The organism is Treponema porcinum (genome assembly GCF_900167145.1).
Lineage (GTDB): Bacteria > Spirochaetota > Spirochaetia > Treponematales > Treponemataceae > Treponema_D > Treponema_D porcinum.
Window position 1 is genome coordinate 61,161 of the sequence record NZ_FUWG01000004.1, and the last position, 57,671, is coordinate 118,831.

The window sequence follows — 57,671 nt, forward strand, 5'->3', positions numbered from 1 at the left end:
CATATATCTACGACACGGCAGAATGGAAGAGGATTGACGAAATCACCGGCGAAAAAATCACATCAATTATCTGGGTAGACTCAGACACGCTGTATCTTGGCGGTGAAAAAACAATCAGAAAATGGTCGATAAAAGAAAAGTCTGCGAAAACGATTATGCTGTCACAGGCGGTAAACGCCTGGTGGAACGATACAGGAAATATCACGGCCGACACTGGAAACGGAAAATCATATATATACAACCCGCAGTCAGGAACATGGAGCGAAAATGGTCTTTCCGCGGAACACAAAAATGTCATGCGCAATGAAAATTACCGTGTTTTCTGTGGAGAAACACCGAATTCCCGATACGAAAACGCATTGTACGTGCGTTCACTCAAAGGAAAACCTGTAACAAAACCGCTGCTTGCAGAAACCATACGGAAAACAGAACCGCCCAAAACAGCTGCCCTGATTTTTGATGCCTACGACAACGCAGACGGTCTTGCAAAAATCCTGTACGAACTGAACCAGTACAACATAAAGGGAACTTTCTTTCTGAACGGTGAATTTATCCGCCGCTATCCGAACGAAACAAAGCTGATTTCAATTTCAGGGAACGAATGCGCCTCGCAGTTTTTCTCTACGGCAAAACTTGTTTCAAAAGACTTTATAATGGACGAAGATTTCATACGGCGCGGACTTGCACGCAATGAGGACGAATTCTTTGCCGTAACAGGAAAAGAACTGTCGCTCTTATGGCATGCCCCGTACTATTTCAAGTCAGAACGGCTTGTAACGGCAGGAAAGAACGCCGGCTACTCCTACGTAGACGCATCAAAACATTCCTATGATACAGTAACGCTCGAAGATGCAGTTTCTTCATCATCAAACTATTACACGCCGGCTGAACTTATAAACATTTATATGTCATCGCTCATCAAAAACAAGGGCGGAATAATTCCTGTAACGGTAGGAATTGCAGGCGGCAGCAGAAAAAGCTACGTATACGACAGCCTTGACCTTCTTATAAGTGCAATTTTAGACGAAGGCTTCCAGATTGTTCCGGTTCGTATGCTAATTCAATAGCATCTGCAAAAAAAAGCAGGATAGAATACATCCGAAAGTTTCAAAAAACATTTTTGCAAATACGCCGAGTCAAGGCACGCTGTCGCTTAAAGCCTTGACTTCGTTGTTTTTAAGGTTTGTATTAAACCTTAAATAAAAAAAGCCCTTTCTCAAAGAGAAAGGGCTTCGGCTGCTGCAGGTTTTGAACCTGCGACACATGGATTAACAGTCCATTGCTCTACCAGCTGAGCTAAGCAACCATAACATTCTTGCGAATGTGCTGATAATATATACGAATGAAAAAAAAAGGTCAACAGGGGAAGCACAAAAAAATCTTATTTTTTTCTTTTTTTATGCTTTCACCAGCTGACCGTTTTTGCCGGCAGAAAAATCAGTCTGCCGGTTTCCGCATTATTTTTCCAGTATGAATTCTACGCGGCGGTTCTTCCAGTTGTTGTCCTTGTCCTTATAGTCAACGACAAGTTCTGTTCCGCCCTTTCCTTCCGTAGAAAGACGGCTTGCGCTCACGCCTTTTTTCACAAGGTATGATTTTACAAACTCGGCGCGCTTTCCTGAAAGCGGAATCAAAGCCGGTCCCCAAAGCCTCATATTGTCCTCGGTTTCCTCAGCTGCATTGTCCGTAACGCGGTTTGCGTGTCCTACAACCGTAACCTTATAATCCTTAAATTTATTCAGAATTTCTGCGATACGGTTCAGAACGCGCTCGTTGTTTTCGGCAATGGCAGGATCAAGTCCGCCTTTTCCGACCTCAGCAGTTGTCTTGAAGTCAGCATTGTCGCTGCGGAAAATAATTGACGGAACCGCCATCTTAAGTACGTCGCCGTCACGAATAACAAGCACGTCCACAGAAATTACGCCTTTTACGATGCTCGTCATTCCAAGTACATCAGTTACGGTAAATACATACGGATAGTCCATTGCAGACTGAACGCGCTCTGCCTTTCCGTTAGAATCCTTCTGAATATTGGAAAGACCATCCCAGATAATGCGCTCTGTAATTGCAGACGTTCCTTTTGTAGTCCAGAACGGCTTTCCGTTCGGTGCATTAATGACAAACGACCAGTTCTTGAACGCAGCCTTTGAAGTTCCCGTCAGCCTGATGAACAAATCATCGTCCGTTCCGTCGTTATCCGGGCTGAAATATTGAGGAGCCGTGCGTACCGTAAGCTGCGGCGGAGTTGCCGTACAGATAAACGGAGATGAAACGGCGTCAATCTTGTTTCCTTTCTTGTAGACTATACTGAGCGTTCCGGTGAACGTACCTTCTGCAACAGCACCTTTGTTATCAAGACCGTCCCAGGTAACGGAAGCAGGAAGATTTGCGCTGTCCTTGCTTGACCATCCGCGGACGGACGTTCCGTTTTCGCTTCGTATGTCGAAATTCCAGGAAAGAATGTCGTCCGGAACGCTTGTCCTTATAGAGAATACCTGCGTATCAAGGACACCGTCGCCGTTCGGAGAAATTCCATCATTCTCCGCCGTTATATATGCTTTTGTATCGCGGGTATCAAGTGCGATACCTGCAATTTTCGTGCTGAAAGAATTGCCTGCTTCGTCCTCTGACGAAATGACAATCGAATACGTGCCGTCAGGAGCTTTGTTTCCGCTTTCGTCCTTTCCGTCCCAATCAAAACCGTCTTTTCCGTTCGTTCTTACAACGCCTTTCCAGGTGTATGTACGGACAGTTTTTCCAGAAGCGTTCACTACTTCTGCTTTCCAAAGTGACTCGCTGGTACAGTTTGAAACAGTTACAGGAACTGAATCCTGATTTCCGTCGCCGTCAGGAGAAAACGCCGTCCACGGAGCAACAGCCTCAAGTTTCGGCGGAACAGTATCAAGCCTGAACGGATTTGACGTAACCTGCGCCTGAGAACCGTTCGTTGAATTCATTGAAAGAGAAGCCATATACATACCGTCCGGGCAGACCATTCCAGATTCGTCCTTTCCGTCCCAATCGAACCGGACAGGAAGATTTCTGGAATCTTTCAAAGTCCGCACGCTTGTTCCGTCTGCACTGCGGATTGTAAACGTATAGTCTGCAATGCCGGCAGCATCCTTTACAACAGGAACAAACTGCATAGAATCCTTAACCTTGTTTCCGTTAGGACTGAACGCCGTACTGCTCATAGAAAGCAGGACTTTTGCAGCCTTTGTATTAAGCTCGAACGTTGAATTTGCCGCCGCTACGCCAGTATTGCCGGCAAGGTCAGTTGCGCGAAGTTCAAACGCATACAGTCCGTCAGGAGCAAGCGTTCCGTCAGAAGCAAAACCGTTCCAGTCAATTGATTCCGGAGGGAATTCTCCAAAGTCATATTCCTTCACCGAAACAGATGGCTTGTCTGCTACATAAATGCGGCCTTTCCAGGACGGAACAGACGCGTATTTTCCTGCGATGTCCGGCAAAATCGAAATGCGCACGTGAGTCTTTGCGCCTGCACCGAAAATCTTGTCAGAAACAGAAATCTGTGCAGAAGGCTTTGTAACGTCAAGAACAAACTCCGGAGATTTAAGCACGGCAGGTTCGTAACCGTTTAAGTAAGTTGCCGCAACCACAGCCTGATAAATACCCTGCGGAAGCAGTTTTCCATTATCACCGATGCCGTCGAATATAATTTCAGACGGCGGAACGGCAGATTTCGTCTGGTCGTACACCTTGCAGACATTTCCCTTTCTGTCAACGATTTTTACAGACCAGGCAGTCAGCTTGTTTCCGCTTTTTGAGTCAGGAACAGGAATTTTCAAATCGAATTTTATAGAAGAAAGCGGACTGTCCGTTCCCGGAGAAAAATATTTTGTTCCGGAAAGAATGATGTTCGTCGCCGGTTTTTCGGCAGAATAAATAATATTCGTGATTGCCGCCGGCTCAGAAACGTTCCCGGCACGGTCAACTGCACTTACATCATAGGAATAAACGCCGTCCGGTACAAAGCGTCCGTTATCGTCAGTTCCGTTCCATTTGAAATCAGAAGGCTCGGCGGAAGTCCACTTGAAAGTCTTTACGACTTCGCCGGACGCATTCTTGAAACGACCTGTCCATTCGTCTTCAACAGAACCGGTCTGACTGATTTTCAGTTCGGATTTTACACCCTCGCCAAAAATCTTGTCCGACAGCTGAGTGAGTGCAACAACAGGCGAAACGGTATCAATTACGACAGGATACGAATCAGTCTTGCCGACATTTCCGTTATCGTCCGTTGCAGTAAAATAATAAAAATACGTTCCGTCCGGAGCAGTTTCGCCGTTATCCATTGCGCCGTTCCAGGAAACGGAAGCAGGAACGGTAACTCCAGTCTTTACAGAGCCAAGCTGCTTAAAGAACGTCTTGAAATTCAGTTTTTGCGGAAGGGCAACTTTATTGCCGATTGTCCGCACCGTATTTCCGCCTTCATCGGTAATTACAAGCTGCCATGAAGTAATATAACGTCTGTCGCTTATTTTTAAAGGAATGACAAATTCATCCTGTACGCCGTCATTGTTCGGGGAAAAATATTTTTCCTTTTTTTCTGCAAAAACAAAAGCTGGAATACAAAATAAAACAAAAGCCACAGCTTTTACAAAAAAAGATTTATTACTCATAAAAAGAACTCCTAGTATTTTGTCCCTGCTGTCAGTCTTCCGCACCGTTCCACAGCTGAATTACCGGAGGCTGCGTGTCCGTCTGACCAAGATACAGCCGCGTTCCGCCGGAAATTGCCTGAATATGCTCATATTTCTGCTGCCACGCTAAAGACGCAAGCATTTCGTTTGAATCCCAACTGCGGCTTTTCAGATATTCGTTTCCGCGCGCATTCAGGTCAAACTTTACGCCAAGACTTATCGCCGGCATCAGATTGTAATGTTCGTTTTTAATTTCCATAACGTCGATTGATTCCGCAACGGAAAGATACAGCATATCCTTGAACGCAAACTGAAGTCCCATATCAAAAATTACGTTCTGGAACGCAGGAGTTGCAATGTCAAAGGAGAAACCGCCCTTGAACTGCTCCGTTTCAAAAAGAAGCGCACCGATACCGCCGCGAATAGTTACGAGCGACGGAAAATCGTCTGCTGTATGTTCCGCGTCAATCGGAAGAAGCTCCTCGCCGCTGTAATATTTTCCAAGATTAAGCGCAGCCGCACCTATCCTGAAATCCCTGAAAAATCCCAGCTGACCAAGCCTGTACAAAAATCCAGCGTCAAGTCCAAGACTCCAGTCAGAACCTGCGCCCCATAGAACGCCGGCATTAACGTTTGCGCCTACGCTAAGTTTTTCCGAAACTTCCTTTGAAAGTCCTGCACGGAAATTAAGCGTATTTCCAAGCCACAGGTCAATCGACTTGCAAAAAACGCCGTTCAATATTCCGCTTGCAACAAAACGTTTTGTCGGAATAAGTATTCCCGTCTGGAATGCCGCGTTGAACGAGCGGTCGGCGTCAGAATTCGTTGAAATGAGCGCGGAAAATGCCGCGTCAAGCTGAATGCGCTGCTCCAGAGCCGGAAGAGCCGGATTAAATGCAATGGAATCAGCTCCAGGCATAAAAATTCCTCCGCCGGCGCAGGAAGATGCAGAAGCAAGCTGCGTAGGACTGGACAGATTGAACAGCGTCTGCCCTCCGACAGGAGGATTATAGGCAAATACGTATGCCGCCATAAAAAATGCTGCAGCGGTAAAAAAAAGTCTTTTCACTTTAAACTCCTAAAAAAATACAGGAAAAAGCCGGCGGCAACGGACTTTCGTAAAACCGACGGACAGTTTCTGCTTCCAAATATAACGAAACTATTATAAATATTCTATAATAAGAACATCAAAAGTTTGACAGCGAGGCATATTTTATTTATATTTTAAGAATGAAACAGGAAAAATCCGGCAATTTCTTTCAAAATCTTTTAAGTTCGCTTTTCGGCGGAAATGACGGAGAGGCAGAAAAAAGACGCCAGCTCCGCTCGATTTCAAAACGCCTTTCAAAATCAAAATTCGGTAAATTCTATAAATTTGCAGGAAACGAGGCACTTCCCCTTCTTGCCAGAAACATTTTTGAAATCTACAAAATAATCTATCCTGCACAGACGATGTTCCAGAACCTTCAGAACCCGAACGTTTTGAAAAGGCTTGTAATCGACTTTTACACTCCGAATGAAATCCGCACGCTGGAAACTTCCCTGTCTGAAGAAAACCTCATCACCCTGAGCAAGAAAATCCCGGCAGAAAAACTCAAGCAGCAGGCACTTACGCGTCTTTCTGAATATTCCGATTATTTTACGCTTGATAAAATCACTAAAATCGACACTCTCTACAAACAGATTTCCTGCTTCAGGGATTTATGTATGTTCGATTTTTACTTTTTCCTCAAGAAATTCAATAAATCGCTTAGGGAAGCTGATTTTTCAATCGCTCCGCAGTTTGAAAAAATCAATGCAGAATACATACTCGACGACCTTAAGGACTTTATGTCCGTCGCCTGGGCAGTTCCGCTTGACGCAGACTATACCGATATGACAAAACTGTTCCGCATTTACAAAGGCGTAGAACCGATTACGCTCCAGAACTGGAGGCGGGTAATTTCACGGATAAGCGCATTCAGGCAGTCAGGTTCGTTTGAAATGATGATAAAGCTCATAAGTTCAGATCCGTCCGCGTCAGTTTCCGTTTCGGAGCAGACGCAGAACATCATCGAACCGTACCTTGATTCATTCAAGCAGGAAACGGAAAATACGCTGAACAAAATTGAAACGCAGGAAAAAGACTCCAAGACTTCCGAAATTTGTTCGCAGCTTTTCAACGGCATAGAAATCACTCCGATGAAATATTTTACTGACGAACTGAACGCAACCTTTACGCGCAAAGGACTGCGCACGTTTGAAAACACGCAGCTTCTTTCCTATATAAAGGTATTCCTGCTTGAGATCGTCAAGAAAAACCTGCGCGAATACTATGACCTTGTACTTGTACGCGGAAAATGGGAATCACAGGCGCTTTCTTCTCCGTTCTCCGAGTCGTATAACTCTCTGCTTGCTACTTCAGACCTGATTACCCAGTTCGACAACCAGCTTGCCGAAGACGCGCCTATCGGAATGAAAATAAAGACGCTTCTTCCTAAAACAGAGCGCGACAACGGCGCAAAAAACATCATCAACAGACTTGTTTCAGATGCAAACGAAAGCGCCTGCTCGTTCATCACAGATACGACCACCAATCTTGTTACAATCGGAAAAATCATCAAGGCGCTGATTGAAGACATTGAAAAGCCAAAGCCGGTACTCGTAACGAACTGGAAGGAACTTGCGCATTTTTCAGAAATACCAATCCGTGAGCTGAGCGTAAAACTTTACAAAAAAATCTACCTTCTTATCACGCTTGTAAAAACGTGCCTTGTACAGCCGGAAGACAATGAATAGCACCGGAAAATCCGCCTAGTTAAAGCGTCCCATTTCTTGGGTGCACTTCAAATCCAACCGGGCGGATTTTTTTCAATTTTCGTCCTGTCGCAAAAAAATACAACTAAATTCACTATTTTCAACCATTTGCTTGTCTATTTCGTTTAATTCCTTTATATTCATATCCACTACCTAATATAAAAATCGGCGCGCCATGTAAATTATAAGACTGTATGATGCTGAAAGTTATTTGATTTATCGTCGTGCCATCAGGAAAAAAATGAAAGAACCAGAAAACAACAGTATGGACGACGAAATCGTTTCTATTGAAAGTCAGACAGAAGAAAAAACTGAACCTGCAGCAGAAGATGCAGAAATTTCCTTTGAAGATTTAGGTCTTGACGAACAGACATTGGCCGCTATCGAAAAAAAAGGCTTTAAAGTTCCGTCACCTATTCAGGCACTGGCAATTCCGCGCCTTTTGTCCGGCGAATCAAATATGATTGCACGGGCGCGGACCGGAACAGGAAAAACAGCGGCATTCGGACTCCCGATTATTCAGAAACTCAGGAATGAAACAGGCACTGTAAAAGCACTTATTCTTGAACCGACGCGCGAACTTGCAATGCAGACCTGCACGGAAATGCAGTCTTTTACGGAAGGAAAATCTCCGCGCACTTGCGTTCTTTACGGAGGAGCTTCCTACTCAACACAGATTAAGGATTTGCGGCGCGGAACAGAAATAGTCGTAGGAACTCCGGGACGCATTCAGGATCATCTGGAACGCGGAACGCTTGACATAAGCAAGATTGACTACTTCATTCTTGACGAAGGCGATGAAATGCTTGATATGGGCTTTGTCGATGACATCGAGCATATTTTTGAACAGGCAAATCCTGACGCAAGAATTCTTCTTTTCAGTGCAACAATGCCTGATGAAATTCTGAAAATTGCACAGAAATTTATGGGCGACTACGAAATCGTAGAAGAAGAAGGCGTAATTGACGAACCGCTTCTTATTGACCAGAAGTTCTGGATTTTACGCGAATCTGAAAAGCCGGATGCCCTCGTCCGTCTTATTGACATTTCGGACGATTTTTACGGCGTTGTATTCACACAGACAAAGAGCGATGCAGACTACGTTTCCCGTATTCTTGACGAAAAGGGCTACGAAGCCGCTGCCCTGCACGGAGACATAGCTCAATCCCAGAGGGAAAAAATCCTTGCCAGATTCAGAAGCCGGAAAACAAAAATTCTTGTTGCAACAGATGTTGCCGCACGCGGAATTGACATTTCGGGACTTACACATGTCGTAAACTATTCGCTTCCTTTTGACGGCGCAACATACGTTCACCGCATAGGACGAACAGGCCGCGCAGGTTCTGCCGGTGTTGCAGTTACTTTTGTCTGTCCTAAAGAAACACGAAAATTGAGCTACCTTCAGAAAGCTGTGCGTAAGGCAAGCAAAGGCGAAATGAAGGAAGAGTCAATTCCTACAATAGACGAAGTTTTGAAAAAGAAAAGTACGCGCATTTTCTCCGAATTAAAAGAAAAACTCGGACTGAACGAACAGCCAGTTCCGTCTGACAGCACAAAAGAAACTGACGCAAAGCAAGAAACTCAGGACGGACAGACAGTTTCCGAACCGGCGGAACAGCAGAAATTGCCGTCAGAACAGAAAACTTCTGCAACTGAACCAGAAAATGGCTCAGAAGAAAAATCCGTTAATGACAAAGAAAACTCAAAACAGCCTTCAAAATCAAACCTGATAAAAGTATCTTCAAATTTTGAAAAAATGGCGGAGGACTTGTGCCGCGGTAACGATTCGCAGGACGTACTTGCAGCCGTGCTTTCCGTAATCTACAGTTCAAAGCTTGACAAATCACGCTACGGAAAAATTCAGGAACACGCTTCTTCTTCTGACCAGACGCGCCTTTACATTCAGCTTGGAAGAAAAGACGGTTACAATGCACGCGCAATTGCGGACTATTTCAGCCGACTGCTCCACATTCCGGGACGCCTTGTAGACAGAATAGACATCGCTTCTACGTTCTCGCTTGTAAGCCTTCCAAAAGATGCTGCAAAAAGGGCGCTTGACCTTTCCAGAACGGACAGTGGTGTACCGCATATGCACGTAAACACAAAGGACGACTCTTTTAGCGGAGAAAGCGGCGGAAGAAAGGGAAGAGGCGGACGCGGCGGCTTTGGCGGAAGAGGCGGTGATTTCGGAGGAAACCGTGGCGGCGAACGCAGAGGACGCGGACGAGGCTTTGAAGGCAGGGAAAAAGACCGTTACAATGACAGCGGAATACGCTCAAAAAGCCGGGGAAGCCGTCCTAACTACCACACGCAGACGGAACGCAACGGAAGCGCCGGTCTTTTCAAAAAGAAAGGCGGAAAACCGGAGCGCTTCTAGCATAAGGACATTCAGCGGCAGTTTACTTATACTGCCGTAAAAAATCTAAAACCGGCTTCTGCCAGGACGAACTTTTTTCACCGGCGGAAGCCAGTTTTTTATACAGTCCGGATATGTAAGAACGGATTTCATCTTTTGCAGAAGCCTCTACGTCATTCTGAAGGGCAAACAAATCGCCTGTAATTTTATCTGCATCAGCCGAAGAAAAAAAGTCTTCGCCCTCAGAAAAAGTCAGCATATACAATGCGGCGGCAACACAGTTTATGCTGTGCTGCTTAACATACAGCACAGTTTCTATTATAGCCACAGCACCGCCGTAAATTTCTTCAAGAATAGAATTTTTCTCCTCATCAGATAAAAACACGTCTTTTTGGGAAAATACATCCCGCACAAACGCCCAGCAGCCGGCAACGATTGCAACGTGCAGGCTTGGAACGCACAGCAAATGCGGATCAAAAAGATGAATTACAAGAAAACGCAGGTTCTTCTTGTAATGCGGTCTGTCAGTTGTCGTAAGGCACTGCGAATAGACAGAACCGGCATTTTTATACAGGCGCGTAAGAAAATCAAAAAAATCTGCGCAGTATTTTAGTCCTGTCTTAAGTCCAAAACGCTTTAAAAGCATTGAAAAAATCCTGATGAAAAATCCCACAAAATCAAGATAGATTTTTACTTTTCCCGGCGTGAACGCAATTTTTTCATCAAGCGGATGGTCAACGTGAACTACGGGAATGTGAGTAATCCCGATTTTCTGCTTCTGCTGAATTAAAAAGAAATTTGTAATAACTCCGCCGATAAACCGGAAAAAATGCCCTGCCGTCTTTCTGCTAAACGGAAGAATAAGATAACTTCTGAGCACAGAAAATCGTGCCAGCGGCTTTCCTGTTTTATACGCAATGAAATGCTGGGAATCTTTGCTGTCATTCATCATTACTGCCACTCTGCTTCCTGACGCAATCCGTCCAGACGTTCCAGACGTTTTTTGTCGGGCGTTATACAAAGATTTTTTTCGTGCGTCGGAAGGACAAGCCCTTTAGACCCGTTCTTTGCGCGGCGCAGATATTTTACATAAGTATAATATAAATCAGTTTTTCCTGCATTACGTGCCTTTGAGTAATATACGGCAAGATTTGCCGCATCAAGCAGGATTTCAAGAGGAACGGTTTTTCCGGGACGGTTCTTTATGAACACGTAGCCTCCTGGAAAATCACGGACGTGCAGCCACAGGTCAGAACCGCGCACATAATGGCGGAGCAGCTCGTCGTTTTCGTTTGCATCGCGGCCTATAAGAATGAACCATCCGTTTACCGTATAGTCAAGTCCGGGATGTTTCTTTTTTTTCTGCTGCCTAGGCGTTGAATTCCGGCGCAAAAGCTGTTCAATACGCACAGGATTTTTTTCGTTCCGGATTTCTGCATACTGCGCCTCAAGCTTTTCAAGCTGTTTTTTTGAAAGTTCAATATCGTGCAAAAGCGAATCTGAACCGGAAACGGCTTTTTTGTAGTTTTCGTAATATGCGGCGGCATTTTCATTTGCAGTCTTTTCAGGATTAAGTAAAATCCGCACCGTCCGCCCTGTTTCGTAGTCATCACATTCAAGGAATTTTGCCTTAGGCGCAATCAGATGAATGTTCGACAAAATCAAATCACCCTGATGACGGAGCTGTTCCGCCTGCGAAAAATCGTTCTGCTTTTTAAGGAGTCTTTCCAGCGCGGATTCCATTCTGGCTTTTGAAGAAGAATACCACTTTTCCGCCTGAACAAGCAGTGCCTCTCGCGAAAGCGTTTCCGCGTGTTCGCCGTACCAGATATCTATTTTTTGATTAAAAGACAGCGTTCCGCCCTCAGGAAAGCGCGATGAATATTCCGCCTGAACGTCATCAAACGTGCGCACCTGCCATACCCGGTTTTCAGAAGGCTTTTCTTCCGGAACTGTAAAAAGTCCGCCTGTAACCTCACCTTTTGCTGGACGACGGTACAGCGAATCTACCACGACATTATTTTCATCGCACAGAATAACGTTCGCCGCATTGCTCCAGAGCCTGACGTACAGAACAAACCGCTCCGCTCCGTGCGAAAGTTCAATCTGCACGATACGCTGTAATCCAATCTGCCTGCACGAATCTATCCTGGAGCCTTTTATGCGTGCTTTTAGGCATTCCATAAAACGAAGAGGCTTATCATTTTTTACGATTTTGCGCCGCGTTTCGTGAATGCGGCAGGAATTCTGAGAAGTACAAATTAAAATCGTCCGCGCGCCGTCCTTTCCGTAAGTATAAAGCGCAACGGTATCATATCCGGGCTGTACTACGTCCTGAATAAAAGAACCTTCAAGATTAAGCTCGGACAAAACAACGTTAATCTCATTACAATTAAGCGACATACGCTGATTATATCAAAGAAAAAATAAATTTTATATGCAGATACACAAAAAAAGCCGGCGCAGAATTTTACCGTTCGCTTTTCCGGAAATGTTTTTCAAGAACGGAAAATAATTTTGTAAGTCCGAGCGTAAGGCACAGGTAAATTGCCGCACAGGACAAAAGCGGAATCCACGCATTGAACGTTCTGTTCCGGATATTATCGCACGCTTTCTGCAAATCAACGACGGCAATAAAACTTGCAACGGAAGTTTCTTTTATAAGCGTGATGAATTCGCTTGTATACGTAGGAAGTGCCGTACGGACAGCCTGCGGAAGTACAATATTTACAAGCGACTGCCACCAGTTAAGACCAAGCGAGCGTGCGGCTTCCATCTGACCGGCATCAACGCCCTGAATTCCGGCGCGAAAAATCTCCGTACAGTATGCACCCGAATTTATGCCGAACGAAATAACCGCAACTAAAACAGCGTTGTTCATTCCCATCGGCGTAAAAATGACGAAGTAAAAAATCATCAGCTGAGTCGCCATCGGAACTCCGCGTATGATAGTTGTATACACATCTGCAATTTTCTGCAAGACAATACTTTTTGATATTTTAAAAAGGGCAAAAACGCAGCCAAGTACAGAACCTATAATAATTGCGCAAACCGCAATGAGCAGCGTTACACCCAGCCCGTTTACAATCACCCGCCAGGAACCACCTGCTATCATCGTATTATAAAAACTGTCGAACATACGTTTCCTCTGAAAAAAAGCCGCCGTAAGAAGTCAGGGCTGTCCCGAAAAGTCATAAGACAGCCCTGATTGTTCCTACTTGCGGATAATGATTACCTGATTTGATTTATAGTACGGCTCAGAAAAGTCAACGTTCTGGCGGCGTTCATCAGTTGCTGTCATACCGGCAGCGATGAAGTCGATTGCGTTTGACTGAAGTGCAGCGATAAGACCGTCAAAATTCATATCGACAATCTGAAGTGCCTTTCCGTAGTCATTTGCAATCATCGTGCTGAGAGTAGCGTCAAAACCTACAACTTTTGTTCCTTCTGTATATTCAAACGGAGGGAAAGAAGCGTTTGTTCCCATCTTTACAACGTCTTTTGACTCGATGCCGGCAACTTCCGGAATTACGATATTTCCATCAACAGGCATAAATGCATTTATGAGATTTTCATAAGTTCCGTCAGCCTTAATGCGTGAAATAGTAGCATTGATGGAATCAAGAAGTTCTGTATTTCCCTTGCGAACAGCGATTGCATATTCTTCAGCTGCAAAATTATCGTTTACAATAGTAAGGGAATTATTGCGCTTTACAATCTCTTTTGCAGGAAGTTCATCAAGAACGATTGCGTCGATTGCGCCGTTCTTCAATGCCAGAGCTGCATCAATACCAGTTTTGAATGATTTTACAGTTGCATCCTTTACGTCTTCTACGTAGATTTCGCCGGTAGTTCCCGCCTGAACGCCGATTACTTTTCCTTCAAGATCAGCTGCAGATTCAATCTTCACAACTGCTTTTTTTGAGCAGCCAGCTGCAGAAAGAACAACTGCAGCGCCAAGAATAACTGAAATAATTTTTTTCATTTCAAGATATCTCCTATAGCGTTTCTGCAAAAAGAAGAAACGCAATAAATAGAAAAGTTTGCAACGCAAACCTGCAAAGAAAGGCAATCAGTTTTTTTTCTGGTGCTCTTTCCCCGCCTCCTATAAAACTTAAGGCTGAATTCTATCATAAAAAAACAAAAATGAATACTTAAAATATAAAATGTGATATACTTTTTTTATGATTCAACTTGTAGTTTTTTTAGGAAATTACGGCAGGGAATATGAAAAGACGCGCCATAATGCCGCATGGCAGTTTGCAGATTCACTGCCTTTTGGAGAACTGCTTGACTGGCAGAGTAAATTCAAGGGAATTTACGCAGACGCAGGAATTCAGTCACTTGCAGAAACACTGTGCAATAAAGGAGTCATTGCATCAAAAGACGGCTCGCCTATCCGCATTCCAGAAAATGCACCGGCAAAAATATTTTTTCTTAAACCGGAAACGTATATGAACAATTCAGGCCAGAGCATAATTGAGCTTGCCTCATTTTTCAAGATAAAGCCGGAAGAAATACTTATCGTCCACGACGAACTTGAACTTCCAATTGGAACTGTAAGCCTTAAATGGTCAGGCGGTCTTGGAGGACACAACGGGCTTCGTTCTGCAAAATCCGTACTTAACACAGCGGATTTCTGGCGGCTTAGATTCGGAATAAGCAAACCTTCCGGCCGGGACATAGCCGACTACGTACTGAGTCCGTTCACCGCAGACGAGCAGATAATTCTTTCGCAGGTATTTCCGCAAGCGGCGCAGCTTCTTGCAAAAATACTGTTTTCAACTGACCCGGCACGCCTGATTCCTGAATGGGGAAAGAAAAAACTTCTTGCCTAGCGCAGACAGAATATTTTTTTATTTTATGGAAGAAGAAAAATGATAAATGACAACGACACTTACGAAGCAACAGAGGCATTCACTCGTTTTTTAAACGTAATAAAAAAACTGCGCGAGCCGGACGGCTGTCCCTGGGATAAGGAGCAGACGCCTCTTTCAATGCGCCGCGATCTGGTAGAAGAAACGTTCGAGGCAGTAGACGCAATCACCCATGATGATGCGTCGCACGCCAGGGAAGAACTTGGTGATGTTCTTCTGAATACAATTATGATTTCCTATATGTACGAACAGAAAGGAGATTTTAAAATTGCAGATGCAATAAACGAACTGGCAGAAAAACTTATTCGCCGTCATCCTCACGTATTTCCGCAGAGCGAAGGAAAGGCGTGCGTTACAGAAAAAGTTACGGATTCCAGACAAGTTTTAAACCAATGGGACAGAATAAAAGAAAATCTTGAGGGAAGAAACACAGGCTCAATTCTTGACGAAGTTCCGCAGGGATTTCCGCCGCTTTTAAAAGCATACAAAATGCAGAAAAAGGCCGGAAAGCGCGGATTTGACTGGAGAGACCTTCAACCGGTGTACGACAAGATAACGGAGGAACTTCACGAGGTAGAAGAAGCAAGATGCGCGCTTGAAAGAGTGAAACAGGAATCAGAAAAGAACTCCGGAATTACAGAACCGTTTGAAATGAAATCAAACGATAAGGTAAACTCTGCACAGCTTCACCTTGAAGAAGAAATCGGAGACTTGCTGTTTGCTGTTGTAAATTACGCCCGGCATCTTGGAGTAGACCCGGAAACGGCGCTGAACAGAACAAACAGAAAATTCTACCAGAGGTTTACATTTGTAGAACAGCAGATGAAAGATGCTGGAATTCCTATGGACTACGAGCATTTGAAAGAGGAAGACGAATTTTGGAACGAAGCAAAACGACGCGGTCTTTAATGCCCGTCCGAAAATCCGCTGCTCAGCAGATTTATTGCAGAATAAAATCTGTAACTAATAAAATTGTCAGGAGGGTGTAAGAAAAACTTTGCCTGAAACAGCGTCAAAGTTTTTATTCACAAGTTCGCGTTGCGAACTTCCTAATCAACTGCTGTTCCTCGTTGCATTACGGAACAGCCTAAAAAGTCAAGAAGATTGTTAAAACAATCTTCTTGACTTTTCATGGGAGAATAAAATGACACAGAAAAATCTTTTTATCCGCACGGCAGCCGCAATCTGTATTCTTGCAGCAGTTTTTTCAGGCTGCTCAAACAGAAAAAAATCAGTTGAGGAACTGTACGAAAGCGCCGTCATGAACGCAATGGTCGCAGAACCGTCAGAAATTCATCCACTTGTCTGCATTACAGAAGATGAGCCTCTCGTTACATGGAAAGACGGAAAAGTCCTTATGCTTACGCTCCACAAATACCCGGATTTCTACACCGAAGGAAAAGACGTAACGTTCACTTTCGGACATTCCTGGACATTCACCGACAGAGAAATGGAAGCGTGGTATAAAAAGAACGGGCAGAACGTTACTGACTGGCCGCTAAGATTAAAACAACTTTTAGGTATTAGCCCCGAGCAGAACCACACGCACATTTCGGCATTCTGGACAGACCCTAAAGACATCAGGCGTCCTGCATATCAACCGGATGCATCAAAGCAGGTTACGGAAGAAACGTTAGACGGTTCAGCCCTTGACGGACTTTCAGACTGGTTCTGCTCAAATATCGTATCGTCCTACTACATCGGAAAGACAAAATATCCGTGGACACGGTTAGGATACACATACGACTGGGCAGACAACGGTACTGACTACGGAGTTACGGAATTCCTTGTTTTGAAAAATTCTACGGTAACAGTGGAATTTACAAAATCAGTTCCGGAATTCGTAGACTGGCTTGAAGAACAGACTTCCCGATAAGAAAAAACCTGCTAGAATTTGTACTTGATATTCACCGAGTACGAATACATTGCCTTTTTTGACGACTGCTTTATTCCTGCGGACAGCGCTGCCGTTCCGTAGGAAAAGCCGTCCTCAAATACCGCAGAGCCTGAAGCTTTTGCAGAAAATGATGCTGCCGTTCCGCAGTTCTTTACAGGAACAGAGGCACTGCACCACGCTTTAACTTCCTTTTTTTCCGCAGTTCCGTCCTCCTGACCTGTAACCGCATACGATACGGAAAACGCAGGCTTCCATTGCGCACGAAAGGAATAATAGGAATAAACAGCATACTCTTTTTCCGCGCCGGTAAATGTCAGTCTCGAAGAACCGTATCTTCCTGTAATATGAAGTCCTGCACCGCCCTTACAGTTCGTTTCAACGTCCCTCTCGGATGTAAGCTTTTCTTCCCTATAAAAAACACCGCCCAAACGCATTCTGAACGCCTGAAACGGAAAAACAGTTACTACAGGATTTATCTTTATCTGCGAAAGAATTTTTACGTTTTTTGACGACGGCGTAAAAATCTCCGTTGAAGACGCGGCAAATCCGGAGAAAAGAACGCCGCACCACCCTGCCGAAAGCTCATTTTCACAGGAAACGCTCCATTCAAAATCCCTGCTTCCAGGACTGTAGAAATCCGCGCACCATTTTGCCGTATAGAACGGCGAGTTTATTCCACACTGAACGTCCGCAAACCAGATTTTCGTTTCAGGGAAAAGCGGCGTTTTTGAAAACCACTGCGCCGTTTCGTTCGATACGGAAAAAGAACCGCCTGTCTGCGAAAATGAAAATTGCGTTTTTCTCCCTGCTTTAAGGTTCACGCAAATAGACTGCGCAAAGTTTCCTCTATCATCGGAAAAGAAACACAAGTCAAATTTCCGAATGTTTTTTTTCGGAGTCATTTTGTATGAAAATGCCGCAGAGACAGGCTTTGAACTGCTTGAAATTCCCGGTAAAGAAACGGTTATTCCAGAAGCGGCAGAAGGCACTGCGCCAAAACAGGAGGCAGACGTGCTTATATACGGCGCATTCATTTTTGAAATGCTCCCCGAAAAATTAAGTTTTCCAAAAAGCAAATTCGCAGGGACTCCGCAAATTTCACCAAACCGGAACTGCGCGCCCCAGGAAAACTCATCATAATCGCACTCGCTCCCGAACTTTACGGACGGAATGCGCCATGCAGCCTTTACATCCATAGCGCGCATTGCAACCTTCACGGACGACGACGCATTGTACGTAGAGTCACAAGGAGAAGCCCTGCGTACATAAACGCCGCCAGAAACGGCGGACTCAATTTTTTTAACGGCAAAAGGCATCTCACCATTTCCAGAAGACGCGGCAAAGCAGACCGAAAGGGATGCAGAAATTATCCAGCATATAAAAATTCTGTTTCTCATACCTTTTAATAGTAATTTTCATACGAAAAATGGAAGTTTCTGCACGTTTTTTCATAAATTTGTTAATTTTTTTTTTCAGTTTCCGATATTTAGAATATACGACCGGGTAATCCGAAGAAGAGGTTTTTGTTATGGAACAGAAAAGAACATTATGGATCATTGCAGCAGTCGGCGTTTTCCTTCTTGTTGTATTAGGAGCAGCCTTAGTTTTATATTCTCCTGCATCAAGAGCTTCCCAGACAATAGCCGGATACAGTACGGAAAGGGGAACATCGTCAAACGGATGGATTTCACTTGCACCATCCGCACCTGTACAGCAGAAAACACAGGACGAAATCCTATCAGACATTCAGACTGATACAAAAGAAAACGAAAGCAGCATCTCTGACTTTACCGCAATTTCTGATTCAGAAGAAACTGACGGACAGGAAAGAAAAGTCGGAGAACTTACGGTATACGCAGACAATGCTACAATCTACAGCGCAAACACAAAAAACGAACCGTCTGCCTACGCACAGGATGTTCCGCAGAAAATCATAAACAACACTACGACAATAGATTTGACGGCAGCACCGAAAGAACCTGTAATGGCACATAACGTTCTTCCAAAATCAGAGCCGGCAAAAGAAGCCGTACAGAAAGTAAGGCAAGCTCCTGCAAGACGCATTGCAGAAAGCACACAGCCATCAAAAATTATAGCACAGGCAGAAAAAACTCCTGCACAAAAAAAACAGACCGTACAGAAAACACCTGAAAAACCGGCTATCGCAAAACAGGCGGAACAGACACAGTACTGGGTACAGGTAACTTCCCTCACAAGCCGCAAGAGTGCGGACACAGCGCGTGAAGTTCTTGATGAAAATAAGATTACGGCAGACGTATTCACATATACAGATGCAAAAGGTCAGCTTTTCTACCGTGTCCGCGTAGGTCCGTACACAACAAAAAGTGAAGCGGAATACTGGCAGGCAAAAATTGCCAGAATAGACACGTTCAAAAATACGTCAAGCTATGTAGCATCAACAAAAACAGCAGTGAACTGAAAAAACTGTAATCCATACACAAACCATACGGGATTATAAAACGGTTTTACATTCCGCAGAATAATCTTAATGAAAAAGCCCGGCAGTTTTGCCGGGCCTTATTTTCAGGAAAACGCTATAAGCTATCCTGAACAATTCTTAATATACGCTTAAAATTCCTGCAAGTTTTTCCTTTCCGATGATTTTCATAAAGTTTGCAAGGCGCGGTCCTTGATCTTTACCGATAATCGCCTGATACAAAGCGGTAAACAATGCCTTTGCATCAATACCAAGTTCAGTTGCAATATCGTACATCGCCTGCTGGCAGTCCTTGTCCGTAGGATAAGTTCCAACTTTCGGCACTACTTCGTCACGAACGCGTTTTACCGCCTCAAGCATAGTTTCTTCAAGAGCCGCCTTTGAACCGTCACTTCTGATTGAAAAGCAGAAATCTTCTGCACAGGCCGGCGCAGAAGTCGTAATCCAGAACCAGGCACACTGAGCGCGGCGACGTAACCGTTCTTCCTGTTCCGGCTTTACGTCACCCAAAGAAGCAATTACATTGTCAATGTTTCCGGAATACGTCTGAAGCAGCGTAGTAAGCATACGGAACGTAATCTGATACGGCATAACGTCAGGAATTTTTCCGTCAATCTGACTCAGCATATAAATTCGCTTTTCTTTATTGAACTGTTCTTCGCTCTTTGCCTTGTCAACGCCGTATACAATGCGCTCTGTCTTGTCATAATCTTCGTAAACTTTAAGAACGTCAAGGTCGAACGAAATGGCAAATTCAGTATTCGGACGAGTGCCGGCAAAAATATAGCGCAGGACTTCTGCCTGATATACATCAAGCGCATCCGGCAAAGCAATTACTTTTCCTTTTGAAGACGACATTTTTCCGGGAACGCCTTTAAGGTTTACAAAGTCGTAGCGCATTGTAATCGGAGCGTCCCAGCCGTAAATCTTCTTTGATACAAGTTTTGCCGTATCGTAGCTTCCGCCCGGACTGATATGGTCTTTTCCGCCCGGCTCGAACACAACTTTTTCCTCATTCCATCTCATCGGCCAGTCAACGCGCCAGCCGAGTTTAGCGCCTTTAAAGGTGCGCAGGTCAACAGTTTCACAGTTACCGCACTCGCATTTGTAGGAAACGTTCCATTCTCCGTCGTATCCGGTAATCTCCGTCGTATCCCTGCTGCATTTATCGCAGAAAACAGCAACAGGCCAGTATACGTCTTCCGGCTTCATTTTATGCTGTTCGTCCCTGTATTCGTTCAGGCATTCCTTTATTACATCGCGGTTTTGCATTGCCTTTTTCATACCTTCCGCATAGCGGTTTGCACGATACCGGCTTGCCTGATACAGGAATTCAGGATGTATTCCGACGCGAGGAAGCTGCTTCTCAATGTCAACTTCGTGATGGCGCGCGTAATTTTCGTTGCGTCCTGTTGTATCAGGAACTTCAGTAATCGGATAGCGCAGGTATTTTTCAAGAACTTCAGGCTCAGGCATATTCGCCGGAACTTTGCGGAATACGTCATAGTCATCCCAAGAATAGATAAAGCGGACGTTCTTGCCGCGGTCGCGGAGTGCGCGTACAACTAAATCAACCGTGATAATCTCGCGGAAATTGCCAAGATGAACCGTTCCTGACGGCGTAATGCCGGAAGCGCACGTGTATGAATCCAAATCACCCTTTTCCCGGATGATTTTTTCTGCCATCTGATCTGCCCAATGACAAAGAACAGGATTTTTTTCATTATTGTTATGTTCGTTACTCATAGCAGAAGTATAATGAAATCGCCGTGTTTTAGCAATGTAGGACAGATTACGCATTCAGCCTGCCTTATACCCCATTGACAAAACTGCGTAAAAAAGGTACTTATTATTCCTATGAAATCTATTTCTGTCATTACAGTACTAGTCGTCCTCGTCGCAAGCTTTTTTAAGAAGCCGGGAGCATACGTATTGTAATACATCGCAGAATATACAATATGAATGAAAGAAGCTCTCCGGCAGGAGGGCTTTTTTTTATAGAATTTTGCATACACACAGAAATAACATAAGTGGAGTAAGAAAATGAAAAAAACAGGCGCACAGATTATCACAAAATTACTGGAAATGCACGGAATTGAAACGGCAGCAGGCATCCCGGGAGGTTCAATTCTTCCGCTGTACGACGAACTGACAAGAAGCAGCATTCACCACGTCCTTGTGCGCCAGGAGCAGGCAGGCGGCTTTATCGCGCAGGGAATGGCACGAACGAACGGACTTCCTGCTGTATGCCTTGCGACAAGCGGTCCGGGTGCAATGAACCTGCTCACCGCAATTGCCGATGCAAGATGTGATTCAGTTCCTATTATTGCAATCACCGGACAGGTAAATACGTACTTAATCGGTACAGATGCTTTTCAGGAAGCGGACACATTCGGTCTTTCCTTTCCAATTACAAAACATTCGGTGATGGTAAAAACTCCGGAAGAACTGCTTACTGTTATCCCGGAAGCGTTTAAAATCGCTATGAACGGACGTCCGGGACCAGTTTTAATTGATGTTCCGCGTGATGTTCAGACAAAAATATGCGAATTTGATGCCTGGCCAAAAATCAAGCTGCCTTTAAAAGATGACGAATCAACAGTTCGTTTTCATACAAAGGATTCTGCAATGACTGTCCTTCTGGAAAAAGCTGCGGAACTTCTTGCAAAGGCAAAAAAGCCAGTTCTCTTTGTAGGCGGCGGATGTAATTCTCCAGAAGCTTCCAAGGCTCTGCGCGCCTTTACAAAATCATACAGAATTCCTGCCGTTTCTTCACTTATGGGACTGGGCGTAATTCCATCTTCCTGCAGCGATTTTGCCGGAATGGTCGGAATGCACGGAACATACGCCGCAAACAAGGCAATGTACGAAAGTGACCTTGTTCTTGCCTGCGGAGTACGCTTTGATGACAGGGCAACAGGCGTAGTATCAAAATTCTGTCCGAATGCAAAAATAATTCACATTGACATAGACGCGGCTGAAATAAACAAAATACTTGATTCCACTGTTTCTATCGTTGCAAAAGTAGAAACTGCCGTAACTGAACTTACAAAAATACTGAAAGCGCAGAAAGCAAATGTAAAAAACGAACAGATGCGTGCCGTCTGGGCAGACGAAATAATCAACGTAAACAAAAATACGCGTTCAACAGACTGTGGCTCGCCGTCCGAAGAAGAAAAAAACAAGTCTTTTACAGGAAGTGCAAATCCGCGTACATTCATTGCGTCAATACCGGCTCTTGCAGAAAAGGCAGGACTTAAACGCGAAGACCTGCTCGTTACGACAGACGTAGGTCAGCATCAGATGTGGGCGGCGCAGTATTATCCTGTGGAAGAGCCGCGCACATTCCTTACGTCCGGCTCGCTTGGAACTATGGGATTCGGACTTCCAGCTGCAATAGGTGCTGCAATTGCAAATCCCAAAAAGCGCACAGTCTGCTTCAGCGGCGACGGTTCAATTATGATGAACATTCAGGAACTTGCAACGCTTGCAGAAAATAATCTTCCTGTTACCGTAATTGTATTTGAAAACGGAACGCTCGGAATGGTGTATCAGCAGCAGAAATATCTTTTTGGCAAGACGTACAGCGCTTCTGAATTTGCCGCTTCGCCAGACCTTTTAAAGATTGCAGAAGGTTTTGGAATTGAAACTGCCGATGCGGACAAAGATGCAGACTGGTATAAAAAAGCATTCGACGAAAAACGCCCTAATAAGCCGTTTTTTGTACGAGTCCGCATAGATCCGGAAGAAAACGTACTGCCGTTCGTACCGGGCGGAAAAGCAAACATTGATTCTATACGTGATTAAATATAAATAAAAACCCCGGCACAAAGCACCGGGGTTTTGTTTTCATAAAGTACCGCAGGCAAAAACGCCACCCTATACTTTTTTCTTGATTTCGTTGTTCTCGTCAAGCAGGACGACATTCGGTTTCCAGCTGTCTGCCAGACTTTCTTCTATCTGCGTATATGTTACGATAATTACTTTATCGCCTTTTGCGGCAAGCCGGGCGGCAGCTCCGTTCAGGCAGATTTCGCCGCGCTTTCCTGGTATTATGTAAGTAGAAAAACGTGCGCCGTTATTCACGTTCAGCACGTCCACTTTCTCATAATTGTGCATTCCAGCCGCCTTGCAAAGCTCCGTGTCGATGGAGATTGAACCTTCGTAATTAAGGTTTGCATCCGTAACCGTTGCTCGGTGCAGCTTTGCCTTTAAAATGGTGATACACATAGCAGTTTCCTTATTTCATCAGTTCCTTGTATTTCTGCGCAAGCCGCTTTGACTTTGTTGCAGCAAGACCGCAATAATTAGACGGATGCTCAAAGAAATTTGCAGGATCTGCAACGCCGAGTTTTTCAAGCTGTGAAGTAATTTTTTCGTATGCATCAGTATGTGTTTTCAGGACTTCAAAGAACGTTTTTCCAGTCTGCTCTGCTTCCAGCGTAATTTTCCTAATTACTTCGTGACCGTCATTTACGCCGGCTTCTCCAAGCAGAATGTATGCCGGTTCAGCAAGAACACCGCCTTTTACCTTTCCGCCGGCATTCTCAAGATTTTTTGCCATATTTTCTGCATCCGGGTGAAGACCGGAAACAACTTTTTTCATTCTGTTTACTGCCATCGTAAAGCCGGTTACATAATCTGCCATAAAGCGCTGGCTTGCAGAATTCGTAAGGTCACGCTGGTGTTCGGAAATCTGATCCATATAGAACGTAATGACACGCGGACACATTGCCTTCCACAAAGATTTTACGTGTTCGCTGTTCCACGGATTGCGCTTCTGCGGCATTGTAGACGAACCTACCTGCGTTGACGAGAAGTATTCAAAAACTTCGCCGATTTCAGAACGCTGAAGGTTTCTCAAATCATCTGCAAGGTTTGCAATTACGCCGAAGGCAACGTTCATCTCAAGCAGCAGACGGAGCAGGTATTCCGGCTCAACAAGCTGGTTTGAATATTCAGACGGCTCAAGTCCTACGTATGCAAGATAGCGTTTTTCCAAATCCTCAGGATCTTTTACAATCATTGACGGACCGTTATAAGAACCTACAGGTCCTGCAAGCTTGCCTTTAAGCTGCTTTGAAAGTTCTTCTATTCTAAGAATCGATTTTCCGAGACGGCTTACAAATTCTGCAATCGACCAGCCGAATGTAATAGGAACAGCGTGCTGTCCGTGAGTACGTCCAACCTGAGGTGTTTCGCAGTCGCGTTCAGCGATATTGCACAGCGCAAGTTCAAGCGCCTTCAGTTCCGGAAGAACTACATTCTGAGTAACGTCGCGCATCCTCATCGAAAGGGCTGTATCAAGAATATCTACGGATGTTGCGCCAAGGTGAACGTACGGTCCGATTTCAGGATCAACTTTTGTTTTAAGGACGTTTACAAGCGCGCGGATATTGTGCTGGGTTTTCTCTTCTTCCGCATAAACTTCCTGCGGATCTATGTTCGAAGCAACGTCGTCCAGTTTTTTTTCAATAGATTCCGTGAGCTTGCCACGGACGGAAAGATGTGCTTTTACAAGCGCGGCTTCTGCTTTTGCACAGGAACGGACGGATGCTTCTTCAGATATATACTGACTAAGTTTTTCAAATACTTCTTTTTCAGAAAGTGAATAACGGTGGTCCAAGCAGGACAGATTTTCAAATATATTGCGTGTTTCCATAGCTATATTATTGTAGAAATACGCAAAAAATGCAATCTGCCTTAAGGGAAACCTCTAAAAACTTCAGTTTTTAGAGGTTTCCCTTAAGATAATGCCTGAAGTTCAATGGCAATTTCTTCCATTTCCTGATCTGTCATTGCTATTGTTTCAGCACAGTGGCGAAGTTCCCGCCTGATTCCTTCCGGTATTTTTGCAGTCGTCTTGTAACGAAGTTCGTGTTCCAGACTTGCCCAGAAATCCATTGCAATTGTCCTGAGCTGAATTTCCACTTTTATGTGATGTTCCGTGTTTGAAAGATAGACCGGCGTTTCCACTACAACGTGCAGGCTTCTGTAGCCGGATTCTTTCGGGAAAGCGATATAATCTTTTTCCTCAATCTTCTTGATGTCTGGCTGTTTTAAAAGAATGTCGCGGACGGTGTAAATGTCTGAAATATACGGACAGATTACGCGGACTCCGGCAATGTCGTGCAGATTTGCAGTCATTGACTCAAACGTTACGGGAAGATTTCGCTTTATCAGTTTGTTTGCTATGCTTTCCGGTGATTTTATGCGTGACTTGACCGTTTCAATAGGATTTCGTCTGCCTGTTACTTTATATTCCTTGTTCAGGATTTCAAGTTTTGTTTCTATCTGCTTGATGGCGCTTTCGTAAATCATCATAATTTCCTGAAACTGGAACGCCATTTTATAAAAGTCTGAATTTATTGCAATCTGCTTGTCTGCAAGAACCGGAAGTACAGATTCCTGCATTTCATTCTGATTTTCGTTCTGCATATACTTCAAAAATACTCATAAACAGAAAAGGTTTCAATAAAAAACAATGTTCTTCTGACTGCGCTATTTTATAAGAATGCAGCTGCACCACACTTCAATCGCTTCTCCGTTTCCTACGCTTCCGAGTTTTTCACCGGTCTTTGCCTTTACAAAAACCTGCTCCGTACTTACGCCGAGCGTTTCTGCAACAGATGAAATCACCTGATTACGGTACGGAAGAAATTTCGGCTTTTCAAGTTTTATTACGCAGTCAAGATTGTTCAGCTTCCACCCTTCCGCCTGTATTTTTTTCCATACCGTCTGAAGCAGCACCGAAGAATCAGCGTCTTTCCACTGCTCTTCTTCCGGCGGAAAAAAACTTCCGATGTCGCCAAGTCCGCTTGCACCTAAAAGCGCGTCCGTAATTGCGTGAAGCAACGCATCGCCATCGGAATGACCGTCTTCGCCTTTTTCAAACGGAATGTCAATTCCGCCGATAACGAGCTTTCTTCCGGCTGTAAGCCTGTGTAAATCGTAGCCGAGTCCTGTCCGTAAAATCATACCGTCTTTTCCTGTATCAGTACGCGCGCTGTAGTCCTGCGCATATGTAATTTTTTTGTTGCAGGCGTTTCCTTCAACGACTTTTACTTTTCCTTCGTATTTGTCCCAGATTTCCGTGTCGTCGGTGTATTCAACATCATCACCAGCCGCCTTTCGGTGAGCCTCAAGCAGTTTACGGAACAAAAAGCCTTGCGGAGTCTGGACAGCTGTCATTGAGGCGCGGCGCAGATGAACAGAAATAAATCCGTCCTCGCCGACAGTTTTCTGCGTATCTACAGGTGGAATTCCAGGAACTGCCGCGCCGAATTCTGCGGCGGCTTCTGCCGTTCTTAAAATGATTTCACCGGTTACGAACGGGCGCGCTCCGTCGTGAATAAGTACGATATCCGGAGGACAGGCTATTTCTGCAAGGAATTCAAGCGCATTCAGGATTGATTTCTGGCGGGTAGAACCGCCTTCTACAAAAGAGAGGTTTACTGTTTGGAGAATCGGTTTTAGCGCATCGTCTGCAAAAAGCGCCTTCTGCGCTTCGCCTGAGCCGCCGCAAGGTACGGTGATCACAACGTATTTTACGGAAAGCGTACTCAGGAAAATCTTTGCACATTCTGAAAGAACAGTACCATTTTTTAAAGGAAGGTACTCTTTTTTGACAGTACCGCCCATTCGCGTTGACGAACCGGCGGCTGCAATAATAACAGCGGTTGTCTTTCCGCCGCAGACAGTATCAGAAGTCATCGCCGTCGTCAAAATCATCTCCGCCGTCATCAGCTGAATCTTCATCATCATCACTGTCGTCATCATCTGCGGCACGGCGTGGACTGGCGTCTGAATCCATATCGCTCATCAAATCATCGTCTTCGTCATCAAGGTCTTCGATAACGCGCTTGACTTTAGGTGCTGCTCCCGGCGGCTCAAGTTTTGTGTGAACGGCAGATTCTATTTCCTTTTCGTTCTTTTTCATTGAAAGAGAAATTTCATCTATAAGAAGCTGCTTTGCCGAATCATACAGCTTGCGTTCAAGAATAGGAAGTTCCTTCACTTTGCTTCTATTATAAAGGCAGCGTACAATCCGCGCGATGTCGGCAATTGTACCTTTTTTAAGAAGGTCAAGGTTCATCTGATAGCGTAATTTCCAGTCTGATGTAATCGGCTCAAAATCATCTGAAAGCAAATCAAGTGCCTGCTGAGCTTCTTCTGCGGAAACGACGGCACGTATTCCCAGTTCCTCTGCCTTTTCTACAGGAACCATAACAATCATATCGGAAGATTCAATGTAGATTTTATAATACAGCATCGGCTCACCGCGGAATGCTTTTTCAAAAACGTCAGTAATTATGCCGACTCCGTGGCTCGGATAAACAATCTTCTGGTCAATCTGGAATTTTGTATCATTCATAGATTAAGTATATCACAGAATTGCATAAAAATCAAACTTGCGAATGTTGTATATTCGGTGTAGAATAGAAAAGATACATTCAATGAAATCAATCATTTTATCAGGAGGTGTGATACTTTATGAATTTCATTTTTTTAGGACCACCAGGAGCGGGAAAAGGCTCTCTTGCTGTAAAAGTTGCAGAGGACTATAAAATTCCGCATATTTCAACAGGTGATATTTTCCGTGCAGCAATTAAAAACCAGACTCCGCTCGGAGTAAAGGTAAAGGCAATCATTGATTCAGGTTCTCTTGTAAGCGACGAAATTACCTGCGAACTTGTAAAAGACCGTCTTTCACAGCCGGATACAAAAAAAGGCTTTATTCTTGACGGATTTCCGCGCACAATTCCGCAGGCAGAAATGTTTACTACAATCTGCCCGGACGTTACCGTAATCAATTTTCAGATTGCAGATGACGTTGTAATAAAGCGCCTTAGCACACGCCGCGTATGCAAAAAATGCGGCGCAAACTACAACATCCTTACGCTTCCGCCGAAAACTGAAGGCGTATGCGATGAATGCGGCGGCGAACTGTACCAGCGCGACGACGACAAGCAGGAATCTATTCTGCACCGTATGGACGTATACCGCGAACAGACAGAACCGCTTATTGATTTCTACCGCAAGAAAGGTCAGATTAAGGACATAGACGGTGCTACACAGACAGCACAACTTCTGGAAGAATTTAAGAAACTGTTTCCGGCAGAGTAATCAAACTGTTTTATAAATTTTTTCTAAGGGTGTTCAGCAATGAGATTTGACGACGATGAGTTTTTTGAAGCAAACACGGTCAACATAAACCGTCTTATATCTAAAATTCTTATTCTGTTGAATTTGCTGCCACCCGTTTTTGTTTTACTGAACAAAATACATGTATTCACCATCGAAAACATTTTTTCTTTAAAAGCTGCCGTCTGCATAGGAACTTTTACAATTACGGATGCTATTCTTGTATTCGGATGCGGCAGCGAACGCATGAAATCCAAAAAACTTCGTTTATATGATTCCATACAGCATTTTGCAAAATATTTCGGACTGTTCGGTTCTGCCGTAATTCTTGGAGTATTGGGAACTCACACCCACATCGGCATTTACATAAGCTATGCGCTTGTTACGTTTATGAGCTGCCTTTACTACAGCAAAAGAACTGCCCTTTTAATGTCAGTAAGCTGCTATGTTATCATGCTTTGCTCGCTTTACGGAAAATCAGTTGCACGAGTAGCAGAACACCTTACCTCAAGAACAGCCAGAAATGATTTTCTTTCATACGCTGCCGGTTTTACAGTCGAATTCCTGTTCGTATTTATCATAACTTATTCAATTACAAAACGCTCAAAAAAGACGCTTGACCAGGCAATGGAAAAGAACGAACAGTTAAGGAAAACTCAATTTGAAATTATGGAGTTTATTCCTAAAATTCTTGAGAGCCACGAAGTTTTTACAGGTCATCACGTAAAACACACAGTACAATACGTAGACCTGATTGCGCGTGAAATGAAGAAAAAAGGCTTTTATGCGGACATTCTTACTGAAGATACAATCGTAACTTATTCTGCCGCAGCAAACCTTCACGACATCGGTAAAGTACACATTCCGGACAACATTCTGAACAAGCCGGGAAAATATACCCCAGAAGAATTTGAAATGATGAAATCACATCCGGAAGAAGGCAAAAAACTGATTGAGTCGCTTCCGAAAATAAAGGACGGAACTTTCAATGAAATTGCACTTCAGATGGCGTACTACCACCATGAAAAATACGACGGTTCAGGCTATCCGAACGGAATTTCCGGCAAGGACATTCCGCTCTGCGCACGCATTATGGCAGCCGCAGACGTTCTTGATGCTCTTTTAAGCTGGCGTCCGTACAAAGAACCGTTTGACATCGATACAGTCATAAGCATTTTTGAAGACTGCCGCGGAAAGCACTTTGAATCGTGCATTGTAGATGCCGTAGTTGACTTAAAACCGCTTATTTTACTTCTTGCAGAAGATTTCAAAATCAAAGAAACTTCCGACGAAGAAAAAGAATATAAATGGCGCCAGCGAATTGCTGAAAGTCAGAAGAAAAAATCTTAAACACCCTGCGCGTGCACAGGATTACGATGCGTCCGTTTTTTTCTCAAGCGGACGCAATGCTTTTTTAAACTGAACGGCAAAAAGAATTGCAGTAAACGTTACTGCAATCAAATCTGCTACAGGTTCTGCAAGATATACGCCGGAAGTCCTGTCTGCCGTAAAAAGCGGAACAATAAAAATAAGCGGAATGAGAAGAACAAATTTTCTTACGACGGCAACAATAATTGAACATTTTGTATTTCCGATGGAAACAAACGTCATCTGGCAGGCAACCTGAACTCCCATAAGAACAAGAGCCGCACCGTACAGCCGGAGCGCCTTTGCCGTAAAGTCAACAAGTTCAGCATCAGAAGTAAAAATAAAGGCGAACGACTGCGGCCGCGCCATAAGCACAATCCATAAAACAAAAGAAAATAATACACAAGAAGCAAGAAGCAGACTGAATGTTTTTCTTACGCGCGGCGCATTTCCGGCTCCGTAATTGTAGCTTGAGACAGGCTGTGCACCCTGACCTATTCCTTGAAGCGGAAGCAAGGCAAACTGCATTACGCTTGTCAAAATCGTCATAGCACCAACGGCAATGTCACCGCCATATTTTAATAGGGAAGAATTAAAACATACAGAAAGAACGCTTTCACTTGCCTGCATTATGAACGTTGCCGAACCAAGCGCAAGGCACGGAAAAACAAGACTTGTTTTTATAGAAAGATTTTTTAAGCACAGGCGAAGAACGCTCTTTTTTCCGCATAAAAAAAAGATTACCCACGCGCATGAAACTGCCTGCGAAATAACAGTTGCAAGAGCCGCGCCTTTTACGCCCATTCCGAATTTAAAAATGAACACCGGGTCAAGAACTGTATTTATAAGCGCCCCGATAAGCACCGTCATCATACCAGTTTTTGCCTTGCCTTGCGCGGTGATAAACGCATTCATTCCAAGCGTAAGCTGTACAAAAACAGTTCCGGCGGCATAGATATTCATATAATCAGTTGCAAATCCGATTGTGTTCCGGCTTGCACCGAACGCAGAAAGAAACGAACGGTTAAAGCACAGAAGAACGGCTGTAAGAACAGCAGAAATGACAATCTGAACGGAAAAACAGCCGCCGAGAATACGCTCCGCAGACTCATAATCGCCTTTTCCCATACTGATTGACGCACTCGGAGCACCGCCTGAACTTACAAGAGAGGCAAACGCCGTAACAATCATAATGACCGGCATACACACGCCGACTCCTGTAAGCGCAAGGCTTCCGCTTCCGGGTATATGACCGATGTAAATGCGGTCGACAATGTTATAAAGCATATTCACCAGCTGCGCCACCACAGCTGGAACTGCCAGCGTAAAAAGCAGTTTTCCAACAGGCTCCGTTCCCAGAAATGTCTTTTCATTTGTCATACAGTAAGTTTTCCGATAAATCAAGTTAAAAAATATACTATATACTATAGTACACAAATACTTTTTTGATAAGATTTATAGGAAAATTCTTCCACACAACTGTTCCGTTCACCAGCCAGTGTAAATTACAGGCAAAACTATCCGTTCAGCCACCATTCGTACAGGCGTAAATCCCCGTTCAGTTCCGGGTGAAAGCTTACTGCCGTCTGATTTTTGTAGCGGGCGGCGACGATGTTTCCGCGTACCTGCGCAAGAATTTCTACACCACTTTCAACGCTTTCTATATACGGCGCACGGATGAACGTCATAGGAATTTTTCCGAGTTGCCCGAACTGCTCTTCGGTGTAAAAACTTCCAAGCTGGCGGCCATACGCATTGCGCCTTACGCAAACCGGCATTGTAGCAAAGTGAACGCGGCAGTCGTTTTCAATGCGCTCTGCAAGAAGGATAAGCCCTGCGCACGTGGCAAGAACTTTTGTTCCGCCTTCAATGCGTTCTTTCAAAAGGTCAAACATATCAAGTTCACGAAGCAGTTTTCCCTGTACGGTGCTTTCTCCGCCGGGAAGAATAAGCGCATCAAAGGATTTTTCTACATCTGACTTTTTGCGAAGTTCCAGGCAGGAAATACCTTGTTCCGAAAGAATTTTTTCGTGCTCGGCGAATGCGCCCTGTACTGCAAGAACGGCCGCCGTCATTTACTTGCCCCGCTCTGCCATCAGAACTGCAATTTCATTTTCATTAATTCCGACCATCGCTTCTCCCAAATCTTCGGAAAGTTCTGCAATCAGCTTTGCATCCTTGAAATTCGTTACGGCTTTTACGATTGCCGCCGCACGTTTTTCCGGATTTCCTGACTTGAAAATTCCAGAACCTACGAATACGCCTTCCGCGCCAAGCTGCATCATAAGGGCGGCGTCTGCCGGAGTTGCAACACCGCCGGCAGCAAAATTTACCACAGGAAGACGCTTGTTTTCATGTACATACTGCACAAGCTCAAAAGGAACCTGAAGCTGCTTTGCCGCCTCAAAAAGTTCGTCCTCACGCATAGAAACAATCCGCGCAATCTCTGAATTCATCTTGCGCATATGGCGCACTGCCTGAACGATGTCACCTGTTCCCGGTTCACCCTTTGTCCTTATCATTGAAGCACCCTCGCTTATTCTGCGGAGAGCTTCGCCCAAATCTTTTGCACCGCATACAAACGGCACTTTGAAATCGTGCTTGTTGATGTGATATACGTCGTCCGCTGGTGAAAGAACTTCGCTTTCGTCGATGTAGTCTATTTCTATTGCCTCAAGAATCTGCGCCTCAGCAAAATGTCCTATCCTGCACTTTGCCATTACAGGAATTGAAACGGCATTTTGAATTCCCTTAATCATCTTCGGGTCGCTCATACGCGAAACGCCGCCTGCCGCGCGGATGTCTGCCGGAATACGCTCAAGCGCCATTACCGCACACGCACCTGCCGCTTCCGCGATTTTTGCCTGCTCCGGAGTCGTTACGTCCATAATTACGCCGCCCTTGAGCATCTGCGCAAGATTTTTGTTCAGTTCATATTGTTTTGTCTGTTCCATAATTGCATTGACCTCCGTCTGTTCTGCTTTTGATATGAAGAAGATATAAAAAATCTGATATTATATAAATATTCAGTTTTAATAAATTTAAATAATATCAGATATATTTTTTGAAAAAATCGAACACTTTACGGCTGCACTTCACGTCTGGAAACAGCCTTATACGCTTCCTCGTAGAACTGTTCCTGGGAAGAGCAGCGTTTTTCTTCGTCGCAGACTGTGCGGCGCACATAATTTTTTTCTGACGTAAGTTCCCTGCCCTTTACGTTGTCTGACATTACGGTTGAAAAGATATGCACAAGCCTTTTCTTTATGTCGTCATCAAAAACAGGAACGGCAACTTCAACGCGCCGCTCGGTGTTGCGCGTCATAAAATCTGCAGAACCTATAAAAATGCGGCACTCCTTGTTTACACCGGCAGAACCATCCTGAGCGGACGGATTTCCGAAAATGTAAATTCTTGAATGTTCAAGAAAACGCCCGACTATGCTCACGATTTTTATATTGTCCGTAAGTCCGCGTATTCCCGGAACAAGACAGCAGATTCCGCGCACGCACAGCTCAATTCTGACGCCAGCGCAGCTTGCCTCGACAATCTTGTCGATAATCACTTTGTCGGTGAGCGAATTGATTTTTATTCCGATATACGCACTTTTCCGTGTTTCCAGAGTTTTTGCAAGCGCAATCTGTTCGTCTATCATCTGAAGTATGCGGTTCTGAAGACAGTTCGGCGCAACAAGAAGGCAGTCCGTTTCATCAACAGTTTCGCCAAGCAAAAGCGACTTGAACACGGCGGCGGCATCAGTTCCAATCCGCGAATCGGCGGTAATGAGCGACAAGTCTGTGTACAGAAGCGACGTTTTTTCGTTGTAGTTTCCTGTTCCAATCTGAGTGATGTAGGAAAGTCCGTTTTCCGTGTGGCACGTAATCAGGCACAGTTTGGAATGGACTTTGTAATCGCCCAGACCGTAGATAATCCGGCATCCTGCTTCCTCAAGCCTTCGCGACATTTCAATATTGTTTTCCTCGTCAAAACGCGCGCGAAGCTCCACAAGAACAACAACTTCCTTTCCGTTTTCCGCCGCCTCAATCAAAGAGTCGATTATCTTGCTTTTGTCGGCAACGCGGTAAAGTGTCATCTTTATGGAAACGACGCTTGAATCTTCCGCCGCTTCATGAAGAAGGTTCAGAAACGGCTTAATGCTTTCAAAGGGATACGAAAGAAGGACATCCTTTTTCATAATCTGCGGAATAATGCTTTTGCGGACATCAATGGACGGCGATTTTTTTGGAATGCGCTTCCGGTAAAAAAGCTCTTTTTTACTGCGGATAAAATCGCGTATCTGGAACACAAACGAAAGGTCAAGCGGAGTTCCTGCGTTTATGATATGCGAGCCGTCAATTCCGAGAATACCAGAAAGTTCCTTTTTTGCAGACTCGTTTATCTGCCGGCTAAGTTCAAGGCGGACAGGGCTCATACGCTTTCTCTGCTTGATAAGGTGTTCCATAAAATTGCGGTAGTCCAAATCTTCATCGTAAACTTCGGTCGGCTCGATGTCTGCGTTCCGGGTAATGCGGATGACTGATTTTTCGCGCACTGCATAATTTGAAAAAAGCTTCGTCACACAATGAAGGATAAGCTCTTCGCACAGCATAAACGTTCCCGGCCGGGACGGAATTTCTATAAGCCGCTTGAAAATCTGATTGGAACACTGCACAATTCCCATCCTGTTCTTGCCGTTTCTGTTTGAAAGCAGGACGACCGCATACAGCTCTCCGTTCTGAAGAAAAGGAAACGGCTGCTGTTTTCCGATAATCATCGGGCTTAAAAAAGGCGCAATGTTCTTGTCAAAATACGCCTCAAGGATTTTCCCCTCATCATCAGAAAGCGTATTGAAATTGATAAGGCTCACGCCGTGTTCCGCAAGCTCGTCCATAAGCTGCGTGTAGATTGCAGTTTTCTTTTTTTCAAGTGACTTAACGGTATCAAGAATTGCGCTCACCTGATCCCGCGCGGTCATATTCGTCTTGTTGTCGCGGATTGTTTCGCCGGAAAGCATCTGAACCATAAGAGTTCCCACGCGAACCATAAAAAATTCGTCAAGATTAGACTGATAAATCGATGCAAAAGTAAGCCGCTCCGCAAGCGGTACGTCAGTATTTCCGGCTTCATCAAGAACGCGCTCGTTGAACAAAAGCCAGGACAATTCCCTGTTCTGATAGCAGCCTGTCTGTGCCGGTGAAGTGCCGTCCATAATATCCCCTGAAAATGAAATTACCGGGCAGACTCGGAAGATGCCTTCTTTTCTGCCCGGATGTATTAACCGATTCAAATGTTACTCAGTGCTTCCCTAGTAAAGCGGATGTTCAAGCGTTATGACGTACACAACGTCATCGTCAATTCTGTCTGTTCCCGGAAGAATTTTCTGAACAAGCTTGTTGTCCTTAACGTTTATCGCAAAGTCATTGTCGTTTGCAACGGCGATTGAATTGCGTCCCGTAATCCACAGTCCTTCAAGCTTGTCGTGCGGATATTTGTTCGGAAGGTATGACGTCAGGTCAACAAGAAGTTTTTTTGAAACAGTCTTTATTCCTGCCTTGGAAAGTTCTTCTGCCGAACACTGCTCAAGCGTTTTTCCGTTCACAACCATTCCGTCCGGAGACTGCACGTCATCGCCAGTAACGTCCGTTGCACCGCTTATGTCAATTTTGAAAAGATATTTATGCGTTTCCTTTTCGCCTGAAAAATTGCCGTCGCGCTCAATAACAACGAACTCCGTATTTGAAAGAGCAACAATTCCGCAGGTGGAATCTGTTTCCTTGTTCTGAAGATAGACAAACTGCTTTGTAGCGCCGCTAGCAATGTCAAACGTAACTATACGGATAAGGCGCTTGTTTGTGATTTCTTTTTTTGAAGGATTGTACAGCGTTGACTGCATAAGTCCAACAAGTGTTTTTCCATCCGGCGTAAGCGCAAGTCCTTCCATTCCGCGGTTTGCCCGGCGGCGCGCAAGAACAGCAGGAAGATGGCGGTTTCCTGTTGTCATTCCGTACGGACTTATGCGCTCAATTTCCGTTCCGTCAGCAGCAAAATGAACGATATGCGGACCGTATTCGTCTGAAATCCAGAATGTTCCGTCCTTTGCCGCAGCAATTCCCTCGCTGTCAAGACCGTAATCATCCGTGCCTAAAATCTTTCCGTCAAGTGTGTAGGCAATTTCGCCTGTTGCGCCACGGTCCTTAGGATTTGGAAGACCTGTAATCGGCTTTCCGTCAGGAGATTTCAAAATGATTTCCTTTACAAGTGAAACAGTGCCGTTCTTTTCCATTCTAAAAAGCCCGATTCTTGGCGAATATTCAGGAACAGGGAAGAGTTTGCCTTTTCCGCTTGCGCCCTCATAGTCGATGTTCGGACCGCGGTCTGTTATAAGGTAGAAAAGCGAAGAATCCGCTGGGTGCGCACAGCCGTCCGAGCCGTAGCCTCCGTTCTGAATTTCAACACCGTCCGCCGTTTTTAAAAGCACGCGGTAAGGAACAGCAGCACCGTTCTTTGAAACAGAAGCGTAGCCGTCCGCAGATGTTTTTACTCCGGTGGATGCGCATGAAGCAAGCACAAGAGCCGCCGCCGCAATACACAATGATTGTTTTTTCATAAAGTACCTCTTCTGGAAGGTATAGTACCGCGCGTATGTTAGATTTTGTTGAAAACTTTGTAAAGATTTTGAAAAGAAGCGGATAAAACTGATTTTTTTACCTGATTTTTTTCATGCCAGATTTTTCTGGCTTTCCTACTTTTTCCGTCCTGCAAGAATTACCCCAGACATCAAGGCGGTAAAAGGCGCGGTCGAGGCAAGGCCAAAACTTCCTGCGATTGTGTTTATAATTTCGGATGCAACTTGATTGTTGTTCAGTATGTTGTAAAGCGGCGTTCCCTGCGCCATAAACGCCATTAAAAGGGAGATGCAGCTTCCTGAGTACGCAAGGAGGAGAGTTGTCGTCATCGTTCCCATTGCGGCGCGCGCTACGGCAAGACCGGATTTTACTGCTTCAAGGCGCGAAATTGAAGGACACTTTTTTACGACTTCGTTTACGGCTGACGTTATGTCAACAGACAAGTCCATAATCGAACCGCTTGCGCCCACAAGAATTGAACTTGTAAAAATGCGCGTTAAATTCAGATATTCATACCCTGAATATAAAACGCTTTCTGAATACGCCATCACCGCGCCGTGAATTTTAAAAGTCTTCGTGCAGATAACGGCAAGAACAGCCGCAAATCCTATTCCCAAAAGCGCACCTGATACAGAAGACAAAAGCCTCCTGTCAAATCCGTACACAAGCGAAAGGATAATCACTGTAAGAAGAACAGTAACGGCACAGCCGCACAAAAGCGGATCATAGCCTTTTAGGTACATCGGAACAAGAACTTTCCAAAGCGTCAGGACAGTGATGACAAACGAAAGCACGGAGCGGACTCCTGTTCCACCTGCAAACGCAATCAGAAAAACGGCAAATGCAATGGCAAGAATAAGTTCACCTTTGAGCCTGTAGTAGTCAATCAGATTGACAGAAAGGAATTCAATTTTCCCTTCACTTCCGCCAATTTCGTCTTCGCTTCCTTCGCCCAGTTCAGCTTCCTGCCAGTGAACAACAACCTGCGCCTTGTCTCCAGGAACAAAAAACTTGTCCTGCGAAAGAGAGCCTGTAAGCATGTTCCACCCTTGAGCAGTCATTCCTTTAAATTTTCCGTTTAAAAAACGCACAGAGCAGACTTGCTGCCCGGTACGTATAAGACCGGTGTCTATAATACGGCTGTTATCAACCTCTTCTACAAGCGCCTTGCACTTTACGGCATCGCGGAACTGAAGCGCACCTTCAAATCCAGTAGGTAGGAGGAAAAGGAATGCCGCAAATACAATCGACGCAATGACTGTAACACTCGTATTATTAAACTTCGGTCTGATCATTTTTTATTTTACCTTTCAGTTTTTTTTACCCTGCTTTTTAGTCCTGCTTTACGCTTGTAAGGGCTGCAAGTTTTTTGTAAATATCTGTATTGTCGTAGTAGCCTTCAAACTCATACTGACCTGCACCAAGAGCAAAAACTGGAACAGGAAGACCTGTATGTGAATATGAAGTAAATCCAATTCCGCTCTTATTGTTAAGAACATGAGTTATAGTTACAGTGAGCGGCTCATAAGTTCCATACAGTTCGTATTCCATCTGACCGCTTGTCTTTGTGCCAGACATAGTTTTGTTGTAAGCATCACGGATTCTTCCGTATTCGTATTCTGTAAGGACAAGTCCGCCGTTTTTGTCTTTTCCTGCGCTTCCTGGAACTTTAAGGCCGAAAAGTTCTGTAACGTCTTTCATTACATCGTCGAATGAAGTTTTGTTCTTTTTGTATGAAGCAACATAGTCGCTGTCAAACTTTGCGTAAGAAATTTTCTGTGCTTTAAGAGTGTTGAAGAAAAGATTGTAGTCTGTTCCTGCAAAACCGATTGTAAGACCGCCTGTTTCGTGGTCAGCAGTTACAAGGATTAAAGTTTCTTTCGGGTGCTTGTTGTAGAAATCAACTGCTTCTTTTACAGCTTCTGAAAGAGCAAGAGTATCTGCAATAGTTGAACGTGCATCGTTTGCATGGCATGCCCAGTCGATTTTTCCGCCTTCAACCATCATGAAAAATCCGTTTTTGTTATCAAGAACTTCAATTCCTTTTTTAACATAGTCGCGAAGGCTCCACTCACCATCAGCACGGTCGTTTTCATAGTTCATTGCATCTGCATCAGCAAGAGTCTCTGAAACTACAATCGCCTTGTCGCCGTTTTTAAGTGAAGAAGCTTCTTTCTGAGTAAAGCAGACTTTGTAACCGGCTTTCTGTGCAAGGCTGTAGATTGATTCCTTGTCGCCTTTTTTATCTTCCGGCTCCATAAGCGCGCCGCCAGCAAAATAGTCAAAGTTACTTGCAACAAGTTCAAGTCCAATCGGATAATTGCTCTTGCGGCTTGCCTGATGTGCATAAGTTGCAGCCGGTGTTGCATGGTTCAAGTTGACTGTAGAAAGAACACCGATTTTCCACTTTTTCTGGTCGCGAAGCTGTTCTGCAATTGTGCGGTACTTTATTTTTTTTGAAATGTCAACATTGATAGATGATGAATGTGTTTTCTTTCCTGTAAAAATTGAAGTTGCGGTAGAAGCAGAATCTGGTGCAAATGAAGTTGCATCATAAGTCTGTGCGCTTCCTGCAACAGGGAATTTCATAAAACTCAAAAGTCCGCCGACAGGAGAATCAGACGGATTTGACGAGTTTTTTACTTCATCTACAATTCCTGCTGCATCTTTTCCGATAAAGTATGCTGAACTCTGAATCTGCGGATAGCTCATTCCGTCGCCAATAAACACAAATACGTATTTTGGCGTTCCCTTTCCAGTCGGAGTTCCCGCAATTTCCTGTGCGAACGCGCCCGCTGCCACAAGCGATGCAAGCGCAATTCCCGCTGCCTTTTTACAGATACCTTTTACTGTTCTGTTCATATAGCCTCCATAAAAGTGAATGCAAATAAATGCAACCTTGTTTTTTATGGAAGAATGTTAGAAGAATTATGTTAGATTTCTTCGATAGAAATGTTAAAAAAAAGTAAGAAAACGTAAAAAAATGGCAGACGACATTCCGCCTGCCGTATTTGTCTTTGAAAATTAGAGTGAACAGGGAAAATACAGGATTATCCATTCAACGCCGCGCAAACTGCAGCCAGTCTGGAAAAATCAATAAAATCGACTTTTGCGCCGTATGTTTCAATCATTGCCTTTACTTCAGCAGTGCGCTTTTCCTCCGGGATTTTCAGTGCGTTTTTATAAAGCAACTTCATCATCAGGCGGTGAAGGAAATGCAGACGGGAATAATCTATTCCTCCGCGAAGATGAAAAATCTCCGCCTTTTCGTGCCATTCCGCCGGAAGCAAGGCAAAAACTCCTTTTCGGATATTCGCTGTATTAGTGCTGTCATCCGGGTCTGAAAGTCCCACCGTACAGACAATCAGTTTTTGCCAGCGTACATTTTTTAATTTTGAAACCGTTTCCTTAAGTCCTTTTGCTCCGCCGGCATACAGACTGCCGATGAACACAACCGCATCACATTCCGCCGGAATGACCGCCGTCTTAAAAGACTCTGCGCGTATACCCGTGCGGACAGAAAGTTCCGCCGCATATTTTTCAGCACTGCCGTAGCAAGACCCGTATACTATAATAGACTCCATACAATAACTCCTGTAAAAATACTCACATAAAAATGGTATCATTCACCAGATAATTATTCTATAGGAAAAACAGTAAACTTCCGAGAACAGCTTTTGCACCGGGAGAACGTTCGGGAAAATCCCGAGAACAGCTTTTACACTGGGAGAACATTCGGAAAAATTCCGAACGTAGCATCCAGCCCATCTTATCCTCTTCCACCGGTTAAAAGTGCAAACAGTTTTGGAAAGATTTTTTTAAGTGCAATGCCAAGAGCAAGACCGATTGCAATAGTTAAAACCGTAACGCCAAAATACTCAGCAAGACAGAAAAACGGATTTTTCATCGGAAGAAATTTCAGCCAAACTCTTTTCAGAAGTCCGTTCAAAACAGGCATGTGAATTGCGTACAGCCAGAAAGAAAAGGCAGAAAGATACGACAAAATACCATAGGCTTTTTTAGACTTTTCAATCACTGCAGAAAGTTTTAAAAACAATATGCAAGAACTCAAAACTGCACACCAGTACATTGCAGTTTTTCCGCTTCCATCACTGAAAGTCCATGCAGAAAAAAAGGAAACTAAAAACAGAACGACTGCTTCTCCCCAGCTGATTTTGTCAATTTTCTCAAACAACGGAAAATCAAATTTTCCCCAATACAAACCAGCCGTATAGAAAAAAAGTGCCTGAGTCTGCACAAAATAAACATTCACCGGGGCAATGAACAAAATACTCACAAGTGCAAAAAATCCCCGGGGAAACTTTTTCATAAAAAATTGAATGACGGGAGAAATAATCGTAAGAATAACAAGGTCGCGGATAAACCAGAACTGATAGACAAAATCAGGAAGTTCCCCGGCACCTTCCTTTGCACTATACCCAAAAATCCCATGCACCCAGTCAAGCCAAGTCCAGTTCAAAGCAGTGCTGTCTGGATTTTGTATAAACTGTGGAGCTATTTTTAATACAATAAGTTTTACTCCTACAAAATAAAATCCGTAAATCAACACCCACAAAAAATACGGAACCACAAGGGACTTTGACTTCTTTTTAATCAGGAATTGCCGCCACCGACATTTTATGCAGCTCAAAGATGAATGAAAAATTAAAGAAGAACAAAATTCTTTCTGTAATTTTTCTGATTATCGCTCTTGTGACACCGTCTTGGTGTGGCGTAATCGTTTTTTATGCAATCGGTTCGTTCTTTTTGCTTCTTTCCGTGAGCGCACTTTTTGAAAACTCAAAATTTTTTAAAAGCCGGATTCTGGCTTTTCTCGGAAAAGAAAGTTTTGCAATCATCATCGTCCACGCGCTCGTACTTTTTTCAGTCAACGCAAATCTGTTTTTGTACCTGAACAGTCTCAGAATAAATCAAAGTGTAAATATTTTTGTAAACTTTTTTGTGTTTGCCACCGCTTCAGTCGTGCTTTCAAAACTTTTCAGCCTGACACTTACGCCGCTTACAAACAGACTTTGCGCCTTTGTGTGGAACGGACTTGAAAAAGTCACTCCGATGTAATACTGTTTCACCTGTTTTTAATTTACGTTTCAAAACAGTTTCGAGGAAGGGAAAGAAGGGAAAAAACACAAATGAGCACAGTATCATTCAGATTTGCAGAAGAAAAGGACACGGCAAAAATCCTGTTTTTTATAAAGGAACTCGCATTATATGAAAAAATGCTTGATGAAGTCGTCGCCACGGAAGAACTTTTAAAAGAATGGATCTTCAAGAAGAAAAAAGCGGAAGTGCTGTTCGCAGTTTCTGACGGCAAGGAAGTCGGTTTTGCGCTGTTCTTCCATAACTTTTCTACGTTTTTAGGACGTGCCGGAATTTATCTGGAAGATTTATTCGTCCTCAAAGAACACCGTGGCAAGGGCTACGGAAAAGCAATTTTAAAGGAACTTGCACGAATTGCCGTAGAGCGCGGCTACGGACGCCTTGAATGGTGCTGCCTTGACTGGAACAAGCCGAGCGTGGACTTTTACCTTTCGCTCGGCGCACAACCGCTGAATGACTGGACTGTCTTTAGAACCGCAGGTGAAACTCTCAAAAACCTTGCGGAAAAGTAGCGCACTTTTTCTACAAAGCAGAAATCTCCGCATTTACAACGTCAAACTTTTTGTTCAGCGTGTCTTTCAGGAAATCAACATAAGCGTCAAAATCTTCGCGGATAATTCCCGACGGATCTGCGTGTTCGCCCCATTTTCTTACATCAGCACAGTAAATGAAAATATAGGTAACCTATTTACTTAATAGGTTATTTTCAGTATATTATAGTTATGCTGAAAATTTCAACAAGGGGACAATACGCCCTGCTTATTATGACAGATTTAGCCGAGCAGAATCCCGAAAAGTACGTTCCGCTCAAACTTCTCTCGCACCGCCACAATCTTTCGGCAAAATATCTTGAGCAGATTTTAATTCAACTCGGAAAAACAGGGCTGGTAACCGGGCTTCGCGGAAATAATGGCGGTTACCGGTTGACAAAAAAGCCAGAGGAATACACCATAGGCGAAATTCTGCGCGCAATGGAAGGCGACCTTTCGCCGAAAGGCATTACGGAAGGAAACGCCGTAAGCAACGTGGGAAACGATGTATTCTGGAGCGACTTTGAAAAAGTCATAAATACGTTCGTAGACTCAATCACGCTGGAACAGCTCGCCGAAAAAAACCGCGAATTCAACGGCTACGACTACTGCATCTAGCACGGTCAAATTCTTCTTTATTTTCTTGACATCCGCAAATTACGGGCCATACTCTTATTAGGACTAAATCTTAATAAGAAGTCAGTCAGAAAAAATCTGCGGATTCTTTATAGGAGCCGTACATCGACACGCGAAGTACAATTCAAGAATCAATTGTTTTTGATGCAGTACAAAAACTGCATAACCACGCCACTGCGGACGAAATTTTTACTGAAGTCACAAGACAAAATCCGCGCATCAGCAGGGGAACTGTATACCGCAATCTGAACAAGCTGACGCAAGCTGGCAAAATCAAAAAAGTTTCCGTTTCTGAAGGAGCTGACCGCTTCGACCATATGAAAATCGAACATTATCATATCAGGTGCGAAAACTGCAGAAAATTGTCCGACGTTGATATGGACTGGATCAACGGTCTTGACTGGAACATAAAAGACAAAAAAGGTTTTATGCTTACCGGTTATGACATTATTTTCAGGGGTCTCTGCCCGAACTGCAGAACGGATAATCAAGACACTATCCCCCTGTTGATTTTTAGGAGGGTGTAATAAAAACTTTGCCTGAAATAGCGACAAAGTTTTTATTTAAGGTTTAATACAAACCTTAAAAACGGAGAAGTCAAGGCTTTAAGCGACAGCGTGCCTTGACTCAACGTATTCACAAGTTCGCGTTGCGAACTTCCTTATCAACTGCCGCTTCTCATTTCATTGCGAAGCGGCATAAAAAGTCAATCGATTGTTGAAACAATCTTCTTGACTTTTTATAGGAGAAAAAAATGAGAAGCATTACCACATTGGACCTACAGTACGCACACCGTTTTTACGGTTTTAAGGGCGAAGCACAGTATCTGCACGGTCACACAGGAAAACTTACAATTGAAGTTGAAGATTCCATTGAATCGGGCGTAAATCTGGTGTTCCCGTGCAATGAAATTCAGAAGACAGCATGGGAAGTACTTAAAAATTTTGACCACGCCCTCATTCTTCGCGAAGACGATCCGCTACTTCCTGCAATCCTCAAAGTGTACGAGGAGCAGGGAATAAAAAACGGTGCGCCTACAAACAAAATGAAAGGTTCTGCGTTTAAGACTGACCTTGCAACAGCGTATCCTGACTGCCGCCTTGTAGTTACAAAAGAAACGATGACGGTAGAAGGTATGATTAAAATCGTTTATGACCTGCTCAAGGACAAGCTGAACATCGCAAAACTTACGTTCACCAGCGGAGTAAACGCCGCAACGCAGGAATATGAGCCGGCAAAAACAATCGACCGCTGTCCTCTCTGCGGAATTGCACTGAACGAAAACGGTGTCTGCCCTAAGTGCGGCTACAAGAAATAAAGCAAGCCGATTTCCGTAAAGCGCGCTGGAGCGCACGCATTGCAAAATGACAGCCCGTTCGCGCAAACAGTAAAAAAAGGGCTGTCCAAAAACTGTTCTTCCCCCAAAAAAAACAGTATAGATCAGCCCTTTTTATCTCTCCGTGTACAGGAGTTTTTCCCTCCGCGTGATGCTCTATTTTTCTACCGCAGCAAAACCTGCCTTCAAGTCATCAATAATATCATCAATATGCTCAGTTCCGATTGAAAGGCGTATCGTTCCCTGCGTAATTCCCTGATCTGCAAGCTCAGCGTCACTAAGCTGCGAATGAGTCGTTGTTGCAGGGTGAATTACAAGCGATTTTACGTCTGCTACGTTTGCAAGCAGGCTGAAAATCTTCAGATTGTCGATGAATTTCCAGGCAGCTTCTTTTCCGCCCTTGATTTCAAACGTAAAGATTGACGCACCGCCGTTCGGGAAATATTTTTCATACAACGCATGGTCAGGATGATTTGGAAGCGACGGATGGTTTACTTTTTCTACAAGCGGATGATTTTTAAGGAATTCAACGACTTTCTTTGTATTTTCAACGTGGCGGTCAAGGCGAAGGGAAAGCGTTTCCGTTCCCTGAAGCAGAAGGAATGCGTTGAATGGACTTAACGTTGCACCTTCGTCGCGAAGCAGGATTGCGCGTATATACGTTACGAATGCCGCAGGTCCTACTGCATCAGCAAAACTTATTCCGTGATAACTCGGATTTGGAGATGCAATCGGTGCATATTTTCCGGACTTCTTCCAGTCAAATTTGCCGGAATCTACTATTATACCGCCAAGCGTAGTGCCGTGTCCGCCGATAAATTTTGTTGCCGAATGTACTACGATGTCTGCGCCGTGTTCAATCGGGCGGATAAGGTACGGAGTTCCGAAAGTGTTGTCGATGACAAGAGGAAGTCCGTGTTTATGCGCAATTTCTGCAACTGCATCAATGTCCGGAATATCGCTGTTCGGATTTCCGAGTGTTTCCAGATACACAGCCTTTGTATTTTCGCGGATTGCGCCTTCTACCTCAGAAAGATTGTGCGCATCAACAAAAGTCGTTTCTACGCCGAACTGCTTTAATGTATGTGCAAGAAGATTGTAGCTTCCGCCGTAAATTGTCTTCTGCGCAACAATATGGTCGCCTGCCTGAGCCAGTGCTTCAATAGTATACGTAATCGCAGCTGCACCAGAGGCAACAGCAAGAGCTGCAACACCGCCTTCAAGAGCTGCAATACGCTTTTCAAGAACATCCTGCGTAGAATTTGTAAGGCGTCCGTAGATGTTGCCTGCATCGGCAAGACCAAACCTGTCTGCCGCATGCTTTGAATTGTGGAACACATACGACGTAGTCTGATAAATCGGTACTGCACGTGAATCTGTAACCGGGTCTGCCTGTTCCTGCCCTACATGAAGCTGCAATGTTTCAAATTTATATTTATTAGCCATAATTTATACCTCTTAAAAAAATATTTTATAAAGGGCGACGCTTTACCTGTCTTCCCCTGCGGCAGGATTTCGTTTTCCTGCCTATAAAAAAACTCCCGTTCCGCTTATCTTCCGCAGCAACAGCACATCACTCCGTTCCTGAAATTCTCCCTGACAAGTTTTTCAAAAAAAACAGTCATTCTCATAAAATGCCTCCTGCGTATATTGTTATATTTATACCCATTTACCGAGTAGGTTTATATCAAAGTTATACATCTCTTTACCTACTTCGTCAATAGGTTTAAAAAAAATATAACACTCCGCCTGATAAAATGAACGCCAAAAATTCCGTACAGAATTGCAAATAGTCAGAAAAAAATATAGAATAGGCTTCAAATAGTAAAATTCTTTATTAAAAGTAAAGTCTTGGAGGTCCTATGATTAAGTTACGCGGTGCTTTTACAGCAATGATTACACCTATGAAAGGTGACGGTTCTGTTGATTACGAGGGCTTTAGAAAACATATAAAAAACCAGCTTGAAGGCGGGATAAACGGTCTTGTTCCGCTCTGCACGACAAGTGAAACGCCTACACTTGACGAAGACGAAGAAGAAAAGATGATTGAAATAATTATGAATGAAGTCCGCAGCTGGGAAAAGGCAAAGGGCGTAAAAGTTCCTGTCATTATAGGAGCCGGAAGCAATAATACACGCGATGCAGTACGCTACACCGAACGCGCAAAAAAAGCCGGTGCAGATGCCGCACTCGTAGTAACGCCGTACTATAACAAGCCGTCAAAGGAAGGACTTTTCCGTCATTTTGAAGCTGTATCAAAGGTCGGCATTCCGATTATCGTATACAACATTCAGGGACGCACAGGAACTAACATTCCGACAGACGTTCTTGCGCGCATAGCAGAACTTCCGAACATTGCAGGTGTAAAGGAAGCAAGCGGAAACATCAACCAGATGATGGAAGTCATCGCGCAGATAAAGTCAAAGCACCCTGATTTTGTGGTTCTTTCCGGCGATGACGGTCTGACACTTCCTCTTATGGCAGCCGGCGGTGACGGAGTCATCTCCGTTGTATCAAACCTTACGCCGTCGCTCATCACCCAGATGGTCGATTACAGCCTGAAAGGTGACTTTGACTCTGCGAGAAAGGTACATTACCGTCTGCTTCCGTTCTTCAAGGCGGCTTTTGTAGACGGAAACCCAACGTCAATCAAATATGCAATGAACTTCAAGGGACTTCCGGCTGGAGCAGTCCGCCTTCCGCTTGTTGAAGTTACTGAGTCTGCAAAGAAAACAATCGAGGCTGCGCTCAAAGAGTGCAACCTGTAATTTTCATTTATTTATATAATTTTATAGAAGGAAACGATTATGTCAGAAAAAATTAAAGTCGGCGTGCTCGGCGCAACCGGAATGGTAGGTCAGCGGTATATAAAATTACTGGAAAATCACCCGTGGTTTGAGGTGTCTTACGTTGCAGCCTCTCCTCGTTCGGCAGGAAAAAAATACAAGGATGCCGTAGCAAACAGATGGCTTATCGGTGCAGAAATTCCAGAAGGTGTTGCAGACCTTACAGTTCAGGATGCAAACGATGAAAAGGCTGCTCTTGGAAAATGCCGCTTTGTATTCAGCGCGCTTGAAATGGGAAAAGATGAAATAAAGGCACTTGAAGCAGCGTATGCAGCAGAGGGAATTCCAGTCGTTTCAAACGCAAGCGCAAACCGCTGGACTGAGGATGTTCCTATGCTCATTCCTGAAATAAACTATTCTCATCTTGATGTTATTGCAGACCAGAAAAAACATCACGGCTGGGACAAGGGCTTTATCGCCGTAAAACCAAACTGTTCTCTCCAGACTTATATGATGCCGATTTTTGCGCTTCAGAAAGCTGGCTATCCGATTAAGCGGATGATTGTAACTACTTTGCAGGCAACAAGCGGTGCCGGATATCCTGGCGTTCCGTCGTTCGATATGATTGACAACATCGTGCCGTACATCGGCGGTGAAGAAGAAAAGACAGAAAAAGAATGCCTTAAAATTCTTGGAACTGTAAAAGACGGAAAAATAGAAAACGCACCTGGTCCGCTCGTAAGTTCAACTTGTACCCGCGTTCCTGTAATTGACGGACACACCGCAACCGTTTCTCTTGAATTCGATTTGCCGGACGATAAAAAACCGTCGCTTGCAGAAATTGAGCGCGTATGGACGTCATTTACATCAGTACCGCAGGAACTGAAGCTTCCTTCTGCACCGGAACACCCGATTGTAGTGCGCCACGAGGAAAACCGTCCTCAGCCGCGCCGCGACCGCGATACCGAAAAAGGAATGGCTTGCGTAATCGGAAGGCTTCGCGAATGTCCTGTATTTGACGTAAAATTCGTGGCGCTCAGCCATAACACCAAGCGCGGCGCTGCACTCGGCGGAATACTGAACGCAGAGCTGCTCAAGGCAAAAGGCTTTTTTGAAAACTAGCTGAAAAATACATAACAGGCGAGGATATGCTCCTGCAAAGGGCGTACTCCCCGCTGTTTTTTTATGCGCTATGAATATCCTTGAAAAGTACGTTTCATCAGAAATCACAATAAAAAATTCCCGTTTCCTAAGCGAACTTTTTCCCTGCGATGAACAGAGCAAAGCACGCGCAATAATCAGGGAGCAGAAGGCAAAATACGCCGATGCAAAACACGTCGTACACGCATTCATCATAGGACTCGGCGCAGAAATTATGGGAATGAGTGACGACGGAGAACCGTCAGGAACTGCAGGACGACCTGTTCTGGATGTCGCAAAAGGCAGAAACTGCACAAATCTTGTCCTCACAGTAACGCGATGGTTCGGAGGAATTCTTTTAGGAACAGGAGGACTTGTAAAGGCATACGGAGATTCTGCAAAACTCGTCCTTGACACGGCAGCAGAGCAGCACGCCGTCACCGAATATATAGAAAAACGCCGGTTCAGCCTGTCCGCCGGTTACTCAGACTATCAGATTGTAAAGCACATTTTTTTCCAGTTCACCATAAGCGGACTTCAGGAAGAGTTCAGCACTGAAATACACGTCAGCGCCTGCATCCCGAAAGCAGAATACGAAATACTTGAAAAACGCATACAGGATTCCACAAACGGCAGAGTCCGCCTTATATAATTTAACTGACACAATCATTTTTTAGTGATATAGTAAATATCATATTATTAAAGGTTTATTATGAAAAAAATTCTTACAGCATCAACAAACAAAATAATTGTCGACACCGTAACAACGACATGCAAACTCTACAGTTCATATTTCTGCACAGACGTTTTCAATAATACAGAACAAATCATACAATACATTGACTATGAGCTGCCGGAAATAAAAGTCCTTGACTTTACCTCGGAGGAGATCGACTGCCGGCGCATTCTTACCGTCATAAATAACGATGCCTGGCTTCACTACGGCGGAGTAATTGCCGTGTGCAAAAACCGCGAGCAGGTTGAAGAACTTGAAGAACTGAAAGACAATAATATGCTTGCCATTCAGACGACAGATAATTTTGTCCTGCACTTTTCGAGAATCCTGCGAATTCTGTGGCAGAACCAGCAGTTTCTGTTTAACCGTGGAATGCAGGACATCATCGGCGGACAGGAAGGCGGAACGTTCGTATGCGGCAATGACCCGATGGACATCCGTTTCTACGCAAATTTTCTTGTAAGCTACCTGTATAACACAAACCGCATTTCACCGGATGACCGCTACAAGCTTCAGATGACTTTCAATGAACTTCTGACAAATGCAGTTGAACACGGAAATCTTGGAATTACATATCAGGATAAAACAGACTGGATGATGCAGGGCGGCGATATGCTTTCGCTCATTGCAGAAAGAGCAAAAAAACCGGAATATGCAGACAGAAAAATACGGATTACCTACACCATCGGCGCAGATACGTCCATTTTTACGATAAAGGATGACGGCGACGGCTTTGACTGGCAGAAAATTACGCAGAACAGGGCGGAAGATGATGAATGTCACGGGCGGGGAATATCGCTCAGCCGGGAAATGGTAAAAACCCTTACATACAACGACAAGGGAAACGAAGTAACATTTACAATTCAGAATATGAAGAACACGGCAAACACAATTCCGGGAATTATGAATAATTTTGCCACCATAGAATACACAGACAAGCAGCTTGTCTGCAGGGAAGGCGAAATGTCGAACGACCTGTTCTTCATTCTTTCCGGACGTTTTGCCGTCTACTCGAACAATAAGCTGACAACAGTCCTTACTCCGAACGACCTGTTTATTGGGGAAATGGCTTTTCTTCTGAATGACAGAAGAACGGCAACCGTTCTTGCAGTAGGAAAATGCCGCCTTATCAAAATTCCAAAGGCTGACTTTTTAGGGCTTATCAGAAAAAATCCGCATTACGGAATATTTTTAAGCAAAATGCTTGCAAAAAGACTTGTAAAACAGACAAAGAATACGCTGGAATTAAAAAAGCAGATAAAAATACAAACTCAGGCAGACTAATTAACCCCTCTGCACGAATAAAAATTATGAAATCCGTAAAACAAAAAGGCTGCCGTTTTATGCACACTGTACAAAACACAGAACGCATAGACGGCAGCCTTTTTTTCCGCAGCAATTAAAAAGCCGCTTCTCTTCTACTGCAATATCGCACCTTTATCGGCAGAACTTACCAATTTTGCGTATCGCGCAAGATAGCCGGTCTTTACCTTAGGCTCAGGGGCTTTCCATTCTGCGCGGCGTTTTGCAAGTTCTTCGTCGCTTACTTTAAGAGTGATTTTGTAGCTGTTTATGTCAAGCTCAATCAAATCGCCTTCCTTTACAAGGGCAATCGGTCCTCCTACGGCAGCTTCCGGCGAACAGTGTCCTAATGACGCGCCACGTGTCGCTCCGGAAAAACGTCCGTCAGTAATAAGCGCAACATGCTTATCAAGTCCCTGTCCTGCAAGTGCGGCAGTTACGGCAAGCATTTCGCGCATTCCAGGTCCGCCTTTTGGACCTTCGTAGCGGATTACAACAACGTCGCCTGCCTTTATCTGCGATTTCTGCACAGCTTCCATTGCCTCGCTTTCGTCATTAAAAACGCGCGCAGGACCAGTATGCTTCATAAGTTCAGGCGCACAGGCAGACCGCTTTACGACAGTTCCGTCAGGCGCAAGATTTCCGAACAGAATTGCAATTCCGCCGTTATCAGAATACGGATTTTCAATCGGGCGCAGGATTTCAGGATTGCGGTTTACAACACCCTTAATGTTTTCCGCGATTGTTTTTCCAGTCGCAGTAATCAGGCTTGTATTTATAAGATTTTTCTTTGCAAGCTCTGCAAGAACAGCCTGAACGCCGCCGGCATCGTCAAGTTCGCACATAAAAGTATGACCGGCAGGTGCAAGGTGGCACAAATTCGGCGTCCTGTTAGAAATTTCGTTCACCTCGTGCAGGTCTATTGAAATTCCGGCTTCATGTGCAATAGCAGGAACGTGAAGCATTGTGTTGGAAGAACAGCCGAGCGCCATATCAGCAGCAAGAGCATTGCGGAAATTTTCCGCCGTCATCATCTGGCGCGCGGTAATTCCCTTGTTGTACAGTTCCATAACCTGCATACCAGCGTGCTTTGCAAGCGCAATGCGGCGTCCTGTAGTAGCAGGAATAGTACCGTTACCCGGAAGACCAAGTCCGAGAACCTCTGTAAGACAGTTCATTGAATTTGCAGTGAACATACCGGAACACGCACCGCAGCCAGGGCAGGCAGAATGTTCCATTTCCTTAAGCTGAACTTCGTTTATTTTTCCAACGGCAAGTCCGCCTACTGCCTCAAACATATCTGTCAAAGAAAGATTTTTTCCTGAATATGGATTAGTCGCATCGTTTCCCGGAAGATGACCAGGCATCATAGGTCCGCCGGAACAGAAAACAGTCGGCAAATCAAGGCGTGCTGCTGCCATCAGCATACCAGGAACGATTTTATCGCAGTTAGGAATCATAACAAGCGCATCGAACTGGTGCGCCTTTGCCATACACTCAACACTATCTGCAATAAGTTCGCGCGTAACAAGGCTGTACTTCATTCCCTCGTGACCCATTGCAATACCGTCGCACACGCCGATTGCAGGAAATTCAACAGGAGTTCCGCCGGCCATTCGTATTCCGGCTTTTACAGCTTCCGCAATGCGGTCAAGTTCAATATGTCCCGGTATAATTTCATTTTTAGCACAGCAGACGCCTACAAGCGGCTTTTCCAATTCTTCATCTGTATAGCCCATTGCATAGAACAGCGAACGGTGAGGAGCGCGTGCTGTTCCCTTTTTTGCATTATCACTTTTCATTACAAAAAACCTCTGTTTCTATATAAATACCGACATTTTATAATTCCACATTCCGATAGTCAAGGAGCAGACACAGGACAGTTTCCGGCGCTGAAACACACAGACTACGAAAGAATGTCCTGTACAAGTAGCTTGAGCGTTCCGGAAGAAGGATTACGCGCGTTTTCTCCCTGCTTCAGAAGTTCGTCCTTTTCAAGGCGTATTCCTACGCAGGATGCGAATTCCACAGTCCTGTCCGAAAGGGTGGAAAGCGTAGAAGCAGCACAGGCAACAACGCAGTCTTTATTTTTTATGTATGCTTCAAATTCTGCACGGAATACCGTATTTTCAATATCTACGTTATAGAAATAGAAAATGCTCGTATACTTGTGGATTTCTGCAAGACGGTTGCAGCAGTTTACAAGGCGCGGCGAAAAATCCTTTCCGATACTCGTATCTGCAAGATTTTCCGCAAACACGTACAATATTTTCTCTTCGCCGGAATCATGGGAAACAACCTGCTGCTTTACCTTTTCTGACTCGAACACAAGATTGTTCATAGCCGTTTTTTCGTCCGAAATTCGGGCAACGCCCTGCTGAGTCTGAACAGGAGTTTCCGAAGGTTCGTCTTCTGACAGAACGGAAATCTCCATATCAGAATCAACACCTGTATTTTCCTTTATAATATCAGCAACCTGTTCCTGCATAGACGGAGCTGACTGCTGACATTCATAACATTCAGCCGGTTCGTTTTCTGCACTTACGGCATCAACTGCTGTAGTTTCACACAAAGGAGAAGCGGACTCGTTCTCCGGTTCAAGAACTTCCCCTTCGCCTGTACATTCATCCGCAGACGGCTCTTCAGCCGGTTCATCTTCTGCCTGCACATTCTGCGTTTCTCCGCCTGAAGCATTAAGACAGCAGGCTTCAATTTCCTCTTCCGAGGCAGCAGGAATATCCATAATTGAAAATTCACCGTCGTCAAACTGATTTCCCTGCCCCATAATCTCTGCAAGCCTGGCATCAACATCAGAAGTTTCAGAACCGGCGGAATTTTCAGTTCCCTCCGCACCCTCTGCATCAGCCTCATCGTCATCTTCAAACGTAATTATAGACGGATTATCAGAACTGTCAGACTCGTTCACGAACGGAACTTCATTCTGAATTTTTGCAGGCACTTCAAAAACAAGAGTTTCCGTGCCGTCATCATTTTTTCTGAAAAGCTGTATTCCTTCTTCATCTGTGCGGAAAAGGGCGCTCTCCTCAGAAATACGGATACGGCTCAAAACAGGGCAGTCTGCTATTGCATCAGCGGCAATTTCCTTAAGGGATGCCGGAAGAACAAGCGTTGCAAGGGAAGAACATCCTGCAATCGCACCGGAACAGATTTTTTCCACAGAATCAGGAATGACAAGGGAACGAATCGAAGTACAGCAGTCAAAAACTCCTTCAGGAAGCGTTTTTATCCCGACCCTAAACGGAATTTCCTCAAGCGACGTACATTCTGCAAAAAGACCTTCTGAAAAATCGTCAATTTCATACGGCATTTCAATCTTTTTTAATGACTTACAGCCGCAGAACATATACGGCGAAAGCGTCCTTAGATTTTTAGAAAGCTTAACCGACTCCAATTCAGTTGAATTGCAGAACAGATTTGCGCCTGCCGAAACAACAGAATCCGGCAGGGATATATTTTTTACAGAACAGCACGAAAACGCTTCTTCTTCAATCCGCTCCGCACCGTTCGGAACAATTCCTGTAAATTCATCAGATGCGCTGTCAATTCCAAGCACGCATTTCAAATCCGCAGAGTACAATAATCCATATTTTTTTACAATTTCTTCCATACAGTCTATTTTATTCCCAAAACCGTCTATTCGCAAGAAAGATTTTATATAAATATGATGATTAAAAATCTGAAAAAAGACGCAGTTCTTCCGAAGAAAAAGCGCGGCATTCTCCTTCAGGGAGGTCAGGCGGAAGGCTGAACGAACCGACTGAAACACGGCAAAGCTGTTCCACCGGATTTCCGCAGGCAGCAAACATACGGCGAACCTGATGAAATTTTCCCTCCGTTACAGTAAGGGTGCAGCAGCGTCTGCCGCTAAAAGAAAGGGATGCAGGCTTTGCGGTAAAACCGGGGGATTTTTTTTCAGGAGGAAGCGTAATTCCACCGGCAAAGCAGCGGATATATTCGTTCTGCGCCGCCTGCGGAATGTCATTAGAAAGCACGGCATTATACGTTTTTGAAATATGCGAGTCAGGGCTTGCAAGCGCATTAGAAAAACGCCCGTTCGTTGTAAGAATGATAAGTCCTGTGGTGTCAGCGTCAAGGCGGCCGGCTGTATGAAGATGCGCAAAAAGCAGATGCGCACGGATTTCAGACGGAAGAATATCGTAAATAAGCTTATGACGCCCCGGCTGCCGCGTACAGACGACGCCCTTAGGCTTATTCATATACAAATACAAATGGCTTGTTTTTGGAAGAGGAATTCCGTTCACTGTAATGTCATCGCGTTCCGAATCAGCATAGACGGCGCGCAAAAGAACACGAAAGCCGTTTACGCAGACATTATTGTTTTTCAGGAATGTCTGCGCGCTCCTCAGGGAACAACAGCCGCCGCGAACCAGAATATGGTCAACAGGTTCAGAAAATACGTTCACCTTGAAAAAACGCCGCCTTTAGTTACGAAGCAAATGCTTCTCTATGTCCTTAATCAGCTTATATTCAAAGGAATCGCAAAGCGCAAGCCAGGACGCTTCCATAATATCGCTTGAAACGCCAACTGTCGTCCAGGTACGGTTTCCGTCAGTACTCTCAATAAGAACGCGAACGCAGCTGTCCGTTCCGGACGTTCCCTCAAGAACGCGAACTTTATAGTCAATCAGCTTAATCTGTGAAACAGCCGGATAGAAGCGGCAGAGCGCCTTTCTGAGTGCAATGTCAAGCGCGTTTACAGGACCGTCGCCCTCACCTGCCGTTACTTCAATCTGTCCGTCAACTTCAAGCTTTATCTGGGCGCAGGCACACACGCCTTCTTCAGGACGCGGATTTACGCCGTTTGTCTGATAATAATGCAGCTTAAAGAACGGCTGGTATCGTCCTATCATCTTGCGTGCAAGAAGCTCGAAACTGCCGTCCGCACCCTCAAACTGATAGCCTTCAAATTCAAGCTGCTTTATTTTTGCCATAATCTCTGCAACTACAGGACTTGTTTTTTCTATAGACGGATCGATTTTCTGAAGTTTTTCGATAACAGTAGCGCGACCGGCAACCTCGCTCATAAGGAATACGCGCGCATTGCCAACTGCTTCAGGCGAAACGTGCTCATAGGCAGACGGATTTTTAAGCACTGCATCAATATGCATTCCTGCCTTATGACTGAACGCGCACGAACCGACATATGGAAGCTGAGGATTTAAGGCGATGTTTGCAATTTCTGCAATGCGTTTTGCAATCGGCGTAAGTTCCGCCATTTTTTCTTCTGCAATGCACGGATAGCCCATTTTAAGCTGTAAATCCGGGATAATGCAGCTCAAATTGGCATTTCCAGTCCGTTCGCCAAAGCCAAGGAATACTCCCTGAACATGGCGCGCACCGGCTTCAACTGCAACAAGAGAATTTGCAACGGCAAGTCCGGAATCATTGTGAGTATGAATTCCGACAGTCGCGCGTCCGGCAAACTGTTTTGATACTGCGCTTACAATTTTTTCGCAGTCCTTTATCATACAGCCGCCTTTTGTTTCGCACAGGGAAAGGACTTTTGCTCCGCCCTCAACGGCAGCCTCAAGAGTTTTCATCGCGTATTCGCTGTCGTTAAGATATCCTGTAAAGAAATGCTCTGCATCGTAGATAACGTTCCGTCCGTTTGCGCACAAATAAGCGCACGTATCGCGAATCATTGCAAGATTTTCAGAAAGCGTTGTCTTTATAATATCCGTAACCTGAAAAGTCCAGGATTTTCCGAAAATAACAACCCATTCGGTGCCTGCGGCAAGAAGGCTCTGAAGATTTGCGTCCTCCGGGCATTTTATGTCCTTGCGGCGCGTAGAACCGAATGCACAAAGTTTTGAATGTTTCAGCGGAACTTTTTTCATCTCCTGAAAAAATTCCATATCCTTAGGATTGCTTCCAGGATTTCCGGCTTCAATATAAGTTACACCGATATCATCAAGCGCCTGACAAATATGAATTTTATCCTGAACTGAAAAACTGATACCCTCGCCCTGAGCGCCGTCACGCAGTGTAGAATCCAAGATTTCAACATTCATATCCGTCATAATAATCTCCCATAAAAAGTCAAGAAGATTGTTTCAACAATCGATTGACTTTTTATGCCGCTTCGCAATGAAATGAGAAGCGGCAGTTGATAAGGAAGTTCGCAACGCGAACTTGTGAATACGTCGAGTCAAGGCACGCTGTCGCTTAAAGCCTTGACTTCTCCGTTTTTAAGGTTTGTATTAAACCTTAAATAAAAACTTTGACGCTATTTCAGGCAAAGTTTTTATTACACCTCCTGATAAAAAGCCTGCAAGAAAATTCAGCAGATAAAGCTGCATCTTTCTGCGACTTTTAGCGTGGTGTATATTTTTACGAATACTACTGTTTTTCAGTATATTTTTCAATATAAAGCAGACTTATCTGCCGCGCGAATGGCTTGCAGCAAAACTATCTGCTTATCTGCATATCAGCCCTGCCCAGTTCCTGCTCGACTGATGCACCGTCCCAGATGCGTGCAGAAGCGCTGTTCATCACAGTCCAGTATTGTCCCATTTCAGGAACAGACGGCATAGGGAACGCGTACTCAAGCTGCTTGAGGAATCCTGCAATATACTGACTGTTTACGTTCGTATTTATTGAAGGCATTGCGCCTGTCAGCCTGAAACGAAGCTGCTGCATTTCCGGACTGATAAGGAATTTTGCAAAATCCGCCGCCTCTTTCGGGTATTCAGAAAAGGCGCTTACAAAAACGGCGCGCGTTCCGCTGAATGAAGCGGCAGGAACAGACTCGCCCGGAAGCGAAGGAAGCGCCGCAACTCCGAACTGTACGCCCGCTTCAGAAAAATTCTTTATGTTCCACGGACCTGTTATGTGGAGCGCCGCATTTCCAGACTGAAAAGCAGCATCCGCCGTCGCAGTACTCATCTCTGATGACGGAAGCGAAACGGCAGAATGAAGCGACTGAAAGAATTTCATACCGCGGACTGCATCGGGCGTATTAAGGTTTGAACGGGAAGTTTCCGTTCCGAACTGTCCGAACAGGCGGTTACCGTTTGCTGTAGTAAAAATGAACGTATAGTACGCATTTGCAACGTCCATTACAAACCCCTGCTTTCCAGGATGATGCGCATTAAAGTTTTTTACGAATGCGGCAAGTTCTTCCCAGGAAGAAGGCACTTCGTTTTCAGAAATAAGAGCTTTGTTGTAGAAAAGCGCATACGTTTCTGCGCTTACAGGATATCCGTAAAGAGTTCCGTTATACGTGAGCGCGCGCGAGCATGAACCTAGAACCTGCTTCTTGATTTCTTCAGGATCTTCAGACGGAAGAATAAAGCCGCCGCCAACAAGAACGCCAAGATTATCGTGCGCACCGGTAAACAAATCAGGTCCTACACCTTTCGGCGCATCTTCCTGAAACTGCGCAACAGCTACATTCGGCTCAACGTTCACAAAATCAACTTCAATATCAGGGTGCATTTCAGTATATTTTTCCGCAGCCTGTTTTATGAACACATCAGGTCCGTCAAGCGATTCCCAGACAGTAAGCGCAATCTGCTTCTTGCTGAACCGTCTTGGAACGGAACTTTCGTTTCTGCGGCAGCCGTAAAAAAGAACCAGCGCAGCCCCTAAAACCACTACAGCATATTTTCTAATTTTCATCATATCCCCCAAAACACAATCCGCAAACACTGTTTGCATCGCAAACAGCAAGCGCAACTGAAACCAGTAACGGTACAAGATAAACCAGTGTTGCGCCCTAGACCTTAAACTGGTCTACCTGACAGCCGATATCCTCGATGGAATCTCCCATCTGCGAAGAAATCTCTGACAAAAGCGAACTCGTTTCATTGATTTTCCGCGCGCCGATTTTCATTTCTTCCATACCGTCCTTCATACTG

At 44.6% G+C, this 57,671-nt stretch carries 48 protein-coding genes and 1 tRNA gene (2 of these 49 cut by a window edge); 19 read left to right on the forward strand and 30 right to left on the reverse strand.

All coding sequences use genetic code 11. From position 1 onward, the window contains the following. Positions 1–1,067, forward strand: partial view of a polysaccharide deacetylase family protein gene (locus tag B5D55_RS03200; RefSeq protein WP_159446143.1) — the 3' portion only. Its footprint begins 1,195 nt before the window's first position; 1,067 of the gene's 2,262 nt are visible here — the last part of the coding sequence; the start codon falls outside the window, past its left edge; the stop codon is at positions 1,065–1,067. A 166-nt stretch (positions 1,068–1,233) separates the two neighbouring features. On the opposite strand, the gene B5D55_RS03205 is transcribed toward B5D55_RS03200, so the two are convergent. The 3 genes from B5D55_RS03205 to B5D55_RS03215 all read right to left on the reverse strand — a co-directional run bounded on the left by B5D55_RS03205 (position 1,234) and on the right by B5D55_RS03215 (position 5,733). Continuing rightward, positions 1,234–1,306, reverse strand: a tRNA-Asn gene (locus B5D55_RS03205). 151 nt (positions 1,307–1,457) lie between these two features. After that, positions 1,458–4,643, reverse strand: a complete 3,186-nt coding sequence (locus tag B5D55_RS03210) for a FlgD immunoglobulin-like domain containing protein (protein ID WP_078932558.1) — start codon at positions 4,641–4,643, stop codon at positions 1,458–1,460. Positions 4,644–4,674: 31 nt separating this feature from the next. Next, the gene (locus tag B5D55_RS03215; protein WP_078932559.1) at positions 4,675–5,733 is read right to left on the reverse strand and encodes a hypothetical protein; all 1,059 of its coding nucleotides are present in this window, start codon (positions 5,731–5,733) and stop codon (positions 4,675–4,677) included. A gap of 161 nt (positions 5,734–5,894) precedes the next feature. Between B5D55_RS03215 and B5D55_RS03220 the strand changes: the two genes are divergently transcribed. Further along, on the forward strand, positions 5,895–7,442 hold the full coding sequence (locus tag B5D55_RS03220; protein WP_078932560.1) for a DUF5312 family protein: 1,548 nt from the start codon (positions 5,895–5,897) through the stop codon (positions 7,440–7,442). 259 nt (positions 7,443–7,701) lie between these two features. Further along, positions 7,702–9,837 carry a DEAD/DEAH box helicase gene (locus B5D55_RS03225; protein WP_078932561.1) on the forward strand — a complete coding sequence of 712 codons (2,136 nt, stop codon included), beginning with the start codon at positions 7,702–7,704 and terminating at the stop codon, positions 9,835–9,837. A 22-nt stretch (positions 9,838–9,859) separates the two neighbouring features. Here the strand turns inward: B5D55_RS03225 and B5D55_RS03230 are convergent, their stop codons facing one another. The 4 genes from B5D55_RS03230 to B5D55_RS03245 all read right to left on the reverse strand — a co-directional run bounded on the left by B5D55_RS03230 (position 9,860) and on the right by B5D55_RS03245 (position 13,801). Next, positions 9,860–10,777, reverse strand: coding sequence for a hypothetical protein (locus B5D55_RS03230; protein ID WP_143593176.1), 918 nt, complete (start codon positions 10,775–10,777; stop codon positions 9,860–9,862). Continuing rightward, positions 10,768–12,219 carry an NFACT RNA binding domain-containing protein gene (locus B5D55_RS03235; protein WP_078932563.1) on the reverse strand — a complete coding sequence of 484 codons (1,452 nt, stop codon included), beginning with the start codon at positions 12,217–12,219 and terminating at the stop codon, positions 10,768–10,770. Before B5D55_RS03235 ends, B5D55_RS03230 begins: the two co-directional genes overlap by 10 nt. A 67-nt stretch (positions 12,220–12,286) precedes the next feature. Beyond that, positions 12,287–12,955: an amino acid ABC transporter permease gene (locus B5D55_RS03240; protein ID WP_078932564.1), complete on the reverse strand. Its 669-nt coding sequence runs from the start codon at positions 12,953–12,955 to the stop codon at positions 12,287–12,289. Positions 12,956–13,030: 75 nt separating this feature from the next. Next, positions 13,031–13,801 carry a transporter substrate-binding domain-containing protein gene (locus tag B5D55_RS03245; protein WP_078932565.1) on the reverse strand — a complete coding sequence of 257 codons (771 nt, stop codon included), beginning with the start codon at positions 13,799–13,801 and terminating at the stop codon, positions 13,031–13,033. Positions 13,802–14,000: 199 nt separating this feature from the next. Here B5D55_RS03245 and pth point away from each other — a divergent pair, with 199 nt between their 5' ends. The 3 genes from pth (at position 14,001) to B5D55_RS03260 (ending at position 16,569) form a co-directional block, all read left to right on the forward strand. Further along, a complete protein-coding gene (pth, locus tag B5D55_RS03250; RefSeq protein ID WP_078932566.1) occupies positions 14,001–14,654 on the forward strand; it encodes an aminoacyl-tRNA hydrolase in 654 nt (217 codons plus the stop codon). A 39-nt stretch (positions 14,655–14,693) separates the two neighbouring features. Next, the gene (gene mazG, locus B5D55_RS03255; RefSeq protein WP_078932567.1) at positions 14,694–15,602 is read left to right on the forward strand and encodes a nucleoside triphosphate pyrophosphohydrolase; all 909 of its coding nucleotides are present in this window, start codon (positions 14,694–14,696) and stop codon (positions 15,600–15,602) included. 235 nt (positions 15,603–15,837) lie between these two features. After that, on the forward strand, positions 15,838–16,569 hold the full coding sequence (locus B5D55_RS03260; RefSeq protein WP_078932568.1) for a hypothetical protein: 732 nt from the start codon (positions 15,838–15,840) through the stop codon (positions 16,567–16,569). Positions 16,570–16,580: 11 nt separating this feature from the next. On the opposite strand, the gene B5D55_RS03265 is transcribed toward B5D55_RS03260, so the two are convergent. Beyond that, positions 16,581–17,987: a hypothetical protein gene (locus B5D55_RS03265; protein ID WP_143593177.1), complete on the reverse strand. Its 1,407-nt coding sequence runs from the start codon at positions 17,985–17,987 to the stop codon at positions 16,581–16,583. A 131-nt stretch (positions 17,988–18,118) separates the two neighbouring features. Between B5D55_RS03265 and B5D55_RS03275 the strand changes: the two genes are divergently transcribed. Further along, a complete protein-coding gene (locus B5D55_RS03275; RefSeq protein WP_078932571.1) occupies positions 18,119–19,030 on the forward strand; it encodes an SPOR domain-containing protein in 912 nt (303 codons plus the stop codon). 138 nt (positions 19,031–19,168) lie between these two features. Here the strand turns inward: B5D55_RS03275 and lysS are convergent, their stop codons facing one another. Continuing rightward, a complete protein-coding gene (gene lysS / locus B5D55_RS03280) occupies positions 19,169–20,794 on the reverse strand; it encodes a lysine--tRNA ligase (protein WP_078932572.1) in 1,626 nt (541 codons plus the stop codon). Positions 20,795–21,091: 297 nt separating this feature from the next. Between lysS and ilvB the strand changes: the two genes are divergently transcribed. Beyond that, positions 21,092–22,855, forward strand: coding sequence for a biosynthetic-type acetolactate synthase large subunit (ilvB, locus tag B5D55_RS03290; protein ID WP_078932574.1), 1,764 nt, complete (start codon positions 21,092–21,094; stop codon positions 22,853–22,855). A 72-nt stretch (positions 22,856–22,927) separates the two neighbouring features. Here ilvB and panD read toward each other — a convergent pair whose 3' ends face one another. The 5 genes from panD to B5D55_RS03315 all read right to left on the reverse strand — a co-directional run bounded on the left by panD (position 22,928) and on the right by B5D55_RS03315 (position 27,422). Further along, complete coding sequence (panD, locus tag B5D55_RS03295) at positions 22,928–23,278, reverse strand: aspartate 1-decarboxylase (protein WP_078932575.1); 351 nt, start codon at positions 23,276–23,278, stop codon at positions 22,928–22,930. A gap of 10 nt (positions 23,279–23,288) precedes the next feature. Next, positions 23,289–24,710, reverse strand: coding sequence for a lyase family protein (locus B5D55_RS03300; protein WP_078932576.1), 1,422 nt, complete (start codon positions 24,708–24,710; stop codon positions 23,289–23,291). Between the two features lie 83 nt (positions 24,711–24,793). Further along, a complete protein-coding gene (locus B5D55_RS03305; RefSeq protein ID WP_078932577.1) occupies positions 24,794–25,486 on the reverse strand; it encodes a GTP pyrophosphokinase in 693 nt (230 codons plus the stop codon). 63 nt (positions 25,487–25,549) lie between these two features. Further along, positions 25,550–26,812 (reverse strand): 2-C-methyl-D-erythritol 2,4-cyclodiphosphate synthase, encoded by a 1,263-nt coding sequence (gene ispF / locus B5D55_RS03310; RefSeq protein ID WP_234975366.1) that lies wholly within the window; start codon positions 26,810–26,812, stop codon positions 25,550–25,552. Further along, entirely contained in the window at positions 26,751–27,422 is a 672-nt protein-coding gene (locus B5D55_RS03315) for a CarD family transcriptional regulator (protein WP_078932579.1), read from the reverse strand. The genes ispF and B5D55_RS03315 overlap by 62 nt, the downstream gene beginning before the upstream one ends. Positions 27,423–27,541: 119 nt before the next feature. Here B5D55_RS03315 and B5D55_RS03320 point away from each other — a divergent pair, with 119 nt between their 5' ends. Together B5D55_RS03320 and B5D55_RS03325 are read left to right on the forward strand one after the other, a co-directional pair. Further along, a complete protein-coding gene (locus tag B5D55_RS03320; RefSeq protein WP_078932580.1) occupies positions 27,542–28,174 on the forward strand; it encodes an adenylate kinase in 633 nt (210 codons plus the stop codon). Positions 28,175–28,213: 39 nt separating this feature from the next. After that, positions 28,214–29,542 (forward strand): HD-GYP domain-containing protein, encoded by a 1,329-nt coding sequence (locus B5D55_RS03325; RefSeq protein ID WP_078932581.1) that lies wholly within the window; start codon positions 28,214–28,216, stop codon positions 29,540–29,542. 21 nt (positions 29,543–29,563) lie between these two features. Here B5D55_RS03325 and B5D55_RS03330 read toward each other — a convergent pair whose 3' ends face one another. The 9 genes from B5D55_RS03330 to B5D55_RS03370 form a co-directional block, all read right to left on the reverse strand. Then, positions 29,564–30,940: an MATE family efflux transporter gene (locus B5D55_RS03330; RefSeq protein WP_078932582.1), complete on the reverse strand. Its 1,377-nt coding sequence runs from the start codon at positions 30,938–30,940 to the stop codon at positions 29,564–29,566. Positions 30,941–31,077: 137 nt separating this feature from the next. Then, complete coding sequence (gene pdxT / locus B5D55_RS03335) at positions 31,078–31,635, reverse strand: pyridoxal 5'-phosphate synthase glutaminase subunit PdxT (protein ID WP_078932583.1); 558 nt, start codon at positions 31,633–31,635, stop codon at positions 31,078–31,080. Continuing rightward, on the reverse strand, positions 31,636–32,514 hold the full coding sequence (gene pdxS, locus B5D55_RS03340) for a pyridoxal 5'-phosphate synthase lyase subunit PdxS (RefSeq protein WP_078932584.1): 879 nt from the start codon (positions 32,512–32,514) through the stop codon (positions 31,636–31,638). 128 nt (positions 32,515–32,642) lie between these two features. After that, entirely contained in the window at positions 32,643–34,769 is a 2,127-nt protein-coding gene (gene ppk1, locus B5D55_RS03345; RefSeq protein WP_078932585.1) for a polyphosphate kinase 1, read from the reverse strand. A 96-nt stretch (positions 34,770–34,865) separates the two neighbouring features. Beyond that, the gene (locus B5D55_RS03350) at positions 34,866–36,167 is read right to left on the reverse strand and encodes an esterase-like activity of phytase family protein (protein ID WP_078932586.1); all 1,302 of its coding nucleotides are present in this window, start codon (positions 36,165–36,167) and stop codon (positions 34,866–34,868) included. A gap of 135 nt (positions 36,168–36,302) precedes the next feature. After that, positions 36,303–37,481, reverse strand: coding sequence for a YibE/F family protein (locus tag B5D55_RS03355; protein WP_078932587.1), 1,179 nt, complete (start codon positions 37,479–37,481; stop codon positions 36,303–36,305). Between the two features lie 37 nt (positions 37,482–37,518). Further along, entirely contained in the window at positions 37,519–39,048 is a 1,530-nt protein-coding gene (locus tag B5D55_RS03360; RefSeq protein WP_078932588.1) for an alkaline phosphatase, read from the reverse strand. Positions 39,049–39,236: 188 nt separating this feature from the next. Beyond that, on the reverse strand, positions 39,237–39,770 hold the full coding sequence (locus B5D55_RS03365; protein WP_159446144.1) for a flavodoxin domain-containing protein: 534 nt from the start codon (positions 39,768–39,770) through the stop codon (positions 39,237–39,239). A gap of 185 nt (positions 39,771–39,955) precedes the next feature. Beyond that, complete coding sequence (locus tag B5D55_RS03370; protein WP_268811091.1) at positions 39,956–40,837, reverse strand: acyltransferase family protein; 882 nt, start codon at positions 40,835–40,837, stop codon at positions 39,956–39,958. A gap of 2 nt (positions 40,838–40,839) precedes the next feature. Between B5D55_RS03370 and B5D55_RS03375 the strand changes: the two genes are divergently transcribed. The 5 genes from B5D55_RS03375 to B5D55_RS03395 all read left to right on the forward strand — a co-directional run bounded on the left by B5D55_RS03375 (position 40,840) and on the right by B5D55_RS03395 (position 43,788). Next, a complete protein-coding gene (locus B5D55_RS03375) occupies positions 40,840–41,265 on the forward strand; it encodes a hypothetical protein (protein ID WP_078932591.1) in 426 nt (141 codons plus the stop codon). A gap of 71 nt (positions 41,266–41,336) precedes the next feature. Further along, entirely contained in the window at positions 41,337–41,816 is a 480-nt protein-coding gene (locus B5D55_RS03380) for a GNAT family N-acetyltransferase (RefSeq protein ID WP_078932592.1), read from the forward strand. A gap of 210 nt (positions 41,817–42,026) precedes the next feature. Continuing rightward, positions 42,027–42,452, forward strand: a complete 426-nt coding sequence (locus B5D55_RS03385) for an RrF2 family transcriptional regulator (RefSeq protein ID WP_078932593.1) — start codon at positions 42,027–42,029, stop codon at positions 42,450–42,452. 176 nt (positions 42,453–42,628) lie between these two features. Further along, complete coding sequence (locus B5D55_RS12040) at positions 42,629–42,997, forward strand: Fur family transcriptional regulator (RefSeq protein WP_407701168.1); 369 nt, start codon at positions 42,629–42,631, stop codon at positions 42,995–42,997. Positions 42,998–43,224: 227 nt separating this feature from the next. After that, positions 43,225–43,788, forward strand: a complete 564-nt coding sequence (locus tag B5D55_RS03395) for a 6-carboxytetrahydropterin synthase (protein ID WP_078932595.1) — start codon at positions 43,225–43,227, stop codon at positions 43,786–43,788. Between the two features lie 174 nt (positions 43,789–43,962). On the opposite strand, the gene B5D55_RS03400 is transcribed toward B5D55_RS03395, so the two are convergent. After that, positions 43,963–45,252: an O-acetylhomoserine aminocarboxypropyltransferase/cysteine synthase family protein gene (locus B5D55_RS03400; protein WP_078932596.1), complete on the reverse strand. Its 1,290-nt coding sequence runs from the start codon at positions 45,250–45,252 to the stop codon at positions 43,963–43,965. Positions 45,253–45,668: 416 nt separating this feature from the next. Here B5D55_RS03400 and dapA point away from each other — a divergent pair, with 416 nt between their 5' ends. The 4 genes from dapA (at position 45,669) to B5D55_RS03420 (ending at position 49,752) form a co-directional block, all read left to right on the forward strand. Continuing rightward, the gene (gene dapA / locus B5D55_RS03405) at positions 45,669–46,574 is read left to right on the forward strand and encodes a 4-hydroxy-tetrahydrodipicolinate synthase (protein WP_078932597.1); all 906 of its coding nucleotides are present in this window, start codon (positions 45,669–45,671) and stop codon (positions 46,572–46,574) included. A 39-nt stretch (positions 46,575–46,613) separates the two neighbouring features. Further along, positions 46,614–47,714 carry an aspartate-semialdehyde dehydrogenase gene (gene asd, locus B5D55_RS03410; RefSeq protein WP_078932598.1) on the forward strand — a complete coding sequence of 367 codons (1,101 nt, stop codon included), beginning with the start codon at positions 46,614–46,616 and terminating at the stop codon, positions 47,712–47,714. Positions 47,715–47,784: 70 nt separating this feature from the next. Then, positions 47,785–48,384, forward strand: a complete 600-nt coding sequence (locus tag B5D55_RS03415; protein ID WP_078932599.1) for an IMPACT family protein — start codon at positions 47,785–47,787, stop codon at positions 48,382–48,384. A gap of 60 nt (positions 48,385–48,444) precedes the next feature. Continuing rightward, positions 48,445–49,752 (forward strand): cyclic nucleotide-binding domain-containing protein, encoded by a 1,308-nt coding sequence (locus B5D55_RS03420; protein WP_078932600.1) that lies wholly within the window; start codon positions 48,445–48,447, stop codon positions 49,750–49,752. A gap of 134 nt (positions 49,753–49,886) precedes the next feature. On the opposite strand, the gene ilvD is transcribed toward B5D55_RS03420, so the two are convergent. The 6 genes from ilvD to B5D55_RS03450 form a co-directional block, all read right to left on the reverse strand. Beyond that, positions 49,887–51,572, reverse strand: coding sequence for a dihydroxy-acid dehydratase (gene ilvD / locus B5D55_RS03425; RefSeq protein ID WP_078932601.1), 1,686 nt, complete (start codon positions 51,570–51,572; stop codon positions 49,887–49,889). A 104-nt stretch (positions 51,573–51,676) separates the two neighbouring features. Next, positions 51,677–53,398 carry a leucine-rich repeat protein gene (locus tag B5D55_RS03430; protein ID WP_078932602.1) on the reverse strand — a complete coding sequence of 574 codons (1,722 nt, stop codon included), beginning with the start codon at positions 53,396–53,398 and terminating at the stop codon, positions 51,677–51,679. 61 nt (positions 53,399–53,459) lie between these two features. Further along, positions 53,460–54,215, reverse strand: a complete 756-nt coding sequence (locus B5D55_RS03435) for a pseudouridine synthase (RefSeq protein WP_078932603.1) — start codon at positions 54,213–54,215, stop codon at positions 53,460–53,462. 18 nt (positions 54,216–54,233) lie between these two features. After that, a complete protein-coding gene (gene cimA / locus B5D55_RS03440; protein ID WP_078932604.1) occupies positions 54,234–55,832 on the reverse strand; it encodes a citramalate synthase in 1,599 nt (532 codons plus the stop codon). Between the two features lie 388 nt (positions 55,833–56,220). Next, positions 56,221–57,435 carry a sugar ABC transporter substrate-binding protein gene (locus B5D55_RS03445; protein ID WP_234975368.1) on the reverse strand — a complete coding sequence of 405 codons (1,215 nt, stop codon included), beginning with the start codon at positions 57,433–57,435 and terminating at the stop codon, positions 56,221–56,223. Between the two features lie 94 nt (positions 57,436–57,529). After that, positions 57,530–57,671, reverse strand: the final stretch of a protein-coding gene (locus tag B5D55_RS03450; RefSeq protein WP_078932606.1) for a methyl-accepting chemotaxis protein. It continues 1,955 nt past the right edge of the window; the window shows 142 of its 2,097 coding nt (coding positions 1,956–2,097); its start codon lies off the right edge, out of view; the stop codon is at positions 57,530–57,532.

Excerpts from the sequence above, each read along its gene's own strand:
- panD (WP_078932575.1), bottom strand. The coding sequence starts at position 23,278 with ATGTGTATCACCATTTTAAAGGCAAAGCTGCACCGAGCAACGGTTACG.
- B5D55_RS03375 (WP_078932591.1), top strand. The coding sequence starts at position 40,840 with ATGAATGAAAAATTAAAGAAGAACAAAATTCTTTCTGTAATTTTTCTG.
- ilvD (WP_078932601.1), bottom strand. The coding sequence starts at position 51,572 with ATGAAAAGTGATAATGCAAAAAAGGGAACAGCACGCGCTCCTCACCGT.
- B5D55_RS03315 (WP_078932579.1), bottom strand. The coding sequence starts at position 27,422 with ATGAATGATACAAAATTCCAGATTGACCAGAAGATTGTTTATCCGAGC.
- pdxT (WP_078932583.1), bottom strand. The coding sequence starts at position 31,635 with ATGACGGCGGCCGTTCTTGCAGTACAGGGCGCATTCGCCGAGCACGAA.
- B5D55_RS03260 (WP_078932568.1), top strand. The coding sequence starts at position 15,838 with ATGACACAGAAAAATCTTTTTATCCGCACGGCAGCCGCAATCTGTATT.
- pdxS (WP_078932584.1), bottom strand. The coding sequence starts at position 32,514 with ATGGAACAGACAAAACAATATGAACTGAACAAAAATCTTGCGCAGATG.
- B5D55_RS03275 (WP_078932571.1), top strand. The coding sequence starts at position 18,119 with ATGGAACAGAAAAGAACATTATGGATCATTGCAGCAGTCGGCGTTTTC.
- B5D55_RS03235 (WP_078932563.1), bottom strand. The coding sequence starts at position 12,219 with ATGTCGCTTAATTGTAATGAGATTAACGTTGTTTTGTCCGAGCTTAAT.
- B5D55_RS03225 (WP_078932561.1), top strand. The coding sequence starts at position 7,702 with ATGAAAGAACCAGAAAACAACAGTATGGACGACGAAATCGTTTCTATT.
- ppk1 (WP_078932585.1), bottom strand. The coding sequence starts at position 34,769 with ATGGACGGCACTTCACCGGCACAGACAGGCTGCTATCAGAACAGGGAA.
- B5D55_RS03210 (WP_078932558.1), bottom strand. The coding sequence starts at position 4,643 with ATGAGTAATAAATCTTTTTTTGTAAAAGCTGTGGCTTTTGTTTTATTT.
- B5D55_RS03380 (WP_078932592.1), top strand. The coding sequence starts at position 41,337 with ATGAGCACAGTATCATTCAGATTTGCAGAAGAAAAGGACACGGCAAAA.
- B5D55_RS03350 (WP_078932586.1), bottom strand. The coding sequence starts at position 36,167 with ATGAAAAAACAATCATTGTGTATTGCGGCGGCGGCTCTTGTGCTTGCT.
- pth (WP_078932566.1), top strand. The coding sequence starts at position 14,001 with ATGATTCAACTTGTAGTTTTTTTAGGAAATTACGGCAGGGAATATGAA.
- B5D55_RS03445 (WP_234975368.1), bottom strand. The coding sequence starts at position 57,435 with ATGATGAAAATTAGAAAATATGCTGTAGTGGTTTTAGGGGCTGCGCTG.
- dapA (WP_078932597.1), top strand. The coding sequence starts at position 45,669 with ATGATTAAGTTACGCGGTGCTTTTACAGCAATGATTACACCTATGAAA.
- B5D55_RS03305 (WP_078932577.1), bottom strand. The coding sequence starts at position 25,486 with ATGCAGAACGAAAATCAGAATGAAATGCAGGAATCTGTACTTCCGGTT.
- mazG (WP_078932567.1), top strand. The coding sequence starts at position 14,694 with ATGATAAATGACAACGACACTTACGAAGCAACAGAGGCATTCACTCGT.
- B5D55_RS03245 (WP_078932565.1), bottom strand. The coding sequence starts at position 13,801 with ATGAAAAAAATTATTTCAGTTATTCTTGGCGCTGCAGTTGTTCTTTCT.
- B5D55_RS03360 (WP_078932588.1), bottom strand. The coding sequence starts at position 39,048 with ATGAACAGAACAGTAAAAGGTATCTGTAAAAAGGCAGCGGGAATTGCG.
- B5D55_RS03220 (WP_078932560.1), top strand. The coding sequence starts at position 5,895 with ATGAAACAGGAAAAATCCGGCAATTTCTTTCAAAATCTTTTAAGTTCG.
- B5D55_RS03385 (WP_078932593.1), top strand. The coding sequence starts at position 42,027 with ATGCTGAAAATTTCAACAAGGGGACAATACGCCCTGCTTATTATGACA.
- B5D55_RS03325 (WP_078932581.1), top strand. The coding sequence starts at position 28,214 with ATGAGATTTGACGACGATGAGTTTTTTGAAGCAAACACGGTCAACATA.
- B5D55_RS03355 (WP_078932587.1), bottom strand. The coding sequence starts at position 37,481 with ATGATCAGACCGAAGTTTAATAATACGAGTGTTACAGTCATTGCGTCG.
- ilvB (WP_078932574.1), top strand. The coding sequence starts at position 21,092 with ATGAAAAAAACAGGCGCACAGATTATCACAAAATTACTGGAAATGCAC.
- B5D55_RS03415 (WP_078932599.1), top strand. The coding sequence starts at position 47,785 with ATGAATATCCTTGAAAAGTACGTTTCATCAGAAATCACAATAAAAAAT.
- B5D55_RS03395 (WP_078932595.1), top strand. The coding sequence starts at position 43,225 with ATGAGAAGCATTACCACATTGGACCTACAGTACGCACACCGTTTTTAC.
- ispF (WP_234975366.1), bottom strand. The coding sequence starts at position 26,812 with ATGATGATGAAGATTCAGCTGATGACGGCGGAGATGATTTTGACGACG.
- B5D55_RS03430 (WP_078932602.1), bottom strand. The coding sequence starts at position 53,398 with ATGGAAGAAATTGTAAAAAAATATGGATTATTGTACTCTGCGGATTTG.
- B5D55_RS03400 (WP_078932596.1), bottom strand. The coding sequence starts at position 45,252 with ATGGCTAATAAATATAAATTTGAAACATTGCAGCTTCATGTAGGGCAG.
- lysS (WP_078932572.1), bottom strand. The coding sequence starts at position 20,794 with ATGAGTAACGAACATAACAATAATGAAAAAAATCCTGTTCTTTGTCAT.
- B5D55_RS03265 (WP_143593177.1), bottom strand. The coding sequence starts at position 17,987 with ATGAGAAACAGAATTTTTATATGCTGGATAATTTCTGCATCCCTTTCG.
- B5D55_RS03365 (WP_159446144.1), bottom strand. The coding sequence starts at position 39,770 with ATGGAGTCTATTATAGTATACGGGTCTTGCTACGGCAGTGCTGAAAAA.
- cimA (WP_078932604.1), bottom strand. The coding sequence starts at position 55,832 with ATGACGGATATGAATGTTGAAATCTTGGATTCTACACTGCGTGACGGC.
- B5D55_RS03240 (WP_078932564.1), bottom strand. The coding sequence starts at position 12,955 with ATGTTCGACAGTTTTTATAATACGATGATAGCAGGTGGTTCCTGGCGG.
- B5D55_RS03330 (WP_078932582.1), bottom strand. The coding sequence starts at position 30,940 with ATGACAAATGAAAAGACATTTCTGGGAACGGAGCCTGTTGGAAAACTG.
- B5D55_RS03300 (WP_078932576.1), bottom strand. The coding sequence starts at position 24,710 with ATGGAAACACGCAATATATTTGAAAATCTGTCCTGCTTGGACCACCGT.
- asd (WP_078932598.1), top strand. The coding sequence starts at position 46,614 with ATGTCAGAAAAAATTAAAGTCGGCGTGCTCGGCGCAACCGGAATGGTA.
- B5D55_RS03420 (WP_078932600.1), top strand. The coding sequence starts at position 48,445 with ATGAAAAAAATTCTTACAGCATCAACAAACAAAATAATTGTCGACACC.
- B5D55_RS03320 (WP_078932580.1), top strand. The coding sequence starts at position 27,542 with ATGAATTTCATTTTTTTAGGACCACCAGGAGCGGGAAAAGGCTCTCTT.